Here is a 57671-nt window from a genome sequence, read left to right on the forward strand (position 1 = left end):
GTGGTGGTCGCGAGCCGTGACGAGGTGCGGGACCCGGCGCTGTTGCGGGCGCTGGTGCGGTCGTCCGGGGCGACGGTGGTGCAGGGCACGCCGAGTCTGTGGCAGGCGCTGCTCGGCGACGACGCGTGGTCCGGTGTCAGGGTGCTGGTCGGCGGCGAGGCGCTGCCGGAAGGTCTGGCGCGGTCGCTGGCCGTCCGCGCGGCAGCGGTGGTGAACGTGTACGGGCCGACCGAGGCGACGATCTGGGCGACCGCGAAGGACGTGGACGGTGCCGGTCTGCTGGCGTCGATCGGTGCGCCGCTGCCGAACGTGCGCGCGTACGTGCTCGACGAGCGGCTGGCGCCCGCGCCGGTCGGCGTTGCCGGCGAGCTGTACCTGGCCGGTGTGCAGTTGGCCCGCGGGTACGTGGGTCGGGCGGGGTTGACGGCGGAGCGGTTCGTGGCGGATCCGTTCGAGGCCGGTGGCCGCCTATACCGCACGGGTGATGTGGTGCGGTGGGACGCGGCCGGTGAGCTGGTGTTCCTGGGCCGGGTCGACGAGCAGGTGAAGATCCGTGGTTTCCGGATCGAACCGGGTGAGATCGAGGCGGTCCTCACCGGTCATCCGCAGGTCGCTCAGGCCGCGGTGGTTGTCCGGGACGGGCGCCTGGTGGCGTACGTCGTGGGCGCGGCCGAAGGTGCGGCGTTGCGGGAGTACGCCGCGTCGCGGCTGCCGGAGTACATGGTGCCGGCCGTCGTGGTGACGCTGGACGCGTTGCCGCTGACGGCGAACCGGAAGCTGGACCGCAAGGCACTGCCCGCGCCGGACTTCTCGGCGCTCGCCGGGACCGGCCGCGGCTCCGCCAACGCCCGCGAGGAACTGCTGTGCCTGGCCTTCGCCGAGGTCCTCGGCCTCGACCAGGTCGGCGTCGACGACGACTTCTTCGCCCTCGGCGGCCACTCGCTGCTGGCGGTCCGCCTGGTCAGCCGGGTCCGCGCCGTGTTCGGCGTCGAACTGCCGCTGCGCGCGCTGTTCGAGGCCGCGACACCCGCCGGGCTCGCCGGACGCCTGCCGGGCGCGGCGGGCGCGCGGTCCGCGCTGGTCCCGCAGCCACGGCCCGAACGGCTGCCGCTGTCGTTCGCGCAGCAGCGGCTGTGGTTCATCGGCCAGCTGGAAGGCCCCAGCGCCACCTACAACGACCCGGTGACGCTGCGCCTGTCCGGCGACATCGACACCGCGGCGCTGGAAGCGGCGCTGCGCGACGTGATCGGCCGGCACGAGGTGCTGCGCACCGTGTTCCCGACGGCCGCCGACGGCCAGCCCCACCAGCAGGTGATCCCGATGGAGCGCCTCGACTGGCGGCTGCGCCTGCTGGACGTCGAACCGTCCGGGCTCGCCGCCGAGGTGGCCGCCGCGGCCGGGTACGCCTTCGACCTCGCGAACGAGATCCCGATCCGCGCGTCGCTGATCAGCTCCGGATCCGGCGCCCCGACACTGGTCGTGGTCGTGCACCACATCGCCAGCGACGGCTGGTCGATGGCGCCGCTGGCCGCCGACGTGTCCACCGCCTACGCCGCGAGGCTCGCCGGGCACGCGCCGGACTGGGCGCCGCTGCCGGTGCAGTACGCCGACTACACCCTCTGGCAGCGGGACCTGCTCGGCGACGACCAGGACCCGGACAGCCTCGTCGCGCGGCAGGTCGCCTACTGGCGGCAGGCGCTCGCCGGCTCCCCGGAGGAGCTGGCCCTGCCCGCGGACCGGCCACGGCCCGCCGTCGCCAGCCACCGCGGGCACCGGGCACCGGTCCTCGTCCCGGCGGACCTGCACGCCCGGCTGCTGCGGGTCGCCCGCGAGCAGGGCGTCACGACGTTCATGCTGCTGCAGGCCACGCTCGCGGTGCTGATGTCGAAGCTGGGCGCCGGCGCCGACATCCCGATCGGTTCCGCCATCGCCGGCCGTACCGACGAAGCGCTCGACGACCTGGTCGGCTCGTTCGTCAACACCCTGGTGATCCGCACCGACCTGACCGGTGACCCGGCCTTCACCGAGGTGCTCGCGCGGGTCCGCGAGACCGGGCTCGCCGGCTTCGAACATCAGGACGTCCCGTTCGAGCGGCTCGTCGAGGAGCTGGCACCGGCCCGCTCCCTGGCCCGCCACCCGCTGTTCCAGGTGCTGCTGACGCTGCAGAACAACACCGGCGCCGTCCTCGACCTGCCGGGCCTGACGGCGGAAGGGGCCGGGTCCGGCGGCCACGCGGCGGCGAAGTTCGACGTCGCCCTGATCGTCGGCGAGACGTTCGACGCGGACGGCGCACCGGCCGGGATCCGCGGCGGGCTCACCGGGTCGGCGGACCTGTTCGACGCGACGACCGTGGCGGCGATCGGGCGGCGGTGGGTGCGGGTCCTGGAAGCCGTCGCCGCCGAACCGTCGCTGCGGCTGTCCGGGATCAGCGTGCTGGACGAGGCCGAGTCGCAGCGGCTTCTCGTCGGCTGGAACGGGCCCACGGTCCCGGTGTCGGGCGACTCGGTCCCGGCGCTGATCGCCGCGTGGGCGCTGCGGTCGCCGGCCGCGGTCGCCGTCGTCGCCGACGGCGTCGAGGTGACGTACGGCGACCTCGACGCGCGGGCGAACCGGCTGGCCCGGCTCCTGGCCGGGTACGGCGTGGCCGCCGAGTCGGTGGTCGGCCTGTGCCTGCCGCGCGGCCTCGACATGATCGTCGGTCTCCTCGCCGTGTGGAAGGCCGGTGCGGCGTACCTGCCGCTGGACCCGGAGCTGCCGGTGGACCGGCTCGGGTTCATGGTCGCGGACGCGCGGGTGGCGGTGCTGCTCGGCACCGAGGACGTCCTCGACGAACTGCCCGCCGGACGCGTCCGGACGGTCGCGCTCGACGACCTGCGCGTGACGGCACAGCTGGCGTCGATGCCGAGCGACCCCGCGGACATGCCGATGTCGCCGGGTCAGCTGGTGTACGTGATGTACACGTCGGGTTCGACGGGGACGCCGAAGGGCGTCGGGGTGACGCACGGCGGCCTGCTGAACTATGTGGCGTCGGTGCCCGCGGCGGTGGGCTTGGCGGGGTCGGGCCGGTTCGCGGTGTTGCAGGGGCAGGTGACGGACCTCGGCAACACGGTGGTGTTCGGCGCCCTGGCCTCCGGCGGCACGTTGGTGGTGGTGCCGGAAGAACTGGTGACCGATCCGGTGAGGCTGAGCGCGTTCCTGAGCGAGCAGCGGGTCGACGGCGTGAAGGTGGTGCCGTCGCACCTCGCGGCGCTGGCCGCGGGCCCCGGCGGGCTGGACGCGGTCCTGCCCGGCCGGACCGTCGTGCTCGGTGGCGAGGCGGCGTCCCCTGACCTGGTCCGCGACCTCGTCGCCGTCAGGGAGGTGTTCAACCACTACGGGCCGACCGAGGCGACAGTCGGTGTCCTCACCACGCGGTTGGACGGCGACGGAGTGGTCCCGGTCGGGCGGCCGGTCGCGAACACGCGGGTCTACGTGCTGGACGAATGGCTGGCGCCGGTCCCGGTCGGCGTGGCCGGCGAGTTGTACGTCGCCGGGCCGCAACTGGCGCGCGGGTATGTGGGCCAGTCCGGTCTGACGGCATCGCGGTTCGTGGCCGACCCGTTCGACCCGGATGGCGGCCGGCTGTACCGGACCGGCGACCTGGTCCGCTGGACCGGCCCCGACGCCACCACCCGGATCCCGCGCCAGCGAACCGGATCTGAGCCGGGCGGCGGCACCTCCGGACAGCTGGTGTTCCTCGGCCGCGTCGACGACCAGGTGAAGATCCGCGGCTTCCGGATCGAGCCGGGCGAGGTACAGGCGGCGGTGCTGACCCACCCGCAGGTGGCCCAGGCGGCCGTGATCGCCCGGGACGACCCCGCCGGCGGGAAGCAGCTCGTCGCGTACGTCGTGCCGGCCGACGCCGACGACGTCACCGACCAGAGTCTGCCGGGCGCGGTCCGGCAGTTCCTGATGGGCCGGGTGCCGGAGTACATGGTGCCCGCCGCCGTGGTCGCCCTCGACGCCCTCCCACTGACCGGCAACGGCAAGCTCAACCGCAAGGCCCTCCCGGCGCCGCGCTTCGCGACCACCGCCGAGACCGGCCGCCCGCCGGCGAACGCCCGCGAGGAACTGCTCTGCCAGGCGTTCGCCGAGGTCCTCCGACTGGAGTCGGTCGGCGTCGACGACGACTTCTTCGACCTCGGCGGCCACTCCCTCCTCGCGGTCAAGCTGATCAGCCGCATCCGCACCCTGCTGCACATCGAGGTCGACATCCGCACGGTCTTCGAGACCCCGACGGTCGCCGGTCTGGCGGAGCACGCAGACAACCGAATGTCGACCCGGCCGGCGCTGCGGCCGATGCACGTCTCGGAGGAGTCCTGATGATCCCGTTGTCGTACGCGCAGCAGCGTCTGTGGTTCATCGGCCAGCTCGAAGGCCCGAGCGCCACGTACAACATCCCCACCGCCCTGCGGCTGTCCGGCCGGATCGACGTCGACGCGCTGGGCGCCGCGCTGCGCGACGTGCTCGGCCGGCACGCCGTGCTGCGCACCGTGTTCCCGACCGCGGACGGCCAGCCGTTCCAGCGGATCATCCCGCTGAAGGACCTGGACTGGTCGCTCACCGTCGTGGACGTCGACCCGGCGGACCTGCGGCAGGCCGTCGACGCCGCCGCCGGTCACGTGTTCGACCTGGCCCGCGAGGTGCCGATCCGCGCCTGGCTGATCTCCACCGGTCCGGACGAGCACGTCCTGACGGTCGTGACCCACCACATCGCCAGCGACGGCTGGTCGAAGGCGCTGCTGGCGCGGGACGTCTCCACCGCGTACGCCGCCCGCACCGAGGGCCACGCGCCGACCTGGGAGCCGCTGCCGGTCCAGTACGCCGACTACACCCTGTGGCAGCGGGAACTGCTCGGCGACGAGGAAGACCCCGGCAGCCTGATCTCCCGGCAGATCACGTACTGGCGCCAGGCGCTGGCCGACGCGCCGCAGGAACTGGTGCTGCCGACGGACCGGCCGCGCCCCGTGGTCGGCAGCCACCGCGGCCACCAGGTGCCGGTCGACGTGCCCGGGGACCTGCACGCGCGGCTCGCGTCGATCGCCCGGGCCAACGGCGTGACGATGTTCATGCTGCTGCAGAGCACCGTCGCCGTGCTCCTGTCCAAGCTCGGGGCCGGCAGCGACATCCCGATCGGCTCGGCAGTTGCGGGCCGCAACGACGACGCGCTGCACGACCTCGTCGGCTTCTTCGTCAACTCGCTCGTCGTCCGGACCGACGTGACCGGCGATCCGACGTTCGAGCAGCTGCTCGCCCGGGTCAAGAAGGCCGGCCTCGCCGCGCTCGCGCACCAGGACGTGCCGTTCGAGCGGCTCGTCGAGGAGCTCGCGCCGGCCCGTTCGCTCGCCCGGCACCCGCTGTTCCAGGTGATGCTCACCGTCCAGAACAACACCGCCGCCGTGCTGGAACTGCCGGGGCTGAGCGCGCGGAGCGTCGCACCGGACCACACGGCGGCGAAGTTCGACCTCGAGGTCACCGTGTCGGAGGTCCTCGACGCCGCCGGCGCCCCGGCCGGGCTCCGCAGCAGCGTCATCGGGTCGGCGGACCTGTTCGACGAGGCGTCGGTGGCGTCGATCGGCCGCCGGTGGGTACGGGTCCTGGAAGCCGTGGCGGCCGATCCGTCGCTGCCCCTGTCGGCGGTGTCGGTGCTGGACGACGCCGAGCTGCACCGGGTGCTGGTGGAGTGGAACGACACCGCTGTCCCGGTGGTGGCCTCGACGTTGCCGGCGTTGTTCGCGGTGCAGGTGGCGCGGACGCCGGATGCTGCTGCGTTGGTGTTCGAGGGTGTACCGGTGTCGTATGCCGAGCTGGACGACCGGGCGTCGCGGATGACCCGACTGTTGCTGGACCATGGCGTGGGTCCGGAGTCGGTGGTGGGTGTCCGGCTGCAGCGTGGTGTGGACATGGTGGTGGCGCTGCTGGGTGTGCTGAAGGCGGGGGCGGCGTACCTGCCGATCGACCCGGACCTGCCCGCTGAGCGGGTGGCGTTCATGACCGCGGACGCGGCCTACGTGGTGACGGCGGAGACGGACGCGTCCGGGTTGCCGCCGGTCGGTGATGTGCCGGTGCTGCCGGCGAACCCGGCGTACGTCATCTACACGTCGGGTTCGACAGGGCAGCCGAAGGGCGTGGTGGTGTCGCACGCGGGGATCGTGAACCGTCTGGTGTGGATGCAGGCTCGGTTCGGTTTGCAGCCGGGGGACCGTGTTCTGCACAAGACGCCGTTCGGGTTCGACGTGTCGGTGTGGGAGCTGTTCTGGCCGCTGATCCAGGGTGCGGTGATGGTGATCGCCCGCCCCGACGGTCACCGGGATCCGGCGTATGTCGCTGATCTGATCCGCGATGAGCGGGTGGACACGGTGCACTTCGTGCCGTCGATGCTGGAGGCATTCCTCGCGGCCCCAGAGGCCGGTTCGTGCGTGGGTCTGCGCCGGGTGGTGTGCTCCGGCGAGGCCCTCGGTGCGGCCGCGCGGGACAGGTTCTTCGAGGTGCTGCCCGGCACGGGGCTGTTCAACCTGTACGGCCCGACCGAGGCATCCGTCGACGTCACCGAGTTCGAAGTGGTGGCGGACGGTTCGGCGGTGGTGCCGATCGGCCGTCCGGTGTTCAACACCCGCACCTACGTCTTGGACGACCGGCTGGCTCCTGCGCCGGCTGGGGTCGCGGGCGAGTTGTATCTCGCCGGGGTCCAGCTGGCCCGCGGGTACAACAACCGTGCCGGGTTGACGGGGGAGCGGTTCGTCGCGGACCCGTTCGGCGACGGGGGTCGCCTGTACCGCACCGGCGACGTGGTGTGCTGGGACGCCGACGGCAATCTCGTGTACCTGGGCCGGGCCGACGACCAGGTGAAGATCCGTGGGTTCCGGATCGAGCCCGGCGAGGTCGAAGCGGTCCTGGCGCAGCACCCGGGCGTGCATCAGGTCGCGGTGGTCGCCCTGGATGGGCGCCTCGTGGCGTACGTCGTGGGCACCGTCGACAGTGGAGCGCTGCGGGAGTTCGCCGCGGCGCGGCTGCCCGAATACATGGTGCCCTCGGCCGTCGTGACGCTCGATGCGCTGCCGGTCACGGTGAACGGCAAGCTCGACCGCAAGGCCTTGCCCGCACCCGACTTCGCCGCGGCCGCCGGTGCTGGTCGTGGACCGGCCGACGCCCGCGAAGAGCTGCTGTGCCTCGCGTTCGCCGACGTCCTGGGCCTCGACGCCGTCGCCGCCGACGACAACTTCTTCACCCTCGGCGGGCACTCGCTCCTCGCCGTGCGTCTCGTGGAGTGGCTGCGGGTCCGGGGCGTGTCCGTGTCGGTGCGGATGCTGTTCCTCGCGCCCACCCCGGCCGGGCTCGCCGCCGCGGCCGCCAGCACCGCCGCCGTCGACGTGCCGGCGAACCTGATCCCGGCCGGCGCGCAGGCCATCACCCCGGACATGCTGCCGCTGATCGAGCTGACCCAGGCGGAGATCCAGGCCGTGGTCGACGCCGTCGACGGCGGCGCCGGCAACGTCGAGGACATCTACCCCCTGGCACCGCTGCAGGAAGGCATCCTGTTCCACCACCTGCTCGCCGGCGACGGCGGCGACGTGTACGTCGCGCCGTCGGTCGTCGAGTTCAGCGACCGGGACCGGCTGGACCGATTCGTCGCGGCGCTGCAGTCGGTGATCGACCGGCACGACGTGCTCCGCACCTCGGTCGTGTGGTCGGGGCTGCGGGAACCGGTGCAGGTGGTGTGGCGGACGGCCACCCTGCCCGTCACCGGGGTCGCCCTCCCCGCCGGCTCCGCCGACCCGACCGGCGACCTGGTCGCCGTGGTGGGCCTGTCGGTCGACCTGCGGCGGGCGCCGCTGCTGGACCTGCACGTCGCCGAGCTCGCCGACGGGCGGTGGCTCGGCCTGCTGCGCGGGCACCACCTCGTCCGGGACCACGTCGGGCTGGAGCTGACGCTGCGCGAGATCGAGGCGGTGCTGTCGGGCCGCGCCGGCGCCCTGCCCGAGCCGCCGCCGTTCCGCAACTTCGTCGCGCAGGCCAGGGCCAGCCTCGCCACCGGCGGCCACGAGGAGTTCTTCCGCGAGCAGCTGGCCGGCGTGGACGAGCCGACCGCGCCGTACGGGGTGACCGACGTCCGCGGCGACGGCTCCGGCATCGTGCGCGCCCGGGTCGCGCTGGACCCGAACCTGGTCCTGCGGCTCCGGCGCGCGGCCCGCGGGCTCGGCGCCAGCCCGGCAACGGTGATGCACGTGGCGCTGTCGCGGGTCCTCGCCGTGGTGTCCGGCCGTGACGACGTCGTGTTCGGCACCGTGCTCGTCGGGCGCATGAACGCCGGCACCGGATCGGACCGCGCGCCCGGCCTGTTCATCAACACGCTGCCCGTGCGCCTGTCCATCGGGGACAGCGACGTCGTCGCGGCGATCGGCGCGATGCGCGCCCAGCTGGCCGGGCTGCTGGAGCACGAGCACGCGCCGCTGTCGCTGGCCCGCCAGGCGAGCGCCGTCCCGGCGGACGAGCCGCTCTTCACCACGCTGTTCAACTACCGGCACCAGACCGGCGGCGGGCGCGCCGACACCGGTGACGCCGGCGGATTCGAAGGCATCCGGACCGTCTACACCCGCGACATCACCAACTACCCGCTGACCGTGATCGTCGACGAGCACGCCGGCGGGATCGACTTCGCCGTCGACGCGGTCGGGCCGATCGACCCGGAGTCCGTGGCCGGAATGCTCCGGACCGCCGTCGGCAACCTGGTGGGGGCCCTGGAGGACGGCCTCGACGGCGGCGGGCCGGCCCCGCTGTCCGCCGTGGACGTGCTCGACGCCGATGAGCTGGAGCAACTGCTGCGCCGGGGGAGCGACGCCGCCGACGGTCCCGCGGGCACCCTGCCGGAGCTGTTCGCGGCGCAGGTGGCGCGGACGCCGGACGCGCCGGCCATCGTCGGCGACGGTGTGACGCTCACCTACGCGGAGCTGGACGCCCGGGCAGGCCGCCTGGCGGGGTATCTGCGTGGCGCGGGTGTCGGCGCGGAGTCGGTGGTGGGTGTGTGCCTGCCGCGCGGGGTGGACATGGTGGTGGCGCTGCTGGCGGTGGTGCAGGCCGGCGGCGCCTATCTGCCGGTCGATCCCGAACTGCCGGTGGACCGGATCGCGTTCATGCTCGCCGACTCGCGCGCGGCGGTGCTGCTCGGGTTCGAGGACGTCCTGGACGAGCTGCCGGCGGGCCGGTTCCGGTCGGTGGCGCTCGACGACCGGCGGGTCGCGGCGGCGGTGGCGGGCTCGCCGGACGTCGTGCCGCCGGCGCTGCCGGATGCCGGGCAGGCCGCGTACGTGATGTACACGTCGGGTTCGACGGGCGTGCCGAAGGGTGTGGTGGTGCCGCACCGGGCCGTCGTGCGGCTGGTGTGCGGGGCGAACTACTTCAGCGTCGGCGCCGGCGACGTGGTGGGTCATCTGGCGTCGCCGTCGTTCGACGCGGCGACGTTCGAGATCTGGGGTGCGCTGCTCAACGGCGCGGCACTGGCGGTCGCTCCGGCGGGCGCGCTGTCGACGGCGGAGCTGGGGGCGTTCCTGGCCGAGCGGCGGGTCGGCACGCTGTGGCTGACGGCCGGCCTGTTCCATCAGGTCGTCGGTACCGACGTGCGGGCGCTGGCGCCGGTGCGGCAGCTCCTGGCGGGTGGTGACGTGCTGTCGCCGGCGGCGTGCGCGACGGTGCTGGAGCGGCTGCCGGACCTTCGCCTGCTGAACGGGTACGGGCCGACGGAGAACACCACGTTCACCGCCGTCCACGCGATCCGCGCCGAGGACGTCGCCGCAGGCGGCAGCGTGCCGATCGGGCCGCCGATCACCGGCACGCAGGTGTACGTGCTCGACCGCCGGCTCAGCCCGGTCCCGGTCGGCGTCGCCGGCGAGCTGTACGTGGCCGGCGCGGGCCTGGCCCGCGGCTATGCCGGGCGCGGCGCCCTGACCGGCGAACGGTTCGTCGCCGACCCCTTCGACGCCGCCGGCGGCCGCATGTACCGCACCGGCGACGTCGTCTCCTGGACCGCCACCGGCGAGCTGGCGTTCGTCGGCCGCGCCGACGAGCAGGTGAAGATCCGCGGGTTCCGGGTCGAGCCCGGCGAGATCGAGGCCGTGCTCACCGCGCACCCCCAGGTCGCGCAGGTCGCCGTCATCGCCCGCGAGGACACCACCGGCGACAAGCGGCTCGTCGCCTACGTCGTCCCCGTCGGCGGCGACACCGACGGGCTGCCCGCCACGCTCCGCGGGTTCGCCGGGTCGCGCCTGCCCGACTACATGGTGCCGGCCGCGGTGGTGATCCTCGGCGTGCTGCCGTTGACGGTCAACGGGAAGCTGGACCGCAAGGCCCTGCCCGCACCGGACTTCGCGGCGGCGGCCGGGACCGGCCGGCCCGCCGCCAACGTGCACGAGGAACTGCTGTGCCTCGCGTTCGCGGAGGTGCTGGAGCTCGACGCCGTCGGGGTCGACGACGACTTCTTCGCCCTCGGCGGGCACTCCCTGCTCGCCGTGCGCCTGATGAGCCGGGTCCGGGCGGTCTTCGGCGTCGAACTGTCGCTGCGCGCGCTGTTCGACGCGGCGACCCCGGCGGGACTGGCCGCGCTGCTGCCGGGAGCAGGGACGGCACGGGCGGCGCTCGTGCCGTGGGCCCGCCCCGAACGGCTGCCGCTGTCGTTCGCGCAGCAGCGGCTGTGGTTCCTCGCGCAGCTGGAAGGCCCGAGCGCGACGTACAACATCCCGATCGTGCTCCGCCTGTCCGGCGACATCGACCCGGTCGCGCTGAACGCGGCGTTCCGCGACGTGATCGGCCGGCACGAGGTGCTGCGCACCGTGTTCCCCACCGCGGACGGCGAGCCGTTCCAGCACGTACACCCCCTGGAGAAGCTGCACTGGCAGCTGGAGCGGGCCGACGTCGGATCGGCGGACCTGGACCGGGCGGTGGCGGCGGCGACCCGGCACCCGTTCGACCTGGCCACCGAGCCGCCGATCCGGGCGACCCTGCTCAACGGCGATGCCGGCGAGCGGGTCCTCGTGGTCGTGGTCCACCACATCGCCGGCGACGGCTGGTCGCGCGGCCCGCTGGCCCGCGACCTGTCGGCCGCCTACGCGGCCCGCACCGCCGGACGGGCGCCGGCCTGGGCGCCGCTGCCCGTGCAGTACGCCGACTACACCCTCTGGCAGCGGGACCTGCTCGGCGGCGAGGACGAGCCGGACAGCGTCATCCGGCGGCAGCTGGCGTACTGGCGGCAGGCGCTGACCGGCGTCCCGGAAGAGCTGGCGCTGCCCGCGGACCGGCGGCGGCCCGCGGTCGCCGGCCACCAGGGGCACACCGTCCCGCTCGACGTCGACGCGAGCCTCCACGCGCGCCTCGCCGACCTGGCCCGCGCCGAGGGCGTCACCGTCTTCATGCTCCTGCAGGCCGGTCTCGCGGTGCTGCTGTCCAAGCTGGGCGCCGGCACCGACATCCCGATCGGCGCGGCGGTGGCCGGACGCACCGACCAGGCGCTCGACGACCTGGTCGGCTTCTTCATCAACACCCTGGTGGTGCGGACCGACCTCGCCGGCGACCCCACGTTCGCCGAGCTGCTGACCCGCGTCCGGGACACGACGCTGGCCGGGTTCGAGCGCCAGGACGTGCCGTTCGAGCTGCTGGTCGAGGAGCTGGCCCCGGCCCGGTCCCTGGCCCGGCACCCGCTGTTCCAGGTGATGCTCACCGTGCAGAACACCGCCGGCGCGGTGCTGGACCTGCCGGGCATCGACGTCGACGGGTACACCGCACCCGGCTCGACGGGGCCGGCGGCGAAGTTCGACCTCGAGTGGAGCGTCGTCGAGACCTTCCACCCCGACGGTCGCGCCGCCGGGCTCCGAGGCGTCGTGACCGGCGCGGCCGACCTGTTCGACGCCGGCACGGTCGCGGCGCTGGCCGGCCGGTGGGTGCGGGTGCTCGAGGCGGTGGCCGCCGACCCGGCGGCCCCGATCTCCGCGGTGAACGTCCTCGATGCCAACGAGCTGCACCGGGTGCTGGTGGAGTGGAACGACACCGCTGTCCCGGTGGCGGCCTCGACGTTGCCGGCGTTGTTCGCGGCGCAGGTGGCGCGGACGCCGGATGCTCCTGCGTTGGTGTTCGAGGGTGTACCGGTGTCGTACGCCGAGCTGGACGACCGGGCGGCACGGATGGCCCGGCTGTTGCTGGACCGTGGCGTGGGTCCGGAGTCGGTGGTGGGTGTCCGGCTGCAGCGTGGTGTCGACATGGTGGTGGCGCTGCTGGGTGTGCTGAAGGCGGGTGCGGCGTACCTGCCGATCGACCCGGACCTGCCGGAGTCGCGGGTGGCGCTGATGACGGCCGGCGCGGCGTTCGTGGTGACGGAGGAGACGGACGCGTCCGGGTTGTCGCCGGCCGCGGATGTGCCGGTGTTGCCGGCGAACCCGGCGTACGTCATCTACACGTCGGGTTCGACGGGACTGCCCAAGGGCGTTGTCGTGTCGCACGCCGGCATCGTGAACCGTCTCGCGTGGATGCAGGCTCGGTTCGGCTTGCAGCCGGGCGATCGGGTGCTGCACAAGACGCCGTTCGGGTTCGACGTGTCGGTGTGGGAGTTGTTCTGGCCGCTGATCCAGGGCGCCGTCATGGTGATCGCCCGCCCGGACGGTCACCGGGATCCGGCGTACGTGGCCGGGCTGATCCGCGAGCAGCGGGTGGACACGGTGCACTTCGTGCCGTCGATGCTGGACGCGTTCCTGGCGACGCCGGACGCGGCCGCCTGCACCGGACTGCGGCGGGTGGTGTGCTCCGGTGAGGCACTCGGCGTGGCGGCGCGGGACCGGTTCGCCCAGGTGCTGACCGGCGCCGGGCTGTTCAACCTGTACGGCCCGACCGAGGCCTCCGTCGACGTCACCGAGTTCGAGGTGGTCGCGGACGGGTCTCCGGTGGTGCCGATCGGCAAGCCGGTCTTCAACACCCGCACCTACGTCCTGGACGACCGGCTCGCACCGGTCCCGGCGGGTGTGGCCGGGGAGCTGTACCTGGCCGGTGTCCAGCTGGCTCGTGGCTACCGGGACCGCGCGGCGCTGACGAGCGAGCGGTTCGTCGCCGACCCGTTCGACGACGGTGGCCGCCTGTACCGCACCGGCGACGTCGTCCGGTGGAGCGCCGACGGCAACCTGGTCTACCTCGGCCGCTCGGACGAGCAGGTGAAGATCCGCGGGTTCCGGATCGAGCCTGGCGAGGTCGAAGCGGTCCTTGCCGCGCACCCAGATGTGCGGCAGGTCGCGGTGCTGGCCCTGGACGGGCGGCTCGTGGCGTACATCGTGGGCACCGTCGACAGTGGAGCGCTGCGGGACTTCGCCGGGTCGCGGCTGCCGGAGTACATGGTGCCCGCGGCCGTCGTGGCACTGGACGCGTTGCCGGTCACCGCGAACGGCAAGCTCGACCGCAAGGCGCTGCCGGCGCCCTCCTTCCTCGCGGGAGCCGGCCGCGGCCCCGGCAACGCGCGTGAAGAGGTGCTGTGCCTGGGGTTCGCCGAGGTGCTCGGCCTCGACCACGTCGGGGTCGACGACGACTTCTTCGCGCTCGGCGGCCACTCGCTGCTGGCGGTGCGGCTGGTGGAGTGGCTGCGGGCGCGTGGGTTGTCGGTGCCGGTGCGGGCGTTGTTCGTCTCGCCGACGCCGGCGGCGCTGGCGGCCGCCGCCGGCGGGGTGACGGTGGCGGTGCCGGCGAACCTGATCCCCGACGGCGCGCAAGAGATCACCCCGGAGATGCTGCCGCTGGTCGACCTGTCCGAGGCCGAGCTGCAGGCGGTGATCGGTGCTGTCGAAGGTGGCGCCGCGAACGTGGCGGACGTGTACCCGCTGGCGCCGCTGCAGGAAGGGATCTTCTTCCACCACGTCCTGGCGGACGGCGGTGAGGACGCGTATGTGACGCCGTTCGTGCTGGAGTTCGCCGACCGTGACCGGTTGGACGCGTTCGTGGCCGGCCTGCGGTGGGTCGTCGGCCGGCACGATGTGTTCCGGACGTCGGTGGTGTGGGCCGGGTTGCGGGAGCCGGTGCAGGTGGTGTGGCGGTCGGTGACGCTGCCGGTGACGGAGGTACGGCTGTCGGGGACCGGTGATGCGGCTGCGGAGCTGCTGTCGACGGTCGGGTTGTCGATGGATCTCGGCCGGGCGCCGCTGCTGGATGTCCATGTCGCGGAGGCCGACGGCCGCTGGCTGGGGCTGGTGCGGGTGCATCACCTGGTGCAGGACCACACGGCGCTGGAGGTGGTGTCGGCGGAGATCGCCGCGGTGCTCGCGGGCAACGCCGACGGTCTGCCGGAGCCGGTGTCGTTCCGGGGGTTCGTGGCGCAGGCGCGGGCGGAGCTCGCCGCCGGGGTGCACGAGGAGTACTTCCGGGACCTGCTCGCCGGGGTGGTGGAGCCGTCGGTGGCGTTCGGGGTCGGCGACGTCCGCGGCGACGGGTCCGGTGTGGTGCGCGCCGGGCTGCGCCTGGACCAGGACATGGTGGCCCGGCTGCGGGAGGTCGCCCGCCGGCTGGGCGTGACGCCGGCGACGGTGCTGCACGTGGCGTGGTCACGCGTCCTGGGTGTCGTGTCCGGGCGGGACGACGTCGTGTTCGGGACGGTGCTGTTCGGCCGGATGGGAGCCGGCGCCGACCGGGTGCCGGGGCTGTTCATCAACACGCTGCCGGTGCGGGTGGACACCGGCCGGCAGGACGCGGTCGCGGCCGTCCGGGGCATGCGGTCGCAGCTGGCGGGCCTGCTGGAGCATGAGCACGCGCCGCTGGCACTGGTCCAGCGGGTCAGCGACATGCCCGGTGACGTGCCGCTGTTCACGACACTTGTCAACTACCGGCACAACGGCGGCGGCGCAGGGCACGGCGGCGTGGAGGGTGTGCGGACCGTCTTCGCGCGCGAGCGGACGAACTACCCACTGACCGTGTCGGTGGACGACGACGGCGCCGGCCTGGGCCTGGCCGTGGACGCCGTCGGTCCGATCGACCCGCACGCGGTCGCCGCCATGCTGCAGACCACGCTTGCCGCGCTGGTGTCGGCGCTGGAGGCGGACGCACGGGTGCCGTTGACCGCGCTGCCGGTGCTGGACGACAGGCAACGGGACCAGATCGCGGTCGAGTGGAACGCCGGCACGCTCGACGTCGCCGCCGTGACGCTGCCATCGCTGTTCGCGGCGCAGGTCGCCCGGGACGCGGATGCGGTCGCGGTGGTCTGTGACGGGGTGTCGGTGTCGTACGGGGAGCTGGATGCCCGGTCGAACCGGTTGGCGCGGCGGTTGGCGGGTCAGGGGGTCGGTCCGGAGTCGGTGGTGGCGGTGCGTCTGCCGCGTGGTGTGGATCTGATCGTGGCGTTGCTGGCGGTGTGGAAGGCGGGTGGTGCGTATCTGCCGGTGGAGCCGGGCCTGCCGGAGGACCGGGTGGCGTTCATGCTCGCGGATGCGGGCGCGGTGTGTGTGGTGACGGATGTGGAGGCGGATGAGCCGTCGGGTCCGGTCGAGGCCACGGGTTTGGTGGGGTCGCATCCGGCGTACGTGATGTACACGTCGGGGTCGACGGGCACGCCGAAGGGTGTGGTGGTCACCCACGCGAACGTTGTGGAGTTGTTCGCGGCGGCGCGCAGCGAGTTCGACTTCGGTGCGGGTGATGTGTGGACGTGGTTCCATTCGTTCGCGTTCGACTTCTCGGTGTGGGAGCTGTGGGGCGCCCTGCTGCACGGTGGTCGGGTTGTGGTGGTGCCGTTCGACGTGTCGCGGTCGCCGGAGCTGTTCCGGGACCTGCTGGAGCGCGAGCGGGTGACGATGTTGAGCCAGACCCCGTCGGCGTTCTACCAGCTCGCGGCAGCGGGCAGGGTGGGTAGCTCGCTGCGGTGGGTCGTGTTCGGCGGCGAGGCGCTCGAACTGGGCCGGCTGGCGGGCTGGTGGCAGGACGGCGGCGGTCCGCGTCTGGTCAACATGTACGGGATCACCGAGACCACCGTCCACGTGACGTTCCGCGCGCTGCGACCGGGTGAGACCGGCGCGAGCGCGATCGGCCGGCCCCTCGCCGGGTTGCGGGCGTACGTGCTGGACGACCGGCTGGAGCTGGTGCCGCCGGGCGTCGCCGGTGAGCTGTACGTCGCCGGCGGTCAGTTGGCGCGCGGGTATCTGCAGCGGCGCGGGCTGACGGCGACCCGGTTCGTCGCGGATCCGTTCGGCCAGGGCCGCCTGTACCGGACCGGTGACGTCGTGCGGTGGACCAACGATGGTGAGCTGGTCTACCTGGGTCGGGCCGACGAGCAGGTGAAGGTCCGCGGGTTCCGGATCGAGCTCGGCGAGATCGAGGCGGTGCTCAGCCAGCACCCGGGTGTCGAGCAGGTCGCGGTCATCGCCCGTGACGACCGGCTCGTGGCATACGTGGTCGGTGCGGTGGACGGTCCGGCGCTGCGGGAGTTCGCGGCGTCGCGGCTTCCGGAGTACATGGTGCCCGCCGCCGTCGTGTCGCTCGACGTGCTGCCGTTGACGGTGAACGGGAAGCTGGACCGCAAGGCGTTGCCGGAACCCTCCTACGTCGCCGGGACGGGCCGGGGACCGGCCAACGTCCGGGAAGAGTTGCTGTGCCAGGCGTTCGCCGAGGTCCTCGGCCTCGACGCGGTCGGGGTCGACGACGACTTCTTCGCCCTCGGCGGCCACTCGCTGCTGGCCGTCCGGCTCGTCGAATGGCTGCGGACCCGGGGTGTCACGGTGCCGGTGCGCAGGCTGTTCGACGCTCCGACCCCGGCCGGGCTGGCCGCGGGCGCGGGTGCGGTCGCCGCCGAGGTGCCGGCGAACCGGATCCCGGCCGGCGCGCAGCGCATCACCCCCGAGATGCTGCCCCTCGCCGACCTGACCGAGGCGGAGATCCGGGCCGTCGTCGGCACGGTCGACGGCGGCGCGGCCAACGTGGCGGACATCTACCCGCTCGCGCCGCTGCAGGAAGGCATGCTGTTCCACCACCTGCTCGCCGACGGCGGCGACGACGTGTACGCCGTGTCCCGCGTCTTCGAGCTGCCGGACCGCGCCGCCGTGGACGGGTTCGTCGCCGCGTTGCAGCAGGTCGTCGACCGGCACGACATCTTCCGGACGTCGTTCGCCTGGTCGCGGCTGCGGGAGCCCGTGCAGGTCGTGTGGCGGTCGGCGACCGTGCCGTTCACCGAGGTCACCCTCGATGGCGGCGCCGAGGACCCGGCGGCGCTCGTGGCCGTGGTCGGCTCCTCGATGGACCTCGGCCGCGCGCCGCTGGTGGACGTCCACGCGGCGCCGCTGGCCGGCGGCCCGTGGCTGGCGATGGTGCGCATCCACCACCTGGTGCACGACCACACCGCGGCGGCCCTGGTCTACGACGAGGTCCGCGCGATCCTGGCCGGGCGGACCGCCGAGCTGGCGGCGCCGCTGCCCTTCCGCAACTTCGTCGCCCAGGCCCGGGCCAGCCTCGCCGGCGGCGACCACGAGCGGCACTTCCGGGACCTGCTGGCCGGCGTCGACGGGCCGACCGTGGCGTTCGGTGTCGCGGACGTGCGCGGCGACGGCTCGTCCGTCGTCACCGTCCACGCCGACGTCGACGCCGGCCTCGGCGCGCGGCTGCGCGAGGTGGCCCGGCGGCTCGGCGCCAGCCCCGCGACCGTCATGCACGTGGCCTGGTCCCGCGTCCTCGCTGTGGTCGCCGCCCGCGACGACGTCGTGTTCGGCACGCTGATGTTCGGCCGCATGCACGCCGGCGCCGGCGCCGACCGGGTGCCGGGCCTGTTCATCAACACGCTGCCGGTGCGGGTCCGCACCGGCGACCTCGACGTCGCCGCCGCCGTCACCGCCATGCGCGGCCAGCTGGCCGGGCTGCTCGAACACGAGCACACCCCGCTGGCCGTCGCCCAGCGGGCGAGCACCGCACCGGCCGACGCCCCGCTGCTCACGACCCTGTTCAACTACCGGCACCACACCCGGTCCGAGCGCCGCGACGACCAGGACAACGGCGTCCGGCACCGGCTGCTCGTCGAGCGGACCAGCTACCCGCTGTCGATGGCCGTCGACGACATCGGCGACGGCTTCGGGCTCGTCGTCGACGCCGTCGCGCCGATCGACCCGGACGCGGTGGCCAGGATGATGGCCTCGGCGGTCACCGGCCTGGTGTCGGCGCTGGAGGACGACCTCGACACCGGCGCTCGGACGCCGCTGTCAGCGGTGCAGGTGCTGGACGCCCCCGCCCTGGACCAGGTCGTGCACGACTGGAACGACACCGCGGCTCCGGTGCCTGACGCAACGGTGCTGGACCTCTTCCGGGCACAGGCGCTGCGGACCCCGGACGCGCCCGCGGTGCTGTGCGACGGCGTCACGTTGTCCTATGCGGAGCTGGACGCCCGCTCGGATGGCGTTGCCCGCGCGCTGGTCGACCAGGGTGTCGGTGCCGAGTCGCTGGTGGGATTGAGCCTGCCGCGCAGCACCGACATGGTGGTGGCGGTGCTGGGCGTGTGGAAGGCCGGCGGCGCGTACGTGCCGATCGACCCGGACTACCCGGCGGACCGTATTGCGTTCATCGTCGAGGATGCGGCGCCGGTGTGTGTACTGACGGAGCTTCCGTCCTCCGATGGGCCACTGCCACCGGTGTCGACGCAGGGCGCGCAGCTGGCGTACGTGATCTACACGTCGGGTTCTACCGGCGTGCCGAAGGGCGTCGGTGTCTCGCACGCGGCGCTGGCGAACGCGGCGGCGGTGTTCACGCCGGTCTTCGACGCCCGTCCGGGCGCTGGGGTGCTGCAGTTCGCGTCGTTCAGCTTCGACGCGTCGGTGCTGGACCTCGCGGTCGCATTGACGTCGGGTGCGCGGCTGGTGGTCGCGTCGTCGGCGGAGCGGACTGACACGGCCCTGTTGCGTGACCTGGTCGCCACGACCGGCGTCGAGATCACCAGTGTGGTGCCGAGCCTGCTGGAGGTTCTCGCCCCGCAGGATCTGGCGCCGGTGCGGCGGCTGGTGGTCGGCTCGGAGGCGATCTCGGCCCGGCAGGCGCAGCTGTGGTCCGCGGACCGCGTGCTGGTGAACACGTACGGCCCGACCGAGGCGGCCGTGATGGTCGCCGCCGGCGAGGTCGACGGCGACAAGACCGTTGTGCCGTTCGGGCGGCCGACGGGCAACAGCCGCATGTACGTCCTCGACGGCAGGCTCCAGCCGGTGCCGGTCGGCGTGGTCGGTGATCTGTATCTGGCCGGTGCCCAGCTGGCCCGCGGATACGTGAACCGGGCGGGGTTGACGGCGGAGCGGTTCGTCGCCGACCCGTTCGGCGATGGTGGCCGGTTGTACCGGACCGGTGATGTGGTGCGGTGGACCGGCGACGGTGACCTCGTGTTCGTCGGCCGCGCGGATGAGCAGGTGAAGATCCGCGGGTTCCGGATCGAGCCCGGCGAGATCGCCGCCGTGCTGACCGAACACCCTGACGTGTCGCAGGCCGCGGTGATCGCCCGTGACGAGCGCCTGGTCGCCTACGTCGTCGGAGGGGCCGAAGCTGCGGCGTTGCGGGAGTTCGTGGCGACGCGGCTGCCGGAGTACATGGTGCCCGCGGCCGTCGTCGTCCTGGACGCGCTGCCGCTGTCGCCGAACGGCAAGCTGGACCGCAAGGCGCTGCCCGCGCCGTCCTTCGCCGCGGGAACGGGCCGCGCGCCGGGCAGCGTGCAGGAAGAGCTGCTGTGCCAGGCGTTCGCCGAGATCCTCGGCGTCGACACGGTCAGCGTCGACGCCGACTTCTTCGCCCTCGGCGGGCACTCGCTGCTCGCCGTCCGGCTCGTCAGCCGGGTCCGGGCGGTGTTCGCCGTCGAGCTGCCGCTGCGGGCGCTGTTCGAAGCGCCGACACCGGCAGGGCTCGCCGCCCGGCTGTCCGGCGCGTACGCGGCCCGCACGGCGCTGACGCCGTGGGCGCGGCCCGACCGGCTGCCGCTGTCCTACGCCCAGCAGCGGCTGTGGTTCATCCGGCAGCTGGACGGCCCCAGCGCGCTGTACAACATCACGCTCGGCCTTCGGCTGTCCGGCGACGTCGACCCGGTGGCCCTCAACGCGGCGCTGCGGGACGTCATCGGCCGCCACGAGGTGCTGCGCACCATCTTCCCGACGGTCGACGGCCGGCCGGTCCAGCAGATCATCCCCATCGACGAGCTCGACTGGCAGCTCCAGGAGACCGACACCCCGGCGGCGGCGCGGCACCACTTCGACCTGGCGACCGAGGTGCCGATCCGGGCCTGGCTCTGCGCCGACGGCCCCGGCGAGCACGTGCTGGTGGTGATCCTGCACCACATCGCCGGTGACGGCTGGTCGACCGGCCCCCTCGCCACGGACGTGTCGGCGGCCTACGCGGCCCGCCTCGATGGCACCGCCCCCGCGTGGGAGCCGCTGCCGGTGCAGTACGCCGACTACACGCTGTGGCAGCGGGAGCTGCTCGGCGACGAGTCCGACCCGGACAGCCTGATCTCCCGGCAGGTCGCCTACTGGCGGCAGGCCCTGGCCGACGCCCCGGAAGAGCTCGCGCTGCCCGCCGACCGGCCGCGCCCGCCGGTCGCCGGCGACCGGGCGCACTCCGTGCCGGTGCGGGTCGAACCCGACCTGCACGCGAGGCTGCGGGCGGTCGCCCGTGCCGAAGGCGTGACGATGTTCATGCTGCTCCAGGCGTCGCTCGGGGTGCTGCTGTCCAAGCTGGGCGCCGGCACGGACATCCCGATCGGAGCGGCGGTCGCGGGCCGTACCGACGAAGCCCTCGACAACCTCGTCGGGTTCTTCGTCAACACGCTCGTGATGCGCACCGACCTGACCGGAGACCCGACCTTCACCGAACTGCTCGCCCGGGTCCGGGAGACGTCCCTCGCGGGGCTCGAACATCAGGACGTGCCGTTCGAGCGGCTCGTCGAGGAGCTGTCCCCGACCCGGTCGCTGGCGCGCAACCCGCTCTTCCAGGTCATGCTGACGGTGCAGAACACCGCGGGCGCCGTCCTGGACCTGCCCGGGGTCGACGCCGTCGGGCCGGCCGCCGTGGCGGGCGCGACGCCGTCGGCGATGTTCGACCTAGACCTCGCCGTCTCGGAGGTCGGCGCGGAGCTGCGGGGCGCGCTGACGGGCTCGGCGGACCTGTTCGACGCCGGCACCGTCGCCGCACTCGCGGAGCGCTGGATCCGGGTGCTGGAGGCCGTCGCGGCGGACCCGGCCGTCGCACTGTCCGAAGTGGACGTGCTCGACGCCGGCGAGCGGCAGCGGCTGCTGGTCGGCTGGAACGACACCACGGTCGACGCGCCGGCCGCGACGCTGCCGGGGCTGTTCGCGGCGCAGGCGGCGCGGGTGCCGGACGCGACGGCGGTGGTGTTCGAGGGCGAGTCCGTGTCGTACGCGGAGCTGGACGCACGGTCGGCCCGGGTGGCGGCGCACCTGCGCGGCCTGGGCGCCGGCGCCGAGTCGGTGGTGGCGGTGCGGCTGCCGCGGGGCGTCGACCTGGTGGTCGCGGTGCTGGGCGTGGTGCGGGCGGGCGCGGCGTTCCTGCCGATCGACGTGGACCTGCCGGAGGAGCGGGTGGCGTTCATGCTCGCCGACGCGGGCGCGGTCTGCGTCCTGTCCGATGTGGATGGTCCGGCCGGTGCCGGCGCTCCCGCCGAGGTCCTGCCGGACGGTGCCGCGTACGTGCTGTACACGTCGGGATCGACGGGCACGCCGAAGGGTGTCGTGGTGCCGCACGCCGCGGTTGTGAACACGCTGCGGTGGCTGATCGACGCGTACGGTCTCAGCGACTCGGACCGGACGCTGTTCAAGACGCCGGTCGGGTTCGACGTGTCGGTGGAGGAAGTGTTCCTGCCGCTGGTGCTGGGCGCGACGATGGTGGTGGCGCGGCCGGGCGGTCACCGCGATCCGGAGTACCTCGCCTCGCTGATCCGGGAGCAGTCGGTGACGGTCGCGGAGTTCGTGCCGGCGATGCTGCGGGCGCTGCTGGACGAGCCGTCGGTGGCCGGGTGCGGGTCGCTGCGGCACGTGCTCAGCGGCGGCGAGGAGCTGACCGCGGCGCTGCGGGACCGGTGCCTGGCGGTCCTGCCCGGCGCCAGGCTGTACAACACCTACGGCCCGACGGAGACGGCGGTCACGGCCACGTCGGCGGAGTGCGCCGCCGGCGACACCGCGGCGCTGGTGCCGATCGGTGTGCCGATGGCGAACGTGCGGGCGTACGTGCTGGACGACCGGCTGGCGCCGGTCCCGGCGGGCGTCGCGGGGGAGCTGTACCTGGCCGGGGCGCAGCTGGCCCGCGGATACGTGGGCCGGGCGGCGCTGACGGCGGAGCGGTTCGTCGCGGACCCGTTCGGCCCCGGACGGTTGTACCGCACCGGCGACCTGGTGCGGTGGACGGCCGATGGGCAGCTGGTGTTCCTCGGCCGGGTCGACCAGCAGGTGAAGCTGCGCGGGTTCCGCATCGAGCTCGGCGAGGTCGAGGCTGTGCTGTCGGCGCACCCGCAGGTGAACCGGGTCGCCGTCGTGCTCCGCGAGGAGCGCCTCGTCGCATACGTCGTCGGGACCGTGGACGGCGCGGCACTGCGCGGGTTCGCGGGCGCGCGGCTGCCGGAGTACATGATGCCCGGCGCGATCGTGCCGATGGACGCGCTGCCGCTGACGGCGAACGGCAAGCTCGACCGGCGGGCCCTGCCCGCACCGGACTTCGCCGGGCTGGCCGGCTCCGGCCGTGGGCCGGGCAGCCTGCAGGAGTCGCTGCTGTGCCTCGCCTTCGCCGAGGTCCTCGGACTGGACACGGTCGGCGCCGACGACAGCTTCTTCGGCCTGGGCGGGCACTCGCTGCTGGCGGTGCGCCTGGTCAGCCAGGTGCGGGTCCTGTTCGGGGTCGAGCTGCCGCTGCGCGCCGTGTTCGAGGCGCCGACGCCGGCCGCGCTGGCCGGCCGGCTGCCGGGCGTGAGCGAGGTCCGGGCGCCGCTGGTGCCGCAGGTCCGCCCGGCGCGGCTGCCGCTGTCGTACGCCCAGCAGCGCCTCTGGTTCCTCTGGCAGCTCGACGGCGGCAACGCGACCTACAACATCTCGGAGGTGATGCGCCTCTCCGGTGCCGTGGACGCCGACGCCCTGAACGGGGCCCTGCGGGACGTGATCGGCCGGCACGAGGTGCTGCGCACCGTGTTCCCGACCGTCGACGGCGAGCCGTTCCAGCAGGTGATCCCGGCCGAGGACCTGACCTGGCAGCTGCAGGTGGTCGAGGTCCCGGAAGAGCGGCTGTCCGACACCGTGACGGCGGTGGCGCGGCACGCCTTCGACCTCGCCGGCGAGGCGCCGATCCGCGCGTCGCTGATCGGCACCGGCACGGACGAACGGGTCCTGGTCATCGTGGTGCACCACATCGCGGGCGACGGCTGGTCCGCGGGCGTGCTGGCCGCCGACGTGTCGACCGCCTACAAGGCGCGCCTGGCTGGCGAGGCGCCGGTCTGGGAGCCGCTGCCGGTGCAGTACGCGGACTACACGCTGTGGCAGCGGGAGCTGCTCGGCGACGAGTCCGACCCGGACAGCCTCATCTCCCGGCAGGTCAGCTACTGGCGGCAGGCGCTCGCGGGCCTGCCGGAGGAGCTGCCGCTGCCGGTGGACCGGCCCCGCCCGGTGGCGTCCTCCCACCGTGGACACCGGGTGCCGTGCTCGGTGCCGGCGGAGGTGCACGGCCGGTTGCGTGAGGTGGTGCGTGAGCATGGCGTGACGATGTTCATGGTGGTGCAGGCGTCCCTGGCGATGGCGTTGTCGCGGTTGGGTGCGGGTGTGGATGTGCCGATCGGTGCGGCGACCGCGGGCCGTACGGATCAGGCGTTGGATGATCTTGTCGGGTTCTTCGTCAACAGTCTGGTGATGCGCACGGACCTGTCTGGGGATCCGACGTTCACCGAGGTGCTCGCCCGGGTGCGGGAGACGTCGCTGGCGGGGTTTGAGCGTCAGGATGTGCCGTTCGATCGGTTGGTGGAGGTGTTGGCGCCGTCGCGGTTGCCGTCGCGGCATCCGTTGTTCCAGGTGATGCTGACCGTGCAGAACAATGCCGGTGCGGTGCTGGATCTGCCGGGGGTGGCGGTCGGTGGGCACGCCTCAGCGGTGGAGGCGGTGTCGGCGGCTCGGTTCGATCTGGATCTGAACATCGGTGAGGTGTTCGACGGTCGTGGTGGCGCCGCTGGGATGCGGGGCGCGCTGACGGGTTCGGCGGACCTGTTCGATGAGAGCACGGTCGCGGCGATCGCACGCCGGTGGATGCGGGTGCTGGAGTCGGTGCTGGCCGACCCGACGCTTCGACTGTCGCAGGTGGACTTCTGGGACGGCGGCGAGCTCGACCGGGTGCTGACCGGGTGGAACGACACCACCCTGGACGTGCCGCGGGCCGGGCTGCCGGCGCTGTTCGCGGCGCAGGTCGCGCGCACGCCCGACGCCATCGCGGTGATCGGCGACGGGGTGTCCCTGTCGTACGCCGAGCTGGACGCGCGGTCCAACCGGCTCGCTCGGTACCTGACGGGCCTCGGCATCGGGGCGGAGTCGGTGGTCGGCGTCTGCCTGCCGCGGGGCGCGGACCTGGTGGTGGCGCTGCTGGCAGTGGTCAAGGCCGGCGGCGCCTACCTGCCGATCGACCCCGGCTCGCCGGTCGACCGGGTCGGGTTCATGCTCGCCGACGCGCGCGCCGCGGTGCTGCTCGGCCTCGAAGACGTCCTCGACGAGCTGCCGGCGGGCCGGGTCCGGTCGGTGGCGCTCGACGACCGGCGAGTCGCGGCGTCCGTCGCCGCCCAGCCCGCCGACACCCTCGGCGTGCCGGTGCTGGCGGGTCAGGCGGCATACGTCATCTACACCTCCGGGTCGACCGGCGTGCCGAAGGGCGTCGTCGTCACCCACGTCGGCCTGGCGAGCCTCGTGGCGGCGCAGGCCGAACGGTTCGCGCTCGGAACCGGCGCCAGGGTGCTGCAGTTCGCGTCCGTCGGCTTCGACGCGGCGAGCGCCGAGATCATCGTGTCGCTGTGCTCCGGCGCCGGCCTGGTCGTCGCAGCCGCCGATGAGCTGCTGCCGGGCGGCGGCCTGACCGGCGTCGTGACCCGGTTCGGGGTGACCCACGTGACGCTGCCGCCGGCGGTGCTGGCGGTGCTGACCCCGGAAGACCTGGCGCCCGTGACGACGCTGGTGTCCGCCGGCGAGGCGCTCCCACCGGACCAGGTGGGCCGCTGGGCGGCCGGGCGGCGGCTGGTCAACGCGTACGGGCCGACCGAGACCACCGTCTGCGCGTCGATGTCGCGGCCGCTGGCACCCGGCGACGACCCGGTGATCGGCGGTCCCGTCGCGAACAGCCGGGTGTACGTGCTGGACGACCACCTGCTCCCGGTGCCGCCGGGCGTGGCCGGCGAGCTGTACGTCGCCGGCGCCTCCCTCGCCCGGGGATACGCGGGCCGCGCCGGCCTCACCGCGGGCCGGTTCGTCGCCGACCCGTTCGGAGCCGGCGGCCGGCTGTACCGGACCGGTGACGTGGCCCGGTGGACCGCCGCCGGCGACCTCGTCTACGCCGGCCGGGCCGACGCGCAGGTCAAGGTCCGCGGCTTCCGGATCGAGCCCGGCGAGATCGAGGCGGTCCTGAGTCGGCACCCCGAGGTCGAGCAGGCGGCCGTCGTCGCCCGCGAGGACGTCCCCGGCGACAGGCGCCTCGTCGCGTACGTGGTCGGCGACGCCGACGGCGCGCAGCTGCGCGCGTTCGCCGGGGAGCGGCTGCCGGACTACATGGTCCCCGCCGTGGTCGTCGTCCTCGACGCGCTGCCGCTGACGGTCAACGGCAAGCTCGACCGCCGGGCGCTGCCCGCGCCCGAGGTCACGGCGGGCGGGTCGGGCCGGGCCCCGGCCAACGCCCGCGAAGCGGCGCTGTGCCAGGCGTTCGCCGAGGTCCTCGGCCTGGACACGGTCGGCGTCGACGACGACTTCTTCGCCCTCGGCGGGCACTCGCTGCTCGCTGTCCGGCTCATCAGCCGCGTCCGCGCGGCCCTAGGCGTTGATCTCTCCATACGGACGTTGTTCGAAATCCCGACCGTCACCGGTCTCGCCGAGCACCTGGACGACCGAAAGTCGACCCGACCGGCGCTGCGGCCGATGCGCACCTCGAAGGAGTCCTCATGATCCCCTTGTCGTATGCGCAGCAGCGGCTGTGGTTCCTGGAGCAGCTCGAAGGGGCCAGCTCCCTGTACACCGTCCCGGTCGTGCTGCGGCTGTCCGGTGAGATCGACCGGGTCGCGCTCGACCAGGCGCTGAAGGACGTCCTCGGCCGGCACGAGGTCCTGCGGACGGTCCTGCCGGCCGTCGACGGGCAGCCGCACCAGCTGATCCTCCCCGTCGAGGACCTCGACTGGAGCCTCGGCGTCGCCGAGGTCACGACCGACGGTCTGCAGGCGGCCGTCGACGAGGCGGCGGAGTGCGTCTTCGACCTGACGACCGAGCTGCCGATCCGCGCCCAGCTGATCTCGGCCGGCGCGCACGAGCACGTCCTGGTGGTCGTCGTGCACCACGTCGCCTGCGACGCGTGGTCGACGACGCCGCTGGCGCGCGACCTGTCGACGGCGTACACCGCCCGCCGCCAGGGGCACGCCCCGGCGTGGGAGCCGCTGCCGGTGCAGTACGCGGACTACACGCTGTGGCAGCGGGAGCTGCTCGGCGACGAGTCCGACCCGGACAGCCTCATCTCCCAGCAGGTCGCCTACTGGCGCGACACCCTGGCCGGTCTGCCGGAGGAGCTGTCGCTGCCGGCCGACCGGCCCCGGCCGGCGATCTCGTCGAACCGCGGCCACGAGGTGGCGTGCACGGTGCCGGCGGAGGTGCACGGCCGGTTGCGTGAGGTGGTGCGTGAGCATGGCGTGACGATGTTCATGGTGGTGCAGGCGTCCCTGGCGATGGCGTTGTCGCGGTTGGGTGCGGGTGTGGATGTGCCGATCGGTGCGGCGACCGCGGGCCGTACGGATCAGGCGTTGGATGATCTTGTCGGGTTCTTCGTGAACAGTCTGGTGATGCGCACGGACCTGTCTGGGGATCCGTCGTTCACCGAGCTGCTTGCCCGGGTGCGGGAGACGTCGCTGGCGGGGTTTGAGCGTCAGGATGTGCCGTTCGATCGGTTGGTGGAGGTGTTGGCGCCGTCGCGGTTGCCGTCGCGGCATCCGTTGTTCCAGGTGATGCTGACCGTGCAGAACAATGCCGGTGCGGTGCTGGATCTGCCGGGGGTGGCGGTCGGTGGGCACGCGTCGGCGGTGGAGGCGGTGTCGGCGGCTCGGTTCGATCTGGATCTGAACATCGGTGAGGTGTTCGACGGTCGTGGTGGCGCCGCTGGGATGCGGGGTGCGCTGACGGGTTCGGCGGATCTGTTCGATGAGGGTACGGTCGCGGCGATCGCCCGCCGGTGGATGCGGGTGTTGGAGTCGGTGCTGGCCGATCCGACGCTGCGACTGTCCGAGGTGGACATCTGGGACGACGGCGAACTCGACCGGATCCTGCACGGGTGGAACGACACCGCGGTGCAGGTCGCCGGCGCGTCGCTGCCGGAGCTGTTCGCCGCCCAGGCCGAGCGGGCTCCGGACGCCGTCGCCGTCGTCGGCGACGAAGGCTCGCTGTCCTACGCGGAGCTCGACGCGCGGACCAACCGGCTGGCCCGGTACCTGCGCAACGCCGGCGTCGGCACTGAATCCGTCGTGGGTGTGTGCCTGCCCCGCGGCGTCGACCTCGTCGTGGCGCTGCTGGCAGTGGTCAAGGCCGGCGGCGCGTACCTGCCGATCGACCCGGAGCTGCCGGTCGAGCGGATCGCGTTCATGCTCGCCGACTCGCGTGCCGCCGTGCTGCTCGGCCTCGAAGACGTCCTCGACGAGCTGCCAGCCGGCCGCGTGCGGTCGGTGGCGCTCGACGACCGGCGGGTCGCGGCGTCGGTCGCCGCCCAGGCCGCCGACGCCATGGGCGCGCCGGTGCTGGCGAGTCAGGCGGCGTACGTCATCTACACCTCCGGGTCGACCGGCGTGCCGAAGGGCGTCGTCGTCACCCACCGCGGCATCGCCAGCCTGGTCGCGGCGCAGGTGAAGCGGTTCGGGGTCGGCGCGGGCAGCCGGGTGCTGCAGTTCGCGTCCGTCGGGTTCGACGCGGCGACGTGGGAGCTGGTGATGGCGCTGTGCACCGGCGCCGGCCTGGTCGTCGCACCCGCCGAGCAGCTGCTGCCCGGGTCGGGCCTGGCCGAGGTCATCGGCACGCACGGGGTCACGCACGCGACCCTGCCGCCGGCGGTGCTCGCGGTGCTGTCCCCGGACGACCTGCCATCGGTGCGGACCCTCGTCTCCGCCGGTGAGGCGCTGTCCCGCGAACTGGTGGACCGGTGGGTGCCCGGGCGGCAGTTCGTCAACGCGTACGGGCCGACGGAGACGACGGTCTGCGCGTCGATGTCGCAGAGCCTGGCGACCGGAGCGGACCCGGTGATCGGCGGTCCGGTCACCAACAGCCGGGCGTACGTCCTGGACGACCGCCTCCTGCCGGTGCCGCCGGGCGTGGCCGGCGAACTGTACGTGGCCGGTGCCTCCCTCGCCCGGGGCTACGCGGGCCGCGCCGGCCTCACCGCGGGCCGGTTCGTCGCCGACCCGTTCGGTGACGCCGGACGGCTGTACCGGACCGGTGACGTGGTCCGCTGGACCGCCGGCGGCGACCTGGTGTTCGCGGGCCGGGCCGACGACCAGGTCAAGGTCCGCGGGTTCCGCATCGAACCCGGCGAGATCGAGGCGGTCCTCGGCCAGCACCCGCAGGTCACGCAGGCCGCGGTGATCGCGAAGGACGAGCGGCTCATCGCCTACGTGGTCGGCGACGTCGACGGCGCGCAACTGCGCGAGTTCACCGGCGAACGGCTGCCGGAGTACATGGTGCCCTCGGCGGTCGTCGTCCTCGACGCTCTGCCGCTGACCGTGAACGGCAAGCTCGACCGCAAGGCGCTCCCCGCCCCCGAGCTCACCGCGACCGGCGCCGGCCGGGGCCCGGCGGACGCCCGCGAGGCGGCGCTGTGCCAGGCGTTCGCCGAGGTCCTCAACCTCGGCACGGTCGGCGTCGACGACGACTTCTTCGCCCTCGGCGGGCACTCGCTGCTCGCCGTCCGCCTCATCAGCCGCGTCCGCGCGGTCCTCGGCGTCGACCTGACCATCCGCACCCTCTTCGAGGCACCGACCGTGGCCGGGCTCGCCGCCCGCCTGGCCGGCGCCGGTGCGGCACGGGCGGCGCTGGTGCCGTGGGAGCGCCCGGAGCGGGTGCCGTTGTCGTTCGCCCAGCAGCGGCTGTGGTTCCTCGGCCAGCTGGAAGGCCCCAGCGCCACCCACAACGTCCCGACCGTGCTCGGGCTGACGGACGTGACCGACGCGGACGTGCTCGGCGCGGCCCTGCGGGACGTCATCGGACGGCACGAGGTGCTGCGCACGGTGTTCCCCGCCGTCGACGGCCGCCCGTTCCAGCACGTGATCCCACTGGAAGACCTCGACTGGCGGCTGCAGCCGGTCGACGTCCCGGCGGGGCAGGTGCCCGGCGCGGTGGCGGCGGCGGTGCAGCACCCGTTCGACCTGGCCGTCGAGGTGCCGATCCGCGCCTGGCTCTTCACCGACGGCGACACGCGGACGCTGGTGGTCGTCGTGCACCACATCGCGGCCGACGGCTGGTCGATGGGGCCGCTGGCGGCCGACGTGTCAGCGGCGTACGCGGCCCGGACGGCGGGCCGCACCCCGGCGTGGACGCCCCTCGCCGTCCAGTACGCCGACTACGCGCTGTGGCAGCGGGAGCTGCTCGGCGACGAGTCCGACCCGGGCAGCCTGATCTCGCGGCAGGTGGCGTACTGGCGGCAGGCCCTCTCCGGCGCGCCGGAGGAGCTGGTGCTGCCGGTCGACCGGAGGCGCCCCGAGGTCGCCAGCCGCCACGCCCACGTCGCACCCGTCACGGTGCCGGCCGCGCTGCACGCCCGCCTGGCCGAGCTGGCCCGCGCCGAGGGCGTCACCGTGTTCATGCTGCTGCAGGCCGGGATCGGGGTGCTGCTGTCGAAGCTCGGTGCCGGCACCGACATCCCCATCGGGGCGGCCATCGCCGGCCGCACCGACCAGGCCCTCGACAACCTCGTCGGCTACTTCGTCAACACGCTCGTCATGCGCACCGACCTGTCCGGCGACCCCACGTTCCTCGAGCTGCTCGCCCGCGTGCGGGAGACGTCCCTCGCCGGGTTCGAGCACCAGGACGTGCCGTTCGAGCGCCTCGTCGAGGAGCTGTCGCCGGCCCGGTCCCTCGCCCGGCACCCCCTGTTCCAGGTCATGCTCACCGTGCAGAACACCGCCGACGCGGTGCTGGACCTGCCCGGCGTCCGAGCCGCCGGCGCAGCGGCCGCCGCGGCGGCGATGGCCGTGGCGAAGTTCGACCTCGACTGGATCGTCAGCGAGACGTTCGACGCCGACGGCGGCGCCGCCGGGCTTCGCGGCGTGCTGAACGGCTCCGTGGACCTGTTCGACGCCGGCACGGTCGCGTCGATCGCCCAGCGACTGCTGCGCGTCCTCGACGGTGTACTGGCGGACCCGGCCGCGCCGATCTCGACCGTCGACGTGCTCGACCCGGCCGAACGCGACCAGCTGCTGTTCGGCTGGAACGGCCCCGCCGCCGACGGGCTGTTCCCGACGCTGCCGGAGCTGTTCGCGGCGCAGGCGGCCCGCACACCCGACGCGCCGGCGCTGGTGAGCGGCGACGCCTCGCTGTCCTACGCCGAGCTGGCGGCACGGTCGGACCGCCTCGCGGCGTACCTGCGGAACCTCGGTGTCGGCACCGAGTCGGTGGTGGGCCTGTGCCTGCCGCGGGGTGTCGACATGGTGGTTTCGTTGCTGGCGGTGGTGAAGGCCGGCGGCGCGTACCTGCCGATCGATCCTGAGCTGCCGGTGGACCGGATCGCGTTCATGCTCGCCGACGCCCGTGCCGCGGTGCTGCTGGGCTTCGAGGACGTCCTCGACGAGCTGCCGGCCGGCCGGTTCCGGTCGGTGGCGCTGGACGACCCGCGGGTGGCGGGCGCGGTGGCCGGTTCGCGCGGCGCGCCCGTGGCGGTGCTCGCGGACGCGGGGCAGTCGGCGTACGTGATGTACACGTCGGGTTCGACGGGCACGCCGAAGGGCGTCGTCGTGCCGCACCGGGCGATCGTGCGGCTGGTGCGCGACGCGAACTACTTCACCGTCGGCGCCGGCGACGTCGTCGGTCACCTGGCGTCGCCGTCGTTCGACGCGGCGACCTTCGAGATCTGGGGCGCGCTGCTCAACGGCGCCGCCCTGGCGGTCGCCCCGGCGGGCGCCATGTCGACCGGGGAGCTGCGGACCTTCCTCGACACGCACCACGTCGGCACGCTGTGGCTGACCGCGGGCCTGTTCCACCAGGTCGTCGGTACCGACGTGCGGGCGCTCGCGCCTGTGCGCCAGCTGCTGGCGGGTGGCGACGTGCTGTCTCCCGCGGCGTGCGCCACGGTGCTGGGGGAGCTGCCAGAGCTGCGGCTGTTGAACGGGTACGGGCCGACGGAGAACACGACGTTCACGGCCGTGCACGCGATCCGGTCCCAGGACGTCGCCGACGGGAGCAGTGTGCCCATCGGCGCGCCGATCTCCGGCACGCAGGTGTACGTCCTGGACGGCCGCCTCGAGCCCGTCCCGGTGGGCGTGGCCGGCGAGCTGTACGTGGCCGGCGCCGGCGTGGCCCGCGGGTACGTGAGCCGGGCGGCGTTGACGGCGGAGCGGTTCGTGGCGGATCCGTTCGACGACGGTGGACGCCTGTACCGGACCGGTGATGTGGTGCGGTGGTCCGGCGACGGTGACCTGATCTTCGTGGGTCGCGCGGACGAGCAGGTGAAGATCCGTGGGTTCCGGGTCGAGCCCGGCGAGATCGAGGCCGTGCTGGCCGCGCATCCGCAGGTGGCGCAGGTCGCCGTCATCGCCCGGGAGGACGCGACCGGCGACAAGCGCCTGGTGGCGTACGTGGTCGGCACGGTCGAGGGTGCGGCGCTGCGTGAGTTCGTGAGCGACCGGCTGCCGGAGTACATGGTGCCGGCGGCGTTCGTGCCGATGGCGGCGCTGCCGCTCACGGCGAACGGGAAGCTGGACCGCCGGGCGCTGCCCGCGCCGGACTTCGCCGGGGCGGCCGGGTCGGGCCGGCGCCCGGTGAGCGTGCGCGAGGAGCTGCTGTGCCTGGCGTTCGCCGAGGTCCTCGGTCTGGACGCGGTCGGCGTCGACGACGACTTCTTCGCCCTCGGCGGGCACTCCCTGCTCGCGGTGCGGCTCGTCAGCCAGGTCCGGGCGGTGTTCGGGGTCGAGCTGTCGCTGCGGGTGCTGTTCGAGACCCCGACCGTCGCCGGGCTGGCCGAGCGGCTGTCGGGCGCGCGGCAGGCACGGGCCGCGCTGGTGCCGTGGGAACGCCCGGAGCGGCTGCCGCTGTCGTACGCGCAGCGGCGGCTGTGGTTCATCGGCCAGCTGGAGGGGCCGAGCGCGACCTACAACATCCCGATGGCCCTGCGCCTGACCGGCGACGTCGACCCGGCCGCGCTGGGCGCGGCGCTGCGGGACGTGATCGGCCGGCACGAAGTGCTGCGCACCGTGTTCCAGACGGCCGACGGTGAGCCGTTCCAGCGGGTGATCCCCGGCCACGAGCTGACGTGGCAGCTGGAACTGGTCGACGTCGCGCCGGACGGGCTCGCCGCCGCGGTCGAGGCGGCGGAGCAGCACGCCTTCGACCTCGCGGTGGAGGTGCCGATCCGGGCGTGGCTGTTCGACACCGGGAACGGCGAGCGGACGCTGCTGGTGGTCGTGCACCACATCGCCAGCGACGGCTGGTCGATCCGGCCGCTCGCCGCCGACGTGTCGACGGCCTACGCCGCACGGCTGGCGGGCCACGCCCCGGCGTGGCCGCCGCTGCCGGTCCAGTACGCGGACTACGCCCTGTGGCAGCGGGAGCTGCTCGGCGACGAGTCCGATGTGGACAGCGTCATCGCGCGTCAGGTGGCGTACTGGCGTGACGCCCTCGCGGGTGCGCCGGAAGAGCTCGCGCTCCCGGCGGACCGGCGGCGCCCCACCGTGGCGAGCCATCGCGGGTACACCGTGCCGCTGCGCTTGGACGCCGCACAGCACGCGCGGCTGCTGGAAGTGGCCCGGGCCGAGGGCGTCACCGTGTTCATGCTGCTGCAGGCCGGGCTCGCGGTCCTGCTGACGAAGCTCGGCGCCGGCGGCGACATCCCCATCGGCGCGGCCATCGCCGGCCGCACCGACCAGGCCCTCGACGACCTCGTCGGGTTCTTCGTCAACACGCTCGTCATGCGGACCGACGTGTCCGGCGACCCCACGTTCAGCGAGCTGCTGGCCCGGGTGCGGGAGACCTCCCTGACGGCGTTCGAACACCAGGACGTGCCGTTCGAGCGGCTCGTCGAGGAGCTGGCGCCGGTCCGGTCCCTGGCGCGGAACCCGCTGTTCCAGGTGATGCTGACCCTGCAGAACAACGCCGACGCGGCCCTCGACCTGCCCGGCGCCAGGACCGGCAACGGCACCACCGCCGCCGGGACCGCCGCGACGGCGGCCAGGTTCGACCTCGACATGACGGTGTCGGAACGCTTCGACGCGGACGGAGCGCCGGCCGGCCTGCAGGGCGCGCTCAACGGATCCGCGGACCTGTTCGACCCCGCGACGGTGGCGTCGATCGCGCAGCGGTGGGCGCGGGTCCTCGAGGCGGTCCTCGCCGACCCGGCCGCGCCGATCTCGGGCGTCGACGTGCTCGACGCCGACGAGCGCGACCTGGTCCTGCACCGGTGGAACGACACGACCGCCGAGTTCCCGGACACGCTGCTGCCGGAGTCGTTCGCGGCGCAGGCGGCGCGGACACCGGACGCCGTGGCGGTGATCTTCGACGGGGTACCGGTGTCGTACGCGGAGCTGGACGCCCGCGTCGACCGGCTCGCCCGCTGGCTGGCCGGACGGGGCGTGCGTGCGGAGTCGGTCGTCGGCGTCTGCATGGGCCGCGGCGTCGACCTGCTGGTCGCGTTGCTGGCGGTGGGCCGGGCCGGTGGCGCGTTCCTGCCGCTGGATCCGGAGTTCCCGGGCGAGCGGCTGGCGTTCATGGTCGCGGACGCCGGCACGGCCCTCGTGCTGACCGACGCCGCCTGCGAACCGGTGCTCGCGGCGGCCGGGATCGCCGCCGTGCCCGTGGCCGAGCCGGCCGCGGCACCCGCCGGCGCTCTCCTCGACGTGCCGGTGTCGCCGGGTCAGATCGCGTACGTGCTGTACACGTCCGGGTCGACGGGTGTGCCGAAGGGCGTGGCGGTGTCGCACGCGGCCCTCGCGAACTTCCTGGCGGCGATGCGGGTCCGGTTCGGGATGGAGCCGGCGGACCGGCTGGTGGCGGTGACGACGGTCGGGTTCGACATCGCCGGGCTGGAGCTGTTCCTGCCGCTGGTGTGCGGGGCGTCGGTGGTGGTCGCGAGCCGTGACGAGGTGCGGGACCCGGCGCTGTTGCGGGCGCTGGTGCGGTCGTCCGGGGCGACGGTGGTGCAGGGCACGCCGAGCCTCTGGCAGGCCCTGGTCGGCGACGACACCGGGCTGTGGTCGGGGGTGCGCGTCCTCGTCGGCGGCGAGGCGCTGCCGGAAGGGCTGGCGCGGACGCTGACGGCGCGGGCCGGGGCGGTGCTGAACGTCTACGGGCCGACCGAGGCGACGATCTGGGCCACCGCGAAGGATGTCGACGGTGCCGGTCTGCTGGCGTCGATCGGTGCGCCGTTGCCGAACGTGCGCGCGTACGTGCTCGACGAGCGGCTGGCGCCCGCGCCGGTCGGCGTGGCCGGCGAGCTGTACCTGGCGGGTGTGCAGTTGGCCCGCGGGTACGTGGGTCGGGCGGGGTTGACGGCGGAGCGGTTCGTGGCAGATCCGTTCGAGGCCGGCGGTCGCCTATACCGCACGGGTGATGTGGTGCGGTGGGACGCGGCCGGTGAGCTGGTGTTCCTGGGCCGGGTCGACGAGCAGGTGAAGATTCGCGGCTTCCGGATCGAACCGGGTGAGATCGAGGCGGTCCTCACCGGTCATCCGCAGGTCGCTCAGGCCGCGGTGGTTGTCCGGGACGGGCGCCTGGTGGCGTACGTCGTGGGCACCGCCGAAGGTGCGGTGCTGCGTGAGTACGCGGCGTCGCGGCTGCCGGAGTACATGGTCCCGGCCGCCGTGGTGGTCCTCGACGCGCTGCCGCTGACCCCCAACCGGAAGCTGGACCGCAAGGCACTGCCCGCACCGGACTTCTCGGCGCTCGCCGGGACCGGCCGCGGCCCGGCGAACGCGCGCGAAGAGCTGCTGTGCCTGGCGTTCGCCGAGGTCCTCGGTCTCGAGGCCGCCGGGGTCGACGACGACTTCTTCGCCCTCGGCGGGCACTCGCTGCTGGCAGTGCGGCTGGTGGAGTGGCTGCGGACGCGTGGGTTGTCGATCCCGGTGCGGGCCCTGTTCGTCACCCCGACGCCCGCCGGGATCGCCGCGGTCGCCGGTGGGGTGACGGTCGAGGTGCCGGCGAACCGGATCCCGGCGGGCGCCACCGCGATCACGCCGGACATGCTGCCCCTGGTCGAGCTGTCCGAGGCCGAGCTGCGGACCGTCATCGCCTCGGTCGACGGCGGCGCCGGGAACGTGGCCGACGTGTACCCGCTGGCGCCGCTGCAGGAAGGGATCTTCTTCCACCACGTCCTCGCCGACGGCGGCCAGGACGCGTACGTGACGCCGTTCGTGCTCGAGTTCGCCGACCGCGACCGGCTGGACGCGTTCGTGGCCGGCCTCCGGTCGGTTGTCGAGCGGCATGACGTGTTCCGGACGTCGGTGGTGTGGGCCGGGTTGCGGGAGCCGGTGCAGGTGGTGTGGCGGTCGGTGACGCTGCCGGTGACCGAGGTTGGTCTGTCCGGAACCGGTGACGCTTCGGCGGAGCTGCTGTCGACGGTCGGGTTGTCGATGGACCTCGGCCGGGCGCCGCTGCTGGACGTGCACGTCGCGGAGGCAGACGGCCGCTGGCTCGGGCTGGTGCGGGTGCATCACCTCGTGCAGGACCACACGGCGCTGGACGTGGTGTCCGGCGAGATCGAGGCGGTGCTCGCGGGACGCGCCGAGGAACTGCCGGAGCCGGTGTCGTTCCGCGGGTTCGTGGCGCAGGCCCGGGCGGAACTTGCCGCCGGGGTGCACGAGGACTACTTCCGGGACCTGCTCGCCGGGGTCGTCGAGCCCACGGTGGCGTTCGGGGTCGGCGACGTCCGCGGCGACGGATCCGGCCTGACGCGCGCCGGGCTGCGGCTCGACGGCGCCGTGACGGCCCGGCTTCGAGACGCCGCCCGCCGGCTCGGGGTGACCGCCGCGACCGTGATGCACGTGGCGTGGTCGCGGGTCCTCGCCGCGGTGGCCGGGCGGGACGACGTCGTCTTCGGCACCGTCCTGTTCGGCCGGATGGGCGCCGGCGCCGACCGGGTGCCGGGGCTGTTCATCAACACGCTCCCGGTGCGGGTGGACATCGGCGGCCTGGACGCGGTGACGGCCGTACAGGAGATGCGGACGCTGCTGGTGGGCCTGCTGGAGCACGAGAACGCCCCGCTGGCGCTGGTGCAGCGGGTGTCGGAGCTGCCCGGTGACGCGCCGCTGTTCACGACGCTGTTCAACTACCGCCGCAACGGCGCCGGCACCGGATCCGGCACTGAGCCGGGCGGGTTCGAGGGTGTGCGGACCGTGTACGCCCGGGAGCGGACCAACTATCCGCTGACGGTGTCGGTGGACGACGACGGCACGGAACTCGGCGTGCTGGTCGACGCGGTCGGCCCGATCGACCCGCAGGCGGTCGCGGAGCTGCTGCGGACCACGGTCGCCGGGCTCGTGTCGGCGCTGGAGTCGGACCCGGCGACCCTGCTGACGGCGCTGCCGGTCCTGGACGACGCGCGGCGCGACGAGATCCTGTCCGGCTGGAGCGGCCACGAGGTTTCCGTCGCGCCCGCGACGCTGCCGTCGCTGTTCGCCGCGCAGGTCGCCCGGGATGCGGATGCGGTTGCGGTGGTCTGTGACGGGGTGTCGGTGTCGTACGGGGAGCTGGACGCCCGGTCGAACCAGCTCGCACGGTCGCTCGCCGGTCGTGGGGTCGTTCCCGGGTCGGTGGTGGCGGTGTCGCTGCCCCGTGGTGTGGATCTGATCGTGGCGTTGCTGGCGGTGTGGAAGGCGGGTGGTGCGTATCTGCCGGTGGAGCCGGGCCTGCCGGAGGATCGCGTCGAGTTCATGCTCGCGGATGCGGGCGTGGTGTGTGTGGTGACGGATGTGGACTCTGACGAGCCGTCCGGCCCGATTGAGCCCACGGGTCTGGTCTGGTCGCATCCGGCGTACGTGATGTACACGTCCGGTTCCACGGGCACGCCGAAGGGCGTCGTGGTGTCGCACGCCAATGTGGTGGAGCTGTTCGCGGCGGCCCGGGAAGAGTTTGACTTCGGCGTTGGTGACGTGTGGACGTGGTTCCATTCGTTCGCGTTCGACTTCTCGGTGTGGGAGTTGTGGGGTGCGCTGCTGCACGGTGGCCGGGTTGTGGTGGTGCCGTTCGACGTTTCGCGGTCGCCGGAGCTGTTCCGGGACCTGCTGGAGCGCGAGCGCGTCACGATGCTGAGCCAGACCCCGTCCGCGTTCTACCAGCTGGTCGCGGCGGGCAGGTTCGACAGCTCGCTGCGATGGGTGGTGTTCGGCGGCGAGGCCCTCGAACTGGGCCGGTTGGCCGACTGGTGGTCGTGGTGGGAGACCGGTGACGGCCCGCGCCTGGTCAACATGTACGGGATCACCGAGACCACCGTCCACGTCACCTTCCGCGCGCTGGAGCACGGGGAGACCGGCGCGAGCGCGGTCGGGCGGCCGCTGCCGGGCCTGCGCGTCTACGTGCTGGATGACAGGCTTGAGCTGGTGCCGCCGGGCGTCGCCGGCGAGCTGTACGTCGCCGGTGGCCAGCTAGCCCAGGGGTACCTGCGGCGGCCGGGACTGACGGCGACCCGGTTCGTCGCCGACCCGTTCGGCCAGGGCCGGCTCTACCGCACCGGCGACGTGGTCCGCTGGACCAACGACGGCGAGCTGGTCTACCTGGGGCGCGCCGATGAGCAGGTGAAGGTCCGCGGGTTCCGGATCGAGCTCGGCGAGATCGAGGCCGTGCTCAGCCAGCACCCGGACGTGACCCAGGCCGCGGTGCTCGCGCGCGACGAACGGCTGGTCGCCTACGTCGCCGGCACCGCCGACGGCGCGGCGGTGCGGGAGTTCGCGGCGACCCGGCTGCCGGACTACATGGTGCCCGCGGTCGTCATGGTGCTGGACGCGCTGCCGCTGACGGTGAACGGGAAGCTGGACCGCAAGGCCCTGCCGGAGCCGTCGTTCGCCGCCGGCGCCGGTCGCGGCCCGGGCGACGTGCGCGAGGAACTGCTGTGCCAGGCGTTCGCCGAGGTCCTCGGCGTCGAGACGGTCGGGGTCGACGACGACTTCTTCGCCCTCGGTGGGCACTCGCTCCTTGCGGTCCGGCTGGTCAGCCGGGTCCGGGCGGTGTTCGGGGTCGAACTGCCGCTGCGGGCGCTGTTCGAGGCGCCGACCGCCGCCGGCCTCGCGGCCCGGCTGCCGGGCGCCGGCACGGCCAGGGCGGTGCTCGCACCGCGGCAGCGTCCGGAGCGCCTGCCGCTGTCCTACGCGCAGCAGCGGCTGTGGTTCCTCGGCCAGCTGGAAGGCCCGAGCGCGACGTACAACATCCCGATCGTGCTGCGTCTCGCCGGTGACGTGGACGCGGCGGCGCTGGACGCGGCGCTGCGGGACGTCATCGGCCGGCACGAGGTGCTGCGCACCGTGTTCCCCGCCGCCGACGGCGAACCGTTCCAGCGGGTGGTCGACGACCTCGACTGGCGGCTGGAGCTGGTCGACGTGGCGGCGGGCGAACTGGCCGGCGCGGTGACCGCGGCGGCGCAGCACGCGTTCGACCTGGCGGCGGAGGCGCCGATCCGGGCGTGGCTGTTCAACGATGGCTCCGACGCCCGGGTCCTGGTCGTCGTGGTGCACCACATCGCCGGCGACGGCTGGTCCACCGGCCCGCTCGCCGCGGACCTGTCGGCCGCCTACACGGCCCGCCTGCAGGGCGGTGCCCCGGGGTGGGCGCCACTGCCGGTCCAGTACGCGGACTACACCCTGTGGCAGCGGGAGCTGCTCGGCGACGAGTCCGATGTGGACAGCGTGATCTCCCGGCAGGTCGCGTACTGGCGTGCGGCCCTCGCGGGAGCGCCGGAAGAGCTGACGCTGCCCGCCGACCGGCGGCGTCCCGCCGTCGCCGGCCACCGCGGCCACGCGGAGCCGGTCAGGATCAGCGCCGCAGTGCACGCGCGGATGCTGGAGGTGGCGCGCGCCGAGGGCGTGACGGTGTTCATGCTCCTGCAGGCCGGGCTCGGCGCGCTGCTGACCAGGCTCGGCGCCGGCACGGACGTCCCGATCGGAGCCGCGGTCGCCGGCCGTACCGACGAAGCCCTCGACAACATGGTCGGCTTCTTCGTCAACACGCTCGTCATGCGCATGGACCTGGCGGGTGACCCGACCTTCGCCGACCTGCTGGCGCGGGTGCGGGCGACGACACTGGCCGCGTTCGAGCATCAGGACGTGCCGTTCGAGCGGCTCGTCGAGGACCTCGCCCCCGCGCGCTCCCTGGCGCGGCACCCGCTGTTTCAGGTGATGCTGACCGTCCAGAACACGGCCGGCGCGGTGCTGGACCTGCCCGGGGTGCACGCCGGCGAGCAGAGCGCGGCCGGCACGGCGGTGGCGAAGTTCGACCTGGACCTCAACGTCGCCGAGACCTTCGACGACGCCGGCGCCGCGGCCGGGCTGCGGGGCGTGCTGACCGGCGCGGCCGACCTGTTCGACGCCGCCACCGTCGCCGCCGTCGCGCGGCGGTGGGTCCGGATGCTGGAGGCCGTCCTGGCGGACCCGGCCGCGCCGATCTCGGCGGCCGACCTCCTCGACGCCGGCGAGCGCGACCACCTGCTGCACGACTGGAACGGCGGCACGCTCGACGTCGCGCCCGCGACGCTGCCGGCGCTGTTCGCGGCGCAGGTCGCCCGGGACGCGGATGCGGTCGCGGTGGTCAGTGACGGTCTGTCGGTGTCGTACGGGGAGCTGGACGCTCGGTCCAACCGGTTGGCGCGGTCGCTCATCGGTCGTGGGGTCGGACCGGAGTCCGTGGTGGCGGTGCGCCTGCCGCGTGGCGTGGATCTGATCGTGGCGTTGCTCGCGGTGTGGAAGGCGGGTGGTGCGTATCTGCCGGTGGAGCCGGGCCTGCCGGAGGACCGTGTCGAGTTCATGCTCGCGGATGCGGGTGCGGTGTGGGTGGTGACGGATGTGGACTCTGACGAGCCGTCCGGCCCGATCGAGCCCACGGGTCTGGTCTGGTCGCATCCGGCGTACGTGATGTACACGTCCGGTTCCACGGGCACCCCCAAGGGTGTGGTGGTCACCCACGCGAATGTCGTGGAGTTGTTCGCGGCGGCGCGGGAAGAGTTCGACTTCGGTGTCGGGGATGTGTGGACGTGGTTCCATTCGTTCGCGTTCGACTTCTCGGTGTGGGAGCTGTGGGGCGCCCTGCTGCACGGTGGCCGGGTCGTGGTGGTGCCGTTCGACGTGTCGCGGTCGCCGGAGCTGTTCCGGGACCTGCTGGAGCGGGAACGCGTCACGATGCTGAGCCAGACCCCGTCGGCGTTCTACCAGCTGGTCGCGGCGGGCAGGTTCGACAGCTCGCTGCGGTGGGTGGTGTTCGGCGGCGAGGCCCTCGAACTGGGCCGGCTGGCCGACTGGTGGTCGCTGTGGCAGGACGGTGAAGGCCCCCGCCTGGTCAACATGTACGGCATCACCGAAACCACCGTCCACGTCACGTTCCGCGCGCTGGAGCACGGGGAGACCGGCGCGAGCGCGATCGGCCGGCCCCTCGCCGGGCTGCGGGCGTACGTGCTGGATGACAGGCTTGAGCTGGTGCCCCCGGGCGTCGCCGGTGAGCTGTACGTCGCCGGCGGTCAGCTCGCGCGCGGCTATCTGCAGCGACGCGGCCTGACGGCCACCCGGTTCGTCGCGGATCCGTTCGGTGCCGGCCGGCTCTACCGCACCGGTGACGTGGTCCGCTGGACCGGCGACGGCGAACTGGTCTACCTGGGTCGGGCCGACGAGCAGGTGAAGGTCCGCGGGTTCCGGATCGAGCTCGGCGAGATCGAGGCCGTGCTGAGCCAGCACCCGGGTGTCGAGCAGGTCGCGGTCATCGCCCGTGACGACCGGCTCGTGGCATACGTGGTCGGTGCGGTGGATGGTCCGGCGCTGCGGGAGTTCGCGGCGTCGCGGCTTCCGGAGTACATGGTGCCCGCCGCCGTCGTGTCGCTCGACGTGCTGCCGTTGACGGTGAACGGGAAGCTGGACCGCAAGGCGCTGCCGGAACCCTCCTACGTCGCCGGGACGGGCCGGGGACCGGCCAACGTCCGGGAAGAGTTGCTGTGCCAGGCGTTCGCCGAGATCCTCGGCCTCGACGCCGTCGGGGTCGACGACGACTTCTTCACCCTCGGTGGGCATTCGCTGCTGGCCGTGCGGCTGGTCAGCCGGATCCGGTCCGTGCTCGGCGTCGAGCTGGCGCTGTCGGCGCTGTTCGAGTCGCCGACCGTCGCCGGGCTGGCGGAGCGGCTGGCCACGGCGCGCGAAGCCCGGACGGCACTCGTGCCGTGGCAGCGTCCGGAGCGGCTGCCGCTGTCGTTCGCGCAGCAGCGGCTGTGGTTCCTGGCGCAGCTGGAGGGGCCGAGCGCGACGTACAACATCCCGATCGTGCTGCGTCTCGCCGGTGACGTCGACGCGGCGGCGCTGGACGCGGCGCTGCGGGACGTCATCGGCCGGCACGAGGTGCTGCGCACGGTGTTCCCCGCCATCGACGGCGAGCCGTTCCAGCGGGTGGTCGACGACCTCGACTGGCGGCTGCACCTCGCGGACGTGGCGCCGGAGGCGCTGGCGGGCGCGGTGGCGGAGGCGGCGCAGTACACCTTCGACCTGACGGCGGAGGCGCCCATTCGGGCGTGGCTGTTCAGCGCCGGCCCGGGCGAGCGGACGCTGGTCGTGGTCGTGCACCACATCGCCGGCGACGGCTGGTCCACCGGACCCCTCGCCGCGGACCTGTCCGCCGCCTACACGGCCCGCCTGCGGGGCGCCGCCCCGGCATGGGCGCCGCTGCCCGTCCAGTACGCCGACTTCGCCCTGTGGCAGCGGGAGCTGCTCGGCGACGAGTCCGATGTGGACAGCGTGATCTCGCGGCAGGTGGCGTACTGGCGTGCGGCCCTCGCGGGTGCGCCGGAGGAGCTGACGCTGCCCGTGGACCGGCGGCGGCCGGCGGTGGCCGGGCATCGCGGGCACGGGGTACCGGTCGGGATCGACGGGGAGCTGTACGCGCGCCTGGTCCGGGTGGCGCGGGCCGAGGGCGTGACGGTGTTCATGCTGCTGCAGGCCGGGCTCGGGGTGCTGCTGTCGAAACTGGGCGCGGGCACGGACATCCCGATCGGCACGCCGGTCGCGGGCCGTACCGACGAAGCCCTCGACAACCTCGTCGGCAGCTTCGTCAACACGCTCGTGATGCGCACCGACCTGGCGGGCAACCCCACCTTCGCCGAACTGCTCGCCCGGGTGCGGCAGACCGCGCTCGCCGGGTTGGAGCACCAGGACGTGCCGTTCGAGCGGCTCGTCGACGAGCTGTCGCCGGTGCGGTCGCTCGCGCGGCACCCGCTGTTCCAGGTGATGCTGACCCTGCAGAACACCGCGGACGCGGTCCTGGACCTGCCCGGGGTCCGCGCCGGCGGGCAGGGTGCGCCGGCGGCGGGCACGAGCGCGGCGAAGTTCGACCTCGACGTCACCCTCGCCGAGATCCACGGCGCGGACGGTGCCGCGGCGGGCCTGCGGGGCGTGCTGACCGGCTCGGCGGACCTGTTCGACGCCGCGACGGTGGAGAGCATCGCGGAGCGGCTCGTGCGGGTGCTGGACGCGCTGCTGGCCGACCCGTCCGCGCCGATCGCCGCCGCGGACGTCCTCGACGCCGGCGAACGCGACCGGGTGCTCATCGAGTGGAACGCCACCGACGTGCCGGTCCCCGACGCGACGGTGCTGGAGCTGTTCCAGACGCAGGCGCTGGGGACCCCGGAAGCTCCGGCCGTGGTGTGTGACGGCGTGTCGCTGTCCTACGCGGAGCTGGACGCCCGCTCGGACCGTGTCGCGGGAGCCCTGGCCGGCCAGGGCGTCGGCGCGGAGTCGCTGGTCGGGCTGTCGCTGCCGCGTGGCGTCGACATGGTGGTGGCGGTGCTGGGCGTGTGGAAGGCCGGCGGTGCGTACGTGCCGATCGATCCTGAGTATCCGGCGGACCGTATCGCGTTCATCGTCGAGGACGCGGCGCCGGTGTGTGTACTGACGGAGCTTCCGTTCTCTGATGGTCCGTTGCCTCCGGTGTCGACGCGTGGCGCTCAGTTGGCGTATGTGATCTACACGTCGGGTTCGACGGGTGTGCCGAAGGGCGTCGGGGTGTCGCACGCGGCGCTGGCGAACGCGGCGTCGGTGTTCACGCCGGTCTTCGACGCCCGCCCGGGTGCTGGGATCCTGCAGTTCGCGTCGTTCAGTTTCGACGCGTCGGTGCTGGACCTCGCTGTTGCGTTGACGTCGGGCGCGAAGCTGGTGGTCGCGTCGTCGGCGGAGCGCACCGACACGGCGCTCCTGCGTGAGCTGGTCGCCGCGGCGCAGGTGGAGATCACCAGCGTCGTGCCGAGCCTGCTGGAGGTTCTTACCCCGCAGGACCTGGCGCCGGTCCGGCGGCTGGTCGTCGGGTCCGAGGCGATCTCGGCGCGGCAGGCCCAGCTGTGGTCCGCAGACCGCGTGCTGGTGAACACGTACGGCCCGACCGAGGCGGCGGTGATGGTCGCCGCTGGTGTGGTCGACGGCGACGGGCCCGTGGTGCCGTTCGGGCGGCCGACGGGCAACAGTCGCATGTACGTCCTCGACGGCAACCTCAAGGCGGTGCCCGCGGGTGTCGCCGGTGACCTGTACGTGGCTGGTGCGCAGCTGGCCCGTGGCTACATCGGCCGGGCGGGGTTGACGGCGGAGCGGTTCGTCGCGGACCCGTTCGGTGACGGCGGCCGCCTGTACCGGACCGGTGATGTGGTGCGGTGGTCCGGCGACGGGGCCCTCGTCTTCGTCGGCCGCGCGGATGAGCAGGTGAAGATCCGTGGGTTCCGGATCGAGCCGGGTGAGATCGTCGCTGTTCTGAGCGAGCACCCGGGCGTGTCGCGGGCTGCGGTGATCGTCCGGGACGAGCGCCTGGTCGCGTACGTCGTGGGTGCGGTCGAAGCCGCGGTGCTGCGGGAGTTCGCGGCGTCGCGGCTGCCGGAGTACATGGTGCCCGCGGCCGTCGTCGTGCTGGACGCGCTGCCGCTGTCGCCGAACGGGAAGCTGGACCGCAAGGCACTGCCGGCGCCGTCCTTCACCGCGGGGGCGGGCCGAGCGCCGGGCAGCGTGCAGGAGGAGCTGCTGTGCCAGGCGTTCGCCGAGGTGCTCGACCTGGACACGGTCGGGGTCGATGACGACTTCTTCGCCCTCGGCGGGCACTCGCTGCTCGCCGTCCGGCTCGTCAGCCGCATCAGGGCGGTCCTCGGCGTCGAGCTGCCACTGCGGGCGCTGTTCGAGGCGCCGACGGTCGCCGGGCTGGCCCGCGAACTGCGGGGCGCCGGTGCGGCACGGGCGGCGCTGGCGCCGTGGCCGCGCCCGGAGCGGCTGGCGTTGTCATATGCGCAGCGCCGCCTGTGGTTCCTGTGGAAGCTGGACGGCCCGAGCGCGACCTACAACATCCCCGTGGTGCTGAGCCTGTCCACCGAGACGGATGCCGAAGCGCTGGGCCAGGCGCTGCGTGACGTGATCGGCCGGCACGAGGTCCTGCGCACCGTGTTCCCGGCCGCCGGCGGTGAGCCGTTCCAGCAGGTGGCCGAGGACGTCGACTGGCGGCTGGAGCTGGTGGACGTCGCGGCCGGCGAGCTGCCCGCCGCGGTGCTGGCGGCGACGCAGCACGCGTTCGACCTGGCGGCGGAGCTGCCGATCCGGGCGTGGCTGTTCGACGACGGCACCGCCCGGACGCTGGTGGTGGTGCTGCACCACATCGCCGGCGACGGCTGGTCGACAGGGCCCCTGGCAGCGGACGTGTCGGCGGCGTACGCGGCCCGCGTCGCAGGACGGGCCCCGGAGTGGGCGCCGCTGCCGGTGCAGTACGCCGACTACACCCTGTGGCAACGGAACCTGCTCGGCGACGAGGACGACGCGGACAGCGTCATCACCCGGCAGGTCGCGTACTGGCGGCGGGCGCTCGCCGGAGCGCCGGACGAGCTGGTCCTGCCGGCGGACCGGCGCCGGCCCACTGTCGCCGGCCACCGCGGGCACGCGGCACCGGTCGAGATCGGCACCGCCCTGCACGCCAGGCTGTCGGAGGTCGCGCGGGCCGAAGGCGTGACCGTCTTCATGCTGCTGCAGGCGGGACTGGCCGTCCTGCTGTCGAAGCTGGGCGCCGGGACCGACATCCCGATCGGTGCCGCGGTCGCGGGCCGTACCGACGAGGCCCTGGACGACCTGGTCGGGTTCTTCGTCAACACGCTTGTGATGCGTACCGACCTGTCCGGTGACCCGACCTTCACTGAGCTGCTCGCCCGGGTTCGGGAGGCGTCGCTGGCGGCGTTCGAGCATCAGGACGTGCCGTTCGAGCGGCTCGTGGAGGAGCTGGCTCCGGTCCGGTCCCTGGCGCGGCACCCGCTGTTCCAGGTGATGCTGACCCTGCAGAACACCGCCGGCGCCGTGCTCGACCTGCCCGGAGCCCGCACCGGCGGACAGGTCGCATCCGCGGCCGACATGGCGGCCGCCAAGTTCGACCTCGAGGTCGCGGTGTCGGAGCGGTTCGACGCCGACGGCGCCGCGGCCGGGTTGCACGGTGTCGTGACCGGCGCGGCGGACCTGTTCGACGCCGCCACCGTCGCCTCCATCGCGCGGCGGTGGGTGCGGGTGCTGGGGGCGGTGCTGGCGGCGCCGTCGGAGCCCGTCTCCCGGGTGCAGGTGCTCGACACCGCCGAGCTGGACCTGGTGCTGCGCCGGTGGAACGACACCGGGTTCGTGGTGCCGGAGGTGTCGGTGCCGGAGATGTTCGCGGCGCAGGTGGCGCGGACGCCGGACGCGGTGGCGGTGGTCGGTGACGGGTTCGCGGTGTCGTATCGCGACCTGGATGCCCGGGCGGCGAGTCTCGCGGCGCATCTGGTCGGGTTGGGGGTGGGTCCGGAGTCGGTGGTGGCGCTGCGCCTGCCGCGTGGGCTGGAGATGCTTGTCGCGGTGCTGGGTGTGTGGAAGGCGGGCGGCGCGTACCTGCCGGTGGATCCGTCGTACCCGGCGGAGCGGGTGGAGTTCATGCTGGCGGATGCGGCGCCGGTGTGCGTGCTGACGCCGGACTCGTGGCCGGCGCACGCGGTGGCGGCCGACTCGGCGTCGGTGGTGGCGGGACCGGGGCACGCGGCGTACGTGATGTACACGTCCGGGTCGACGGGCCGGCCGAAGGGCGTGGTGGTCGAGCAGCGGTCGGTGGCTGCGCTGGTCGCGTGGGCGGGGTCGCGGTTCGGGGCGGACTTCGGCCGGGTGCTGGGGTCGACGTCGCTGAGCTTCGACGTGTCCGTGTTCGAGCTGCTGGGCCCGCTGTGCTCGGGCGGGTCGGTGCGGCTGGTCGAGGACCTGCTGGCACTGGCCGACGGTGACCTCGGTGACGTGTCGCTGGTGAGCGCGGTGCCGTCGGCGCTGGTGCCGGTGCTCGGTGGTCTGGACACCGGGGTCGTGGTGCTGGCCGGCGAGGGCCTGACGGCCGGGGTGTTCAACGCCGTGCGGGCCGCGCTGCCCGAGGCGGTCATCGCCAACATCTACGGTCCGACCGAGGCGACGGTGTACGCGACGGCGTGGTTCGACGACGGCGAGGCCCGGCAGGCGGGCTGGATCCCGCCGATCGGCCGCCCGATCGGCGGTGCGCGGACGTACGTCCTGGACGACCGGTTGATGCCGGTGCCGGTCGGCGTCGCCGGCGAGTTGTACCTGGCCGGGTCCGGGGTGGCGCGAGGGTATGCGCGGCGGCCCGGCCTGACGGCGGAGCGGTTCGTCGCGGATCCGTTCGCCGACGGTGGCCGGCTGTACCGGACCGGCGACGTCGTGCGGTGGACCGGTGACGGCGAGCTGGTGTACCTCGGCCGGTCGGACGAGCAGGTGAAGATCCGTGGCTTCCGGATCGAGCCCGGCGAGGTCGAGGCGGTGCTGCTGGCGCATCCGCAGGTCGCGCAGGCGGCGGTGATGGTGCGGGACGAGCGGCTCGTGGCGTACGTGGTCGGGGACGCCGACGGTGCGGCGCTGCGCGAGTTCGCGGCCACGCGCCTGCCGGAGTACATGGTGCCGGCCGCGGTCGTGACCCTTGACGCGTTGCCGCTGTCGGTGAACGGGAAGCTGGACCGCAAGGCGCTGCCGGCGCCGTTGTTCGTCGCGGGTGCGGGGCGGGGCCCGGCGACGGCCCGGGAGGAACTGCTCTGCCAGGCGTTCGCCGAGGTGCTGGGCCTGGACGCGGTCGGCGTCGACGACGACTTCTTCGCCCTCGGCGGGCACTCGCTGCTGGCGGTGCGGCTCGTGGAGTGGCTGCGGGTCCGCGGGGTGCCGGTGTCGGTGCGGGCGATGTTCCTGACCCCGACGCCCGCCGGCCTCGCCGCGGCCGTGGCCGCGGCCCCGGTCGAGGTGCCGGCGAACCTGATCCCCGACGGCGCGGACACGATCACGCCGGACATGCTGCCGCTGGTCGACCTCACCGGCGCGGAGATCACCGCGATCACCGCCACCGTCGACGGCGGCGCGGCCAACGTCGCCGACATCTACCCCCTGGCGCCGCTGCAGGAAGGTCTGCTGTTCCACCACCTGCTCGCCGACGGCGGACAGGACGCGTACGTCACCCCGACCGTCATCGAGCTCGCCGACCGCGCCCGGCTCGCCGAGTTCGTCACGGCACTGCAGCACGTCATCGACCGGCACGACGTGTTCCGCACATCGGTGGTGTGGGAAGGGCTGCGCGAGCCGGTGCAGGTCGTGTGGCGGTCGGCGGTGCTCGCGGTGACCGAGGTCCGGCGCCTCGCGGACACCGGCGTCGCGCCCGCCGAGCTGGTGTCCGCGGTCGGGCTGTCGATGGACCTGGGCCGCGCCCCGCTCGTGGACCTGCACGTGGCCGAGCTGCCCGGCGGGCGGCTGCTGGGGCTGCTCCGGATGCACCACCTGGTGCAGGACCACACCGCCATGGACGTGGTGACCGCCGAGATCGAGGCCGTGCTGGCCGGCCGGGCGGACACGCTGCCGGCGCCGCTGCCGTTCCGCGACTACGTCGCGCAGGCCCGGGCCGGGCTGACCGGCGCGGCCCACGAGGAGTTCTTCCGCGACCTGCTGACCGGGGTCGAGGAGCCGACCGCGGCGTTCGGCGTCAGCGACGTGCGCGGCGACGGCTCCGGGGTGCTGCGGGCCGGCGTCGACCTGGACCCGGACCTGGGCCGGCGGCTGCGGGCCGTGGGCCGCACGCTCGGGGTCAGCCCCGCGACGGTGCTGCACGTGGCGTGGTCGCGGGTCCTTGCCGTGGTGTCCGGGCGCGACGACGTGGTGTTCGGCACCGTGCTGTTCGGGCGGATGAACGCCGGCGCGGGTGCCGACCGCGTGCCCGGCCTGTTCATGAACACCCTGCCGGTGCGGCTGGCGACCGCGGGCCTGGACGTGCTCGCGGCGGTCGGTGCCATGCGGAGCCGGCTGGCCGGGCTGCTGGAGCACGAACACGCGCCGCTGGCGCTGGCACAACGGGTCAGCGCGGTGCCCGGCGACCTGCCGCTGTTCACCACCCTGTTCAACTACCGCTACAGCGCCGGCGGCGGGTCCGGCGGCACCGGGGCCGGCGGGTTCCGCGGCGTCCGCACCGTGTACTCGCAGGAGAGCACCAACTACCCGCTGACGGTGTCGATCGAGGACGACGGGAACCGGTTCGGGCTGACCGTGTACGCGGTCGGGCCGATCGACCCCGACGCGGTCGCCGGGATGCTGCACACCGCGGTCGCGGGCCTGGTCCCGGCGCTGGAGAGCGGCTCCGGGACGATGCTGGCCGACATCGGTGTCGTGGACCCCGGCGAGGCGGACCGGATCCTGCACGAATGGAACGACACCGCGGTCGAGCTGCCCGCCGGGACCCTGCCCGGGCTGTTCGCGGCGCAGGTGGCGCGCACACCGGACGCGACGGCGGTCGTCTTCGAGGGCGGGTCCGTCTCGTACGCGGAGCTCGACGCCCGGTCCAACCGACTCGCCCGGCTGCTCGCCGGCCACGGCGTCGGGGCGGACTCGGTCGTCGGTGTGTGCCTGCACCGCGGGATCGACATGGTGGTGGCGCTGCTGGCGGCGATGAAGGCCGGCGGCGCCTACCTGCCCATCGATCCGGACCTGCCGGCCGACCGGGCCGCGTTCATGGCCGGCGACGCCGGCGCGGTGTGCGTCGTGGCCGCCGGCGCGCCCGCCGGGTTCGGCGTGCCGGTCGTGGCGGTCGACGACCCCGCGCTGGCCGGCCTGCCGGGCGAGGACCTGGACGTGCCGCTGGTGCCGGGCCAGGCCGCGTACGTGATCTACACGTCGGGCTCGACCGGCGTGCCGAAGGGCGTGCTGGTGCCGCACGCCGGGATCGTGAACCGGCTGCTGTGGATGCGGTCCCGGTTCGGCCTGGCGCCGGGGGAGCGGGTGCTGCACAAGACGCCGTTCGGGTTCGACGTGTCGGTGTGGGAGCTGTTCGCGCCGCTGATCCAGGGCGCGGTCCTGGTCGTGGCCCGGCCCGGCGGCCACCGCGAGCCGCTGTACGTGGCCGAACTGATCCGCGACCAGCGGATCGACCTGGCCCACTTCGTCCCGTCGATGCTGGAGGCGTTCCTGGCGGTGCCGCAGGCCGCCGGGTGCACGGGCCTGCGGCGGGTGGTGTGCTCCGGCGAGGCGCTCGGCGCGGCGGTGCGGGACCGGTTCTTCGAGGTCCTGCCGGACGTCGAGCTGATCAACCTGTACGGGCCGACGGAGGCGTCGGTCGAGGTCACCGAGCACGTGGTGGTGGCCGACGGCGCGCCGCTGGTGCCGATCGGCCGCCCGGTGTACAACACCCGCGTCTACGTCCTGGACGAGCGGCTCGCGCCGGTGCCGGTGGGTGTGGCCGGCGAGCTGTACCTCGGCGGCGTGCAACTCGCCCGCGGCTACGTCGGCCGTGCCGGGCTGACCGCCGACCGGTTCGTGGCGGACCCGTTCGGTGACGGCGGCCGCCTGTACCGCACCGGCGACGTCGTCCGCTGGGACAACGGCGGCAACCTGGTCTACCTGGGTCGCTCCGACGAGCAGGTGAAGATCCGCGGGTTCCGGATCGAGCCCGGCGAGATCCAGGCGGTCCTGGCCGGGCACCCCGACGTGGAGCAGGTCGCGGTGCTCGCCCGCGACGGGCGGCTCGTCGCGTACGTCGTGGGCGCGGTGGACGGCGCGGCGCTGAAGGCGTTCGCGAGTTCATCATTGCCGGAGTACATGGTGCCCTCGGCGGTCGTGACCCTCGACGCGCTGCCGTTGAACGTCAACGGCAAGCTCGACCGCAAGGCGCTGCCCGCGCCGGACTTCGCGGCGAACGCCGGGACGGGTCGCGGCCCGGCGAACGTGCGCGAAGAGCTGCTGTGCCAGGCGTTCGCGGAGCTGCTCGGCCTGGACACCGTCGGCGTCGACGACGACTTCTTCGCCCTCGGCGGGCACTCGCTGCTCGCGGTGCGGCTGGTCGAGTGGCTGCGGGCGCGGGGCATGTCGATCTCGGTCCGGGCCCTGTTCGACACTCCGTCGCCGGCCGGGCTGGCCGCGGTCGCCGGTCCCGTGGCCGTGGCGGTGCCGCCGAACCTCATCCCGGCGGGCGCGCAGGCGATCACCCCGGCCATGCTGCCGCTGGTCGACCTCACCGACGCCGAGATCCAGACGGTGGCCGGCACCGTCGCCGGCGGCGCCGCCAACATCGCCGACATCTACCCCCTGGCGCCGCTGCAGGAAGGGCTGCTGTTCCACCATCTCCTCGCCGACGGCGGGGAGGACGTCTACGCGGTGCCGCGGGTCTTCGAGCTCGACGGGCGGTCGGCGCTGGACGCGTTCGCCGCGGCGCTGCAGCAGGTGATCGACCGGCACGACGTGTTCCGCACCGCCGTGGTGTGGGAAGGGCTGCGGGAGCCCGTGCAGGTGGTGTGGCGGGAAGCGGCGCTGCCGGTCACGCACGTGACCCTCGACGCGGGCGGCGCCGACCCGGTGGCGGACCTGGTGGCCGCCGTCGGGTCGGCGATGGACCTGCGGCGGGCGCCGCTGGTGGACCTGCACGTCGCCGAGGTCGCCGGCGGCCGGCTGCTGGTCCTGGCGCGGATGCACCACCTGGTGCAGGACCACACCGCGGTGGAGATCGTGTACGACGAGGTCCGGGCCATCCTGGACGGCCGGGCCGGCACGCTGCCGGAGCCGCTGCCGTTCCGCACGTTCGTCGCGCAGGCCCGGGCGGCGCTGAAGAGCGGCGCGCACGAACGCTTCTTCGGGGAGATGCTCGCCGGCGTCGACGAGCCGACCGTGGCGTTCGGGGTCAGCGACGTGCGGCGCGACGGCACGGGCGTCACCACCACCCGCGGCGGCGTCGACGCGGTGCTCGGCGCGCGGCTGCGCGACGTGGCGCGGCGGGTCGGGGCCAGCCCCGCGACGGTGCTGCACGTGGCCTGGTCGCGGGTCCTGGCCGTGGTGTCCGGCCGCGACGACGTCGTGTTCGGCACCGTCCTGTTCGGCCGGATGAACGCCGGTGCCGGCGCCGACCGGGTCCCCGGCCTGTTCATGAACACGCTGCCGGTCCGGCTCGCGACGGCGGACCTCGACGTCCTCACCGCCGTCACGGTCATGCGCGGCCGGCTGGCCGGGCTGCTGGAGCACGAGCACGCCCCGCTGGCGCTGGCCCAGCGGGCGAGCGCGGTCACGGCGGACGTGCCGCTGTTCACGGCGCTGCTGAACTACCGGCACAACGTCGACGCCGCACCCGCCGCACCCGCCGCACCCGCCGCCACCGGCGGCTCCGGCGGCATCCGCGGCATCTACACCCGCGACGTGACCAACTACCCGCTGGCGCTGTCCGTGGACGACAACGGCGACGGGTTCGGCCTCGAGGTCGACGCGGTGGCGCCGATCGACCCCGACGCGATGATCGCGATGGTGCGCACGGCGCTCGCCCACCTGGTGACGGCGCTGGAGCAGGCCCTGGACGGCGGCGCGGCGGCGCCGCTGCCGGCGGTGCAGGTGCTGGACGAGACCGTCCTGGACCGGGTCCTGGTGCGGTGGAACGCCACCGGCGCCGAAGCGCCCGCCGCCACGGTGCCGGCGCTGTTCGCCGCCCAGGCCGCGCGGACGCCGGACGCCGAGGCGGTCGCGTTCGAAGGCCTGTCGGTGTCGTACGCGGACCTGGACGCGCGGTCGAACCGGCTGGCCTGGCTGCTGATCAGCCACGGGGTCGGCGCCGAGACGGTGGTCGCGGTGGCGATGGAGCGCTCGGCGGACCTGGTCGTGGCGCTGCTGGCGGTGGTGAAGGCCGGCGCGGCGTACCTGCCGATCGACCCGGAGCTGCCGGCCGAGCGCGTGTCGTTCATGGTCACCGACGCGGGCGCCGTGTGCGTGCTCACCGACGCGGCGTCCCGCGACGTCGTGACGGGGCCGGCGGCGCCGGTGCTGGCGGTCGACGACCCGCGGCTGACGGCGCTGCCCGGCGCCGCCCTCGACCTCGAGGTGCTGCCGGACCAGGCGGCGTACGTCATCTACACGTCGGGCTCGACGGGCGTGCCGAAGGGCGTCGCGATGTCGCACCGCGGTGTGGTGAACACGCTGCGGTGGCTGCTGGACGAGTACGAGCTGACCGCAGCGGACCGGATCCTGCACAAGACGCCGATCGGCTTCGACGTGTCGGTGTGGGAGCTGTTCCTGCCGCTGGTGAGCGGCGGCTGCGTGGTCGTCGCCCGGCCCGGCGGGCACCGCGAGCCGCAGTACCTGGCCACCCTGATCCGCGACCAGCGGGTGACGAGCGCGGAGTTCGTCCCGTCGCTGCTGCAGGCGCTGGTCGACGAGCCGGCCACGGCCGGCTGCGGGACCCTGCGCCACGTGCTCAGCGGCGGTGAGGAGCTGTCCGCCGCGCTGCGGGACCGGTTCCTCGAGGTGCTGCCCGGCGCCCGGCTGCACAACACGTACGGCCCGACCGAGGCGGCGATCACCGTGACGTCGGGCGAGTGCGACCCGCGCGACGGCGGCACCGTGCCGATCGGGCGGCCGATGGCCAACGTCCGCGCCTACGTCGTCGACGCGCGGCTGCGCCCGGTGCCGCCGGGCGTGGCGGGCGAGCTGTACCTGGCCGGGGTGCAGCTGGCACGCGGATACGTGGCACGGGCCGGGCTGACCGCGGAGCGGTTCGTCGCCGACCCGTTCGACCCGGCCGGCGGTGGCCGCCTGTACCGGACCGGCGACATCGTGCGCTGGGACGGCGACGGCCGGCTCGTGTACCTCGGCCGGGTCGACGAGCAGGTCAAGGTCCGCGGGTTCCGGATCGAGCCCGGAGAGATCGAGGCGGCGCTCGCCGCGCACCCGTCGGTGGCGCAGGTGAGGGTGATTGCCCGGGAGGACACCGCGGGCGGCAAGCGGCTGGTCGCCTACGTGGTCCCTGCCGGCGCCGCGGACGACCTGCCGGCGCTGCTGCACGCGTACGCCGCCGAACGGCTGCCGGAGCACATGGTGCCGGCCGCGGCGCTGGTACTGGACGCGCTGCCGCTGACCGTGAACGGCAAGCTGGACCGCCGGGCGCTGCCCGCGCCGGACTTCGCCGCCGCCGGAACCGGGCGAGGCCCGGCGAACCTCCGCGAGGAGCTGCTCTGCCGGGCGTTCGGCGAGGTGCTCGGCCTCGCCACGGTCGGCGTCGACGACGACTTCTTCGCCCTCGGCGGGCACTCCCTGCTCGCGGTCCGCCTCGTCAGCCGGGTCCGGGCGATGTTCGCCGTGGAGCTGCCGCTGCGGGCGCTGTTCGAGGCGCCGACCGTGGCCGCGCTGGCGACCCGGCTGCCGGCCGCCGGTGCGGCCCGGCCGGCGCTGGTGCCGTGGCGGCGTCCCGAGCGGCTGCCGCTGTCCTACGCGCAGCAGCGGCTGTGGTTCCTGTGGCAGCTGGAAGGCCCCAGCGCGACGTACAACATCCCGGAGGTGCTGCGCCTGCCCCGTGGCGTCGACGCGGCCGCCCTCGGCGCGGCGCTGCGGGACGTGATCGGCCGGCACGAGGTGCTGCGCACCACGTTCCCCGCCCTGGACGGAGCACCGTTCCAGCGGGTCGCCGCGGCGGACGACCTCGACTGGCGGATGGACGTCGTCGACGTCGCGCCCGACGCCCTCGCCGAGGCGGTGGCCGCGGCGACCGGGCACGCGTTCGACCTGGCGGGCGAGCTGCCGATCCGCGCCCGGCTGTTCGACGACGGCACGGACGAGCTGGTCCTGGTGGTCGTGGTGCACCACATCGCCGGCGACGGCTGGTCGACCGGGCCCCTGGCGGCCGACCTGTCGACCGCCTACGCGGCGCGGCTCGCCGGGCAGGCCCCGGCGTGGCCGGCCCTGCCGGTGCAGTACGCCGACTACGCGCTGTGGCAGCGGGAGCTGCTCGGCGACCGGTCCGACCCGGACAGCCTGATGTCCGAGCAGGTCGGCTACTGGCGGCAGGCGCTCGCCGGCGCGCCGGAGGAGCTGGCGCTGCCGGCGGACCGGCCGCGCCCGGCGGTGGCCGGCAACCGCGGCCACAGCGTCCCGATCCACGTGGACGCCGACCTGCACGCGCGGCTGTCGCGGGTGGCCCGGCGGGAGGGCGTGACGGTGTTCACGCTGCTGCAGGCGTCGCTCGGGGTGCTGCTGTCCAAGCTCGGCGCCGGCACGGACATCCCGATCGGCGCGGCCGTCGCCGGCCGTACCGACGAAGCCCTCGACAACCTGGTCGGGTTCTTCGTCAACACGCTCGTGCTGCGGACCGACCTGGCCGGCAACCCGACGTTCGCCGGCCTGCTGCGCCGCGCGCAGGAAACGTCCCTCGCCGCCTTCGAGCACCAGGACGTGCCGTTCGAGCGCCTCGTGGAGGAGCTGGCCCCGGCCCGCTCGCTGGCCCGCAACCCGCTGTTCCAGGTGATGCTGACGCTGCAGAACACCGTGGACGCGGTGCTCGACATGCCCGGCGTCCAGGCGGTCGGGCGGCTCGCCGCCGACGGCCTGTCGGCGGCGATGTTCGACCTGGACCTGGTGATCGCGGAGATCGGCGCCGGCGGCGGGCTGCGGGGCGCGCTGACGGGCTCGGCGGACCTGTTCGACGCGGGCACCGTCGCCGGCATCGCCCGGCGCTGGGTCCGGGTGCTGGAGATCGTGACCGCCGACCCGGGCATCGCACTGTCCGACGTGGACGTGCTCGACGCCGGGGAGCGGCGCCAGCTGCTGTCCGGCTGGACGGACACCTCCGTCGACACCCCGGCCGTGACGCTGCCGGAGCTGTTCGCGGCGCAGGTCGCCCGGGTGCCCGACGCGACGGCGGTGATCTTCGAGGGCACGTCGATGTCGTACGCGGAACTCGACGCCCGGTCGGCACGGGTCGCGGCGTGGCTGCGGGCCTCGGGCATCGGCCCGGAGTCCGTGGTGGGCGTGCGGCTGCCGCGCGGCGCCGACCTGGTCGTGGCGGTGCTGGGCGTGGTCCGGGCCGGCGCGGCGTACCTGCCGATCGACGTGGACCTGCCGGAGGAGCGGACGGCGTTCATGCTCGCCGACGCCGGCGCCGCGCACGTACTGTCCGATGTGGACGTCCCGGAGGTCCCGGACGTCGCAGGGCAGCCGGCCGTCGAGATCCTTCCGGGCAACGCCGCCTACGTGCTGTACACCTCCGGCTCCACCGGCACGCCGAAGGGCGTCGTGGTGTCGCACGCCGCGGTGGCGAACACGCTGCGGTGGCCGTCCGACGTGTTCGGCCTCGACGACACCGACCGGACGATGCTCAAGACACCGGTCGGGTTCGACGTCTCGGTGGAGGAGCTGTTCGTGCCGCTGACCACGGGCGCGACGATGGTGGTCGCTCGGCCCGGCGGCCACCGCGACCCGCGGTACCTGGCGGAACTCATCCGCGAGCACGGTGTCACCGTCGCCGAGGTCGTGCCGGCGCTGATGCGGGCACTGCTCGACGAGCCGGCGGTCGTGGAGTGCGGGTCGCTGCGGCACGTCGTCAGCGGCGGCGAGGAGCTGCCCGCCGCGCTGCGCGACCGGTTCTTCCAGGTGCTGCCGGACGTGCGGCTGTACAACGCCTACGGCCCGACCGAGACGGCGGTCACGGCCACCTCGACGCCGTGCCACGCGGACGCCACCGGCACCCAGGTGCCGATCGGCGCGCCGCTGGCGAACATGCGGGCGTACGTGCTGGACGAGTGGCTGGCGCCGGTGCCGGTCGGCGTGGCCGGTGAGCTGTACCTCGCCGGTGCCCAACTGGCGCGCGGGTATGTGGGACGGCCCGGGCTGACCGCGGAGCGGTTCGTCGCGGACCCGTTCGGCCCCGGCCGGTTGTACCGCACCGGCGACCTCGTGCGGTGGACCGCCGACGGGCAGCTGCTGTTCCTGGGCCGGGCGGACGAGCAGGTGAAGCTGCGCGGGTTCCGCATCGAGCTGGGCGAGGTCGAGGCGGTGCTGTCGGCCCACCCGCACGTGTCCCGGGCCGCCGTCGTGCTCCGGGAGGAGCGGCTCGTCGCGTACGTGGTCGGGCAGGTGGACAGTGCGGCGCTGCGGGAGTTCGCGGCGGCGCGGCTGCCGGAGTACATGGTGCCCGCGGCGTTCGTCGCGCTGGACGCGATGCCGTTGACGGCGAGCGGGAAGCTCGACCGTAGGGCGCTGCCGGCGCCGACCTTCACCGCCGGGACCGGCCGGGCGCCGTCCAGCGTGCAGGAGGAGCTGCTGTGCCTGGCCTTCGCCGACGTGCTGGGGCTGGACACGGTCGGCGTCGACGACGGCTTCTTCGACCTCGGCGGGCACTCGCTCCTGGCAGTGCGCCTGGTCAGCCAGGTCCGCGCCGTGCTCGGCGTCGAGCTGCCGCTGCGGGCGGTGTTCGAAGCGCCGACCCCGGCCGGTCTCGCGGCCCGGCTGCCGGGCGCGGGCGCGGTCCGGTCGCCGCTGGTGCCGCAGGCGCGTCCGGAGCGGCTGCCGCTGTCGTACGCGCAGCAGCGCCTCTGGTTCATCTGGCAGCTGGACGGGCCGAGCGCCACCTACAACATCACCGACGTCGTGCGGCTGTCCGGCGACGTGGACGGGGCCGCGCTGGACGCCGCGTTCCGCGACGTGATCGGCCGGCACGAGGTGCTGCGCACGGTCTTCCCGGACGCCGGCGGCCGGCCGTTCCAGCACGTGATCCCCGCCGAGGACCTGACCTGGCGGCTGCAGG

The 57671-nt window shown here is 74.0% G+C and carries 3 protein-coding genes (1 of these 3 running past the window's edge); all 3 read left to right on the forward strand.

Annotated elements, in window-relative coordinates; genetic code table 11:
- Positions 1-4362, forward strand: a 4362-nt coding sequence (locus tag AB0J72_RS44995; RefSeq protein WP_363411506.1) for an amino acid adenylation domain-containing protein, incomplete at its 5' end; no start/stop codon positions are given.
- Positions 4362-26174, forward strand: a complete 21813-nt coding sequence (locus AB0J72_RS45000) for a non-ribosomal peptide synthase/polyketide synthase (RefSeq protein ID WP_363411508.1) — start codon at positions 4362-4364, stop codon at positions 26172-26174. The genes AB0J72_RS44995 and AB0J72_RS45000, both read left to right, overlap by 1 nt.
- Positions 26171-57671: the 5' portion of a non-ribosomal peptide synthase/polyketide synthase gene (locus AB0J72_RS45005; protein WP_363411510.1), read on the forward strand. It continues 12203 nt past the right edge of the window; the window shows 31501 of its 43704 coding nt (coding positions 1-31501); the start codon lies at positions 26171-26173; the stop codon falls past the right edge of the window. The genes AB0J72_RS45000 and AB0J72_RS45005 overlap by 4 nt, the downstream gene beginning before the upstream one ends.

This window comes from Dactylosporangium sp. NPDC049742, from assembly GCF_040674675.1.
Taxonomy (GTDB): domain Bacteria; phylum Actinomycetota; class Actinomycetes; order Mycobacteriales; family Micromonosporaceae; genus Dactylosporangium; species Dactylosporangium maewongense.

Coding starts and splice junctions, on each gene's coding strand:
- AB0J72_RS45000 (WP_363411508.1), top strand. CDS start 4,362: ATGATCCCGTTGTCGTACGCGCAGCAGCGTCTGTGGTTCATCGGCCAG.